Raw genomic sequence first — 42,866 nt, 5'->3', positions numbered from 1 at the left:
ATATGACAACAGATATCATTACGACCCTTGATTATCACTCCATTGACCATAACCTTTTGAAGCTGGACATTCTCGGCCATGATGATCCGACCATGATCCGTACACTAGAGGAATATATCACATCGGATGCCATGGACAATGAGTACAATGAGGAGAATCCGTTTATCGCCACCAATATACCGCTGGACGATAAGAAGGTGCTCTCCCTGTTCCACGATACAAGTGCTTTGGGGATCAAACCGGAGGATATAGACGGGTGCAACCTGGGATGCCTTGGGATTCCTGAGTTCGGGACAGACTTCGTTATTCAGATGGTACAGGATGCGAAGCCGCAGTCACTTTCAGACCTGATCCGTATATCGGGTCTGTCCCACGGGACAAATGTGTGGCTGGGAAATGCACAGGAACTGGTAAAATCAGGAAAGGCCACGATTTCTACCTGTATCTGTACACGTGATGATATCATGATCTACCTGATCAACCAGGGTGTGGACAGCGCGCTGTCCTTTACAATCATGGAGAGTGTGCGTAAGGGAAAAGGGCTGAAACCAGAATGGGAAGAAGCCATGAAGGAGAAGAACGTGCCGGACTGGTACATCTGGTCCTGTAAACAGATCAGCTACATGTTCCCGAAGGCCCATGCGGCGGCGTACGTTATGATGGCTTACCGCATCGCGTACTGCAAGATTAATTATCCGCTGGCGTATTATGGCGCTTATTTTGGTATCCGCGCCAATGCATTTTCTTATGAAATCATGTGCCAGGGGAAAGACAAGCTGAATTATTATATAAAAGACTACAAACGCAGGGCGGATTCGCTGAGCAATAAAGAGCAGGATGTAGTAAAAGACATGAAGATCGTGCAGGAAATGTATGCCAGAGGCTATGAGTTCCTGCCTCTGGATATCTATAGGGCAAAGGCAACCAAATTCCAGATTATAGACGGGAAACTGATGCCGCCGCTCTCCAGTATTGAAGGTATGGGTGAGAAAGCCGCGGAGGCTGTGGAGGAAGCAGCTAAAGACGGGCCGTACCTGTCTCTGGATGATTTCAGACAGCGGACAAAGGTCAGCAAAACAGTCATTGATTTTATGGCGGAACTGGGGCTGTTTGGAGACCTGCCGCAGAGTAATCAGTTGTCGCTATTTGATTTTGGGTAGGGAGCGCGGGGAATAATGTATGGACTTTCCATTCTTATTTATGCTATAATGTCCCCAATGGACTTTTATCGGGGAATTTTTATGTCCCGGGAATGCTTAATGATTTATGGAGGAGAAGAATTATGTACGGTTTCGAGGAAATCAAGAATGAAGATGTAGAGATTGCGGAAGCGATTCAGGCGGAGATGGACAGGCAGAATTCTCATATTGAGCTGATTGCTTCTGAAAACTGGGTTAGTAAGGCTGTTATGGCAGCTATGGGCAGCCCGCTGACGAATAAATATGCAGAAGGATATCCGGGAAAGAGATATTACGGCGGATGCCAGTGTGTGGATGTTGTTGAGAATCTTGCCAGAGAGCGGGCAAAAGAGCTGTTCCAGTGCGAATATGCCAACGTGCAGCCTCATTCCGGAGCACAGGCTAATATGGCTGCAATGTTTGCTATGGTGGAGCCAGGTGATAAAGTGATGGGAATGAACCTGGATCACGGCGGACATCTGACTCATGGTTCATCGGTTAATCTGTCAGGCAAGTATTTTGATTTCTCAGCGTATGGCGTGAATGACAACGGTGTCATTGATTATGATAAGGTACTTGAAATCGCAAAAGAACATAAACCAAAGCTGATTATTGCTGGTGCAAGCGCTTATGCCAGGACCATCGACTTCAAGAGATTCCGTGAGATTGCGGATGAGGTAGGTGCATACCTGATGGTGGATATGGCGCATATAGCCGGTTTAGTGGCAGCAGGCATTCATCCAAGCCCGATCCCCTATGCACACGTGACGACCACCACAACGCATAAGACCCTGCGCGGACCAAGGGGCGGTATGATCCTGTGCAGTGAAGAGATGAATAAAAGGTTCAACTTCAATAAGGCAGTCTTCCCGGGAATCCAGGGCGGCCCGCTGATGCACGTCATCGCAGCCAAGGCAGTCTGCTTCAAAGAAGCCCTGCAGCCTGAGTTCAAGACATACCAGGAACAGGTAGTGAAAAACGCCAAAGCATTGTGCAAAGGCCTCCAGGAAAGAGGTGGCAAGATCGTCTCCGGAGCAACCGACAACCACCTCATGCTCGTAGACCTGACAGAGAACGACTTAAGCGGCAAAGAACTTGAAAAACGTCTAGACGAAGCCCACGTAACCTGCAACAAAAACACCATCCCGAACGATCCCCGTTCTCCGTTCGTAACAAGCGGAGTAAGGCTCGGAACCCCAGCAGTCACCACCCGGGGAATGGTAGAAGAAGACATGGCAAAAATAGCAGAAATCATAGCCATGGTTATAGATGATGAAGCAAATGTAGAAAAAGCACAGGGAATGGTAGCAGAACTTACGAAAAAGTACCCGCTTATCTAATCCCCCAAAAAGAAAGGATTGTCGGGCCCTGCAATCCTTTCTTTTTCCTCTTACTGCCGCTAAGTCTGCGGCCCGCCCTACAAAACAGCACAGGTCTTTCCGGCCCCTCCCGTTGCTCATTCTGAAAAGCACTCTTTCCCCATAATTTTTTAAAATTTAATGCTTTAATTCGTCAAAGCAGTGTGTTATACTATTGGATAACGAATGTGATGTTGAAGGAGGTTTTTACGATGATTTGGGCAAAGGAAGAGACTCTGCCAAGGGCCGAGATTGAGAAAATCCAATTGGAACGGTTACAGAAAACGGCAGCATATATTTATGAAAGGGTAGAGCCTTACCGTAAGAAGATGGATGAGGCCGGTGTGAAGCCAGAAGATATTCAGAGCCTGGAAGACTTAAAGAAGATGCCGTTTACATATAAAGCAGACTTCAGGGATCATTATCCCGACGGCCTTTTTGCGGTAGATAAGAAGGAGATTGTCAGGTACCATGCAAGCTCTGGGACCACGGGGAAACCAACCGTTGTGGCATATACGAAGAACGATCTGGATGTCTGGCTGAACAATGTGGCAAGAATCGCATGTATGGGCGGCGCAACATCAGAAGATGTAGCGCAGATTGCATTCGGATACGGTACGTTTACCGGAGCACTTGGGTTGCATGGAGGTCTGGAGAAGTTGGGAGCGTCCGTTATTCCAATGTCTTCAGGCAATACGAATAAGCAGATTATGTTTATGCAGGATATGGGTGTGACACTGCTGGTAGCGACGCCTTCTTATGCTCTTCATCTTGGAGAGATCTTAAGGGAGCGGGGAATTGACCCTTCAAAAGATCTGAACATACATATTGGCCTGTTTGGCGGCGAAGGGATGACAGAACCCATGCGCGATGAGATGCATAAAGTCTGGGGCAACCAGTTTGTCTGTACACAGAACTACGGGATGAGCGAGCTGTGCGGACCCGGCGTATCAGGGGAATGTACGGAATTATGCGGTATGCATATCAATGAAGACTGGTTTATACCGGAGATTATTAATCCTGAGACAGAGGAAGTGCTGGCTCCCGGTGAGACTGGAGAGCTTGTAATAACCTGCCTGTGCAAGGAAGCGCTTCCACTTGTCCGTTACCGTACAGGAGATCTTACCAAACTGATGTATGAGCCGTGCAAATGCGGCAGAACAACGGTACGTATGGAGAATCTTTCAGGACGTGCGGATGATATGCTTGTAATCCGCGGTGTCAATGTATTCCCAAGCCAGATAGAAGAAGTCCTTCTGAGAATTGAAGAGATCGGGCCGCATTACGAGATTCTGGTCGAGAGAAAGAACCGTTTGGACGTTATGACAATCTCTGTTGAGCTGATCGACGACAGACTGCTGGACAGCTACGCAAAGTTAAGTGAATTGGAACAGAGTATCAAAGCGTCTCTGAAGTCACAGCTTGGACTCGCAACACAGATCAGGCTGGTTGCCCCGAACTCGCTTCAGAGATTTGAGGGCAAGGCAAAGAGAGTGAAAGATTTACGAAAGGATGGACTATAAACTATGTCAGAGAAAGTGATAATGCTGGGAAATGAGGCGATTGCCAGAGGCGCATATGAGGCCGGTATCAAAGTCTCCTCAGCCTATCCGGGAACCCCAAGTACAGAGATCAGTGAGTACATGGTTCAGTATAAAGATACTTTTTATGAAGAATGGGCGCCGAACGAAAAAGTAGCTGCTGAGGTGGCTGTAGGAGCCAGCATCGCAGGTGTGCGTGCGATGGCCTGCATGAAACACGTCGGCCTGAATGTGGCATCGGATCCGCTGTATTCCGTATCCTATATGGGCGTTAACGGCGGTCTTGTGCTTACAGTTGCCGATGATCCAGGTTTATACAGCTCCCAGAACGAGCAGGACACCAGGATGGTGGCAAGAGCAGCCCAGATCCCGGTGATCGAACCTTCTGACAGTGCGGAAGCAAAAGAATATATCAAGGCAGCTTTTGAACTAAGTGAGAAGTTTGACAGACCGTTTATTTACAGAATAACAACCAGGCTGGCACATTCCCAGGGCCTGGTAGAGCTGTGTGACAGGGAAGAGATCGAAGATAAGCCTTACGTGAAAAACATCCGGAAAAATGTGATGATGCCGGGCAACGCAAAGCTGCGCCATGTGGAGATAGAAAGGCTCAACAAAGAGCTGGCCGAGGCCGCAAATACACTGCCGATCAACCGTGTGGAGATGAACGACACGAAAATAGGAGTCATTACAAGCGGTATCCCTTATCAGTATGTAAAAGAGGCACTTCCGCAGGCGTCCGTATTAAAACTGGGAATGGTCAATCCACTTCCAAGGAAGATGATTGAGGAATTTGCAGCAAAAGTAGATACGCTTTATATTGTAGAAGAACTGGATCCGGTCATTGAAGAGCAGGTGAAGTCCTGGGGGATCAAGGCAGTCGGTAAGGAGATCTTTACCGTGCAGGGAGAGTACAGCGCGAATATGCTGCGCAAAGCAATATTAAATGAGGAGCTGGATATCCAGCCAACGGCAGATGCTCCGCAGCGCCCGCCGATTTTATGTCCCGGATGTCCGCACCGCAGCGTATACCATGTGCTGAATAAGCTGAAAATGCATGCGGCCGGGGATATCGGATGTTATACGCTGGGAGCGGTTGCGCCCTTAAGCGTAGTTGATACAACGATGTGCATGGGTTCCAGCATTTCCACCCTGCATGGCATGGAAAAGGCAAAGGGAAAGGAATACATCAAAGACTGGGTAGCCGTGATCGGCGATTCCACATTTTTACATACAGGAGTGAACTCCCTGATGAATATGGTTTATAATAAAGCGACAGGAACCGTGATGATTCTGGATAACTCCACTACCGGAATGACCGGGCATCAGGATCATGCTGCGACAGGAAAAACACTCCAGGGAGATCCGACTTATGCCATTGATATTGTGAAGCTGTGCAGCGCTATGGGTGTGAATCACGTGATTGAGGTAAATGCATTTGACCTGGACACACTGGAGAGGACAATTAAGGAAGAAGTTGCCAGAGATGAAGTGTCGGTCATTATCACAAAATCGCCGTGCGTACTTCTGGACAAATCCAAAAAGCCTCTCTATACCGTGCATGAGGACAAATGCAAAAAATGCGGTATGTGCATGAAGCCGGGATGCCCCGCAATGACGAAAAATGAAGACGGCACCATCCATATTGACGATACTATGTGTACGGGATGCGGCTTGTGCGAATCTCTATGTAAATTTGGTGCAATAGAACTGGTAAAGGCGGGTGAATAATCATGGCGACAAAGAATATTATGATTGTAGGTGTAGGCGGTCAGGGGACCCTGCTTACCAGCAGAATATTGGGAGGACTTACCATTGCAGGCGGCTATGATGTCAAACTTTCCGAGGTACACGGCATGGCACAGAGAGGCGGCAGTGTTGTTACATTTGTGCGCTATGGCGAGCAGGTGGCGGAGCCGATCGTGGAAGAGGGGCAGGCAGATGTAATCATTGCATTTGAACGCCTGGAAGCCCTGCGGTATGCACATTTTCTGAAAAAGGACGGAGTTTTGATTGTCAATGACTGGCGCATCGATCCGATGCCGGTTGTAATCGGCGCAGCAGAATACCCGGAAAATATCCTGGAGACCCTGGAAAAAGAGTATAAGATCTATAAGGTAAATGCGACGGAAGAGTCCAAGAAGCTTGGCAATCCTAAAGTATTCAATCTGATTGTACTGGGTGTTGCAGCACAGCATATGGACTTTACAAAAGAGCAGTGGTATGAGGTGATCGAAAAGACGGTTCCTCCAAAAACAATTGAAATCAATAAAAAAGCATTTGATGTAGGATACACATTATAAGGGATAGGCGGTGAGAGGATGATTAAGCAGTTATCAGTATTTGTGGAAAACAGGCCGGGCAGCCTGATGCAGGTGACATCGGCGCTGACGGAGGCACATATCAATATCAGGGCGATCGCTTCATTTGATACGCCTGAATTTGGAATTCTCAGGCTGGTAGTTGATAAACCGGCAGAAGCAAAGACCTATCTGACAAGCAAGGGATTTGTTGTCAGGATACACGACGTAATTGGTGTAGAACTCAAAGATGAGAAAGGAAACCTGAACCGGATGCTTTCCATACTTGCAGAAGGCAGGATCAATATCAATTATATTTATTCTTTTGTAATCCGCGAGGGAAGGGCGCCGGTTATGGTGTTCAACACAGATGATTTTGAAAAAGCTGCGCGTGTTCTGGAAGCAGCAGAGGTAAAAGTCGTAAAAGAAGCGGATCTATAAAATTACGGAAATATGGGAAAACAGATAAGGAGTTAAACTAAAATGGCGGCAGTGACATTAGAAAACTGGAATGAGCGGATCTTTGACCCGGATATAGAATGCATGAGCAGTGACGAGATGGCTGCTCTGCAGAGCAGACGTCTGGCTGATGTAGTAGAAAGAGTTTACAACAATGTAGATTTCTACCGTAGGAAGATGAAAGAACTTGGAGTAGAGCCAGGTGATATCAAAGGAATTGAGGATATTAATAAACTTCCATTTACGACAAAGGAAGACCTGAGGGATAACTATCCGTTCGGGCTTCTGGCAATCCCCAAAAAAGATGTTGTCCGGGTACAGGGCACATCAGGAACGACAGGGAAACTGACTTTGGCGTCCTATTCGCAGAAGGATGTGGATGTGTGGGGCGAATGTGTAGCCAGATGCCTGACAATGGCTGGACTGACAGAGGAAGATGTTATCCATGTATGCTATGGATACGGATTATTTACAGGCGGAATGGGTCTGGACTTTGGAGCTAAGGCGCTTGGAGCCACAGCGATCCCTATGTCGGCGGGAAATACCAAACGCCAGATGATGTGTATGGAAGATTTTGGGTCAACAGCGTTCGCATGTACGCCTTCCTATGCACTGCATCTTGCGGAATCCCTGCAGGAGGCCGGTGTTGTGGATCGTCTAAAACTGAAGGCCGGGATTCACGGCGCAGAGCCATGGACCGAGGAGATGCGTAAGAAAATTGAAAGTATTCTGCATATTAACTGCTTTGATATTTACGGATTATGTGAGATTACGGGTCCTGGAGTTGCACAGGACTGCATTCATCATAGAGGTCTGCATATCAATGTTGATTACTTCTATCCGGAGGTACTCAATCCGATAACTCACGAGGCTTGTGCAGACGGTGAGACAGGAGAACTCGTATTTACAACACTGGCAAAAGAGGCGATGCCGCTTTTAAGATACCGCACGAAGGATCTTACAAGCATTGACCACAGCACCTGCGACTGCGGCAGAACGACACCGAGGATATCCAAGTTTACAGGACGTACAGATGATATGAAAGTCATCCGCGGTGTCAACGTATTCCCGACGCAGGTTGAGACAGCACTTCTCAGCATGGGCGGTGCAGTTGCACCGCATTACCTCATGATTGTGGACAGAGAGGATAATCTGGATGTCCTGACGGTTATGGTGGAGGTCGATGAGAGCATGTTCTCAGACGAGATCAGAAAACTGGATGCGCTGAAAGCAAAGATCGGCGCAGTTCTGAAACAGGCGCTTGGAGTTTCCGTCCGCGTGAAGCTGGTTGAGCCTAAGACAATACAGAGAAGCGAAGGAAAAGCAGTACGTGTAATAGATAAGCGTAACCTGCAGTAGAGGAGGTAAGCACGATGGGAATCACAATACAACAATTATCAGTATTCTTGGAAAACCGGGAGGGACGTCTGGACGAAGTGCTTGCAGTGCTGGCCAGCAACGATGTGAATATCGTTGCACTGAGCCTGGCAGATACATCAGATTACGGAATGCTCCGCATGATTGTATCCGACCCGAACAAGGGAAGAGCGGTGCTTAAAGACAATGGAATCACAGCTATGCTGACAGACGTTGTGGCGCTTCGGGTGCCTCACGCGACGGGATCCTTAAGCAAGGCAATGCATCAAATCGTAGAAGGCGAAGTCAATATTGAATACATGTATGCATTCGCAAATGGGACAGACGCATCGGCGGTATTAAAAACTGACGACCCGGCAAGGGTGGTTGATATATTAAGAGGAAGTGGATTCGACGTCTGGGAGGCAGCGGAAGCTTACGTTTCCAATGTAAGCTTGTAGACAGGGCGGTATTTGGCTGGTATGGGGACGCCCCGGGAACCGGACACAGGGGTGTCTGGAAACGGGGGAGAAGCTGCAAGCTGGAGTAACGGAAAAAGAAGGAAAACCGGGGCAGACCTGGCCACATCACCCAAAGTCTTGATGACTTTGAGTGCTGGGGCCAGGGAGATCTGTGATTTGCGATCACAGATCTCACCCCGGTTTTCCTTCTTTTTTCCGTAACTCCGGCTAACAGCATCTCCTATGCTTCCAGACACCCCTGTGTCCGGTTCCCGGGGCTGGGCGCATTAAGGCGGTTAAATAGCGCCTTACCCGGTGGGGGAGCAGACGGGGGAGGCGGATTGAGTTGGTGGTTTGGGCGGATCTGTGGCAAGCTGCAGAAAAACTACTAAATACGATGTGTTCTGGGTATCCAGTTCAATCCAATCCGCTTTATTCAAGTCCGCCTCCTGTTCGCTGGCGTCCCCTTCCAATACACAAAAAAAGCACCCGGAATATCCGGGCACTCTTTTTTTAATCTCATTTCTCTGTATTTCTTTTAAATATTAAATCTAATTTATATATTAAAAGGTACATTTAAAATTCTGATTAAAGTTTTACTACGTTGACTGCCTGTGGTCCTTTTGCGCCGTCTGTTACATCGAATTCAACTGCCTGGCCTTCTTCTAAGGATTTGAATCCATCCATCATTAATCCTGAGTAGTGTACGAATACGTCATTTCCCTCTGAGTCAGAGATGAATCCATAGCCTTTTTGGTTGTTAAACCATTTTACTGTACCTGTCATTGTGTTGCCCTCCATAAATAAAAAAATAAATAATAAAGTGTTCGCAATGCTCATTTCTATTCTGAACAACGCTGTATTAGCGTAGCATATTTAACAATGAAAGTCAATGTGTTTGTGAAAAAATCCATAAAAATATACAAAAAGTGTCGAAAGATTACGGATTATCTGTGAACTGCGTGATTGTTTGAAAAGTAAGATTGTTTTTTATGCGAGTTTTGTTTAAAATACATATTGTAAGTAAAACAAAGGAGTGTAGCTTAAAATGAAAATGTCGACGAAGGGACAGTATGCGCTGGAGATTGTGGCAGATCTTGCGCTGCATTCCAGCAGGGATCATCTTGAGAGTCTGAAGAATATAGCAGAAAGACGGAAGTTGTCTGAGAAATATCTGGAGCGGATAGTAAAGCCCATGAAAGAAAAGGGAATCGTAAAGAGTGTTCGTGGCGCTTACGGAGGATACTGCCTGGAAAGAGATGCCGAAGAACTGACCGTGCTGGAGGTACTGACGGCAGTAGAGGGGGAACTGGCTCCGGTGCACTGCCTTACCAGAGAGAGCAATTGCGGCATAGCCTGCGGATTGTGCCCAACCAGAAATACTTGGGAAGAAATGTGGAAGACGATGAATGATGCGGTAGGCAGGGTTACAATAGCGGATATCATCCGGGCAGCGGAAATGAAGGGGACGTCAAGCAAACTATAAACGGCAGGCTGTCCTGCCTGTAAGGTTGGTTTAAAACCCTGACCACGTACAGCGCAGCCAGAAGCATACCGCTGTTTGGAATACATCTACTGCTGCTTAGCGCAGCGCTCAGTATCCAAACAGCGGTATGCTTCTGTCTGTTCCCGCCCCGTTCCACGCAAGGCGTCCCCCAAGCGTATAAAATCCAGTTTTAAAATTTGTATTGACATGGTAGGAATATGGGTGTATAACATTAAATATACAATACATATCAAAATAGTAGGATATAGAAAGAAGGTGTTATATGAAGGTATCTACAAAAGGAAGATACGGACTCCGTGCACTTGTGGATATGGCAGCGAATTCACAGGAGGGTCCGATTTCCCTGATCCAGACGGCAAAGCGGCAGAATATTTCTTTAAATTATCTGGAGCAGGTCTTTGGAGTTTTGAGAAAAGCAGGCATTGTTGTCAGTGTGAAAGGGGCCGGCGGAGGATATAAGCTGGCCAAGAGCGCCGAGTGCATTACAGTGAAGGAGATACTGGAGGCTTTGGAAGGGGAATTTTCCATTATCGACAGGAATGGGGAGGAGGCCGCGGATCCTGTACAGAAAGCCATACAGGAACTTGTGTGGGATGAGATTGACAGTAAGGTGAACGAATTCCTCAGTAAACGGACGCTGGCCCAGCTGGTGCGGGAGTACAGAGAGAATCTGGATTGCAGTACGAATATGTACTATATTTAATTCAGACAGTTTTAAAGGAAGCATGTAAAGGTGAATTGACAGGAAAGTGAGGACAACGCAAATGAGCAGAGACAGAAAATTAAGATTTGAGACATTACAGTTACACGTAGGACAGGAACAGCCGGATCCGGCAACAGACGCCAGGGCGGTTCCCATTTACCAGACCACGTCCTATGTATTCAGGGACTGTGAGCATGCGGCTCAGCGTTTTGGACTCGCTGATGCAGGAAATATATACGGAAGGCTGACGAACAGCACCCAGGATGTCTTTGAGAAACGGATCGCGGCGCTGGAGGGCGGATCGGCGGCACTCGGTGTTGCATCCGGTGCGGCGGCAATTACTTACACATTTCAGAATCTTGCTAAACAGGGAGACCATATTGTAGCCTCAAAATATATTTATGGGGGAAGCTATAACCTGTTGGAACATACGCTTCCGGATCAGGGCATTACCACAACTTTTGTGGATCCGGAAGTAGAAGGCGCAGTGGAAGCAGCGATTCAGGAGAATACAAAAGCAATATTTATAGAATCCATTGGGAACCCGAATGCAAATCTGGTCGATATACAGGAGATCGCCGATATTGCCCACAGATATCATATCGTCCTGGTAGTGGACAGTACATTTGCCACGCCATACCTGCTGAGGCCCTTTGAATACGGTGCAGATATTGTTGTTCACTCTGCAACTAAGTTTATCGGAGGACATGGGACCGCTTTGGGCGGAGTCATTATAGAAAGCGGGAACTTTGACTGGAACGCATCCGGTAAATATCCGCAGCTGACAGAACCGGATCCAAGTTATCATGGTGTACGCTTTTATGAGGCGGCAGGGGCTGCAGCATTTGTAACGAGAATACGGGCGGTGATTCTGCGGGACACCGGGGCAACGATGGCGCCGCTCCATGCATTTTTATTTTTGCAGGGGCTGGAGACATTGTCTCTCCGGGTGGAGCGCCATGTGGAGAATACGGTGAAGGTCGTAGAATTTCTGCAGGCACACCCAAAAGTATTGAAAGTGAATCATCCGTCCGTGCAGAACAGTCCATATCATGAACTGTATCAGAAATATTTCCCCAATGGAGGTGCTTCAATCTTTACATTTGAAATAAACGGCACTGGGGAAGATACGAAGAAATTCATTGATAACCTGGAGATATTCTCTCTGCTCGCCAATGTTGCAGATGTGAAATCACTGGTTATCCATCCGGCCAGTACCACGCACTCCCAGATGACGCCCGAAGAGCTGGAGGCTTCCGGCATCAGGCCGAACACGGTCAGGCTGTCCGTGGGAACCGAGCACATAGATGATATCCTGTATGACCTGGAACAGGCTTTAGAACGAATATAATAAGATTTGTAAGGCTCGTGAAGATCTGGACGGTTACTTATTTTGCATTGCACATAAGAGACCAAAATCCGGTTACTTATGTGCTTTCAGCTATAAAAATATAGATAGAGAATTGGAGGAAGCAAAATGGCAAATATATATAAAAGCATTACAGAATTGGTAGGAAGGACACCGATACTGGAGGTGTCGAATATTGAAAAGGAATTGAACCTGGTGGCGCGCGTTCTGGTAAAGCTGGAGTACTTCAATCCGGCCGGAAGCGTGAAGGACCGCGTGGCCCTGAATATGATAGAGGACGCGGAGGCGAAAGGCCTAATCAGACCGGGAGCAACAATTATTGAGCCCACCAGCGGAAATACCGGGATCGGGCTTGCATCGGCGGCGGCAGCCAAGGGATACAAGGCAGTTTTTGTCATGCCCGAGACGATGAGCATCGAGAGAAGAAAGCTTCTGCTGGGTTATGGCGCAGAGATTGTCCTGACCGAAGGGGCGAAGGGAATGAACGGCGCGATCGCGAAGGCGGCGCAGCTTGTAAAAGAACGGGAAAATGCAATCGTACTTGGCCAGTTTGTGAACAGTGCGAACCCGGAAATTCATACGAAAACAACAGGTCCCGAGATCTGGGAGGACACCGATGGCCAGGTGGATATCATTATTGCGGGCGTAGGCACAGGCGGAACTATCACGGGAACGGGAACCTATCTGAAGTCCAGAAAGCCGGATGTGGAGGTGATTGCAGTGGAGCCGGCCGGCTCCCCGGTACTGTCGGGCGGAAAACCGGGACCACATGGGCTGCAGGGCATCGGTGCGGGGTTCATACCGGAAGTACTGGATACAGATATCTATGAATCCATAGTGCAGGTAAAGGATGAGGAAGCCTATGCGGCTGCAAAACTTCTGGCAAGGAGAGAGGGTGTACTGGTTGGAATTTCCTCCGGCGCGGCGCTCCATGCGGCGGTTGAAGCTGCAAAAAAACCGGAAAATAAAGGCAGAACAATCGTGGCGATCCTGCCTGACACAGGAGAAAGATATCTTTCTACACCGTTGTTTGAGTCATAAAAAAGGGCATTTTGCGGCATTTGCCCTGTGGAGAATCCGCAGGGAGCGTGCTGCAAAATGCCTTTGAAATGTCGTTTTTTTAGTTCTTAAATGGAAATGTAGTGTGAAATAATTTATAAGCAATTGAAAAAAACGGAGATATGTTATATACTAATTGAAGTTAAAAATAAAAAACAGGAGGAAAATAGTATCATGAAAGAATTTAAATATGTTATTACAGACCCGGAGGGAATTCATGCAAGACCGGCAGGGCTGTTAGTAAAGCAGGCTGCAGGCTATAAATCTGCCGTTAAAATCGTTAAAGGCGAGAAGAGTGCCGATGCAAAGAGAATCTTTGGAGTCATGGGACTCGGAGTAAAAACAGGGGAAGAGATTACTATGACAGCCGAGGGCGAAGACGAAGATCAGGCAATCGCAGAATTAGAGGCATTTTTTAAAGAAAATTTATAAATAAAAGAGCACTTATCATTTGTATATAAGGGAAGGTACTATGATTACAATAACAGGTAAAAGCGTATTTGGCGGTGTATCCATCGGAAAGCTCTCATTTTATAAGAGGAACCAAAAAGTGATCAAGCGGTCACACGTTGATGATGTGGAGGCGGAATGCACCCGTTTTCAGGAGGCAAAGGCCGAGGCAGTTGAACAGCTCAAAGGGCTGTATGACAAAGCGCTTGAGGATGTGGGCGAAGCGAATGCCATGATTTTTGAGATACACCAGATGATGCTGGAAGATTTGGATTATATTGAATCAATCGAAAATATTATACGTACCCAGGAAGTAAATGCAGAATTTGCCGTAGCAACAACGGCGGACAACTTTGCGCAGATGTTTGCTTCTATGGATGATGCATATATGCAGGGGCGTGCGGCGGACGTAAAGGATGTATCCGAGCGTGTACTGGACATCCTCTGCGGTGTGGGAGAAAGTATGGCTCAGACGGATGAGCCGTGTATTATTGCGGCGGATGATCTGGCCCCCAGCGAGACTGTACAGTTGGACAAGAGCAAGGTTCTTGGATTTGCAACCATGTATGGTTCTTCCAATTCCCATACGGCAATTCTGGCAAGAACGATGAACATTCCTGCAGTCATTGGCCTGGGCGAGGAACTAGCGTCCCAGTATGACGGCAGAATGGCAATAATTGACGGTTTTACCGGAATGCTGTATATTGACCCGGACGAGACGACGCTGGCAAAGATGCAGGAAAAGCGGGCAAAGGATCTGGAACAGAAGGCCCTCCTGGAACAGCTGAAAGGCAAAGAGAATGTAACAAAGAGCGGCCAGAAGATGAATGTATATGCTAATATTGGCAATGTATCCGATGTTGGCGCTGTCCTGAAGAATGATGCAGGCGGAATCGGCCTGTTCCGGAGTGAATTCTTATACCTGGAGAACGACACGTTTCCATCCGAGGAGCAGCAGTTTACAGTGTATAAACAGGTTGCGGAAAATATGGCTGGCAAAAAGGTTATTATCCGTACGCTGGACATAGGAGCAGATAAACAGGTTGAGTACTTCGGGCTGGACAAGGAAGAGAATCCGGCGCTGGGATATCGTGCAATCCGTATCTGTCTGACAAGAACAGAGATCTTTGAGACACAGCTGCGTGCGCTTTACCGTGCAGCTATGTTCGGTAATATCTCCATTATGTTTCCGATGATCATTTCAGTTGATGAAATATACAAGATCAAAGAGATTATTGCAGAAGTGCAGAGTGAACTGAAGGCGGAGGGAATTCCGTTTAAAGAGAATGTAGAGACCGGTGTGATGATTGAGACACCTGCATCTGTCATGATCAGCAGGGAACTGGCCAAAGAAGTAGACTTTTTCAGCGTGGGTACAAATGATCTGACCCAGTATACGCTGGCGATTGACAGGCAGAATTCCAAACTGGATGCATTCTATGATCCACATCATCCGGCAGTGCTTGCAATGATCAGGATGGCAGCTGAGAATGCTCATGCAGAGGGCAAGTGGATCGGTATCTGTGGTGAACTGGGAGCCGATCTGGAACTGACGGAAGAATTCCTGAAGATGGGGCTTGACGAGCTTTCCGTATCTCCCTCTATGATACTTCCGCTGAGAAAGCGAATCAGAGAATGCGAATAGAAAAAGACAATGCATATTTTATATCAGCGTTTGATCACCACAATTAATGAGGAGATTGTCGGTACCACGGAATACCACATCGCCAGTCTGATGTTGGAGAATATCAACCAGCTGTATCAGATACCGATCGGGGAGATGGCTGCCCTGTGCAGTGTATCAAAGTCTACGGTATCCAAGTTTGTGAGAAGGATTGGTTTTGACGACTATACGGATTTCAAGCTGGAGGCCATGCGCCAGCGTGAAAAGGATGTTTATATCCGGGGCGGAGATTCGGTGAATATCACGGACTATATTCTGGAGTACGGGATGGACCGTTATGTTCAGGTGCTGACGAATGATATCAGGAATCAGGCGGCCTCCATCGATACGGAAAGGATAGAACGCCTCGTGGAGGATATCCACGGTTATAAGAAAATTGCCGCTTTTGGGGAGATTTATTCCGAGACGGCAGCGTTGAATTTTCAATACAAAATGTCCTACTACAGAAAATATGTCTATACAACGATTAATGACAGGAAGCAGGAGCATTATATTGCAGAGGCTGGTGCAGATACACTGCTTTTAATTTTCTCGAATTCAGGGCGCTATATCAGCACGTTTTCTAAACTGGACGGAGAACCTGAAAAAGAATGTTTTAATAAAACAAAAGCAAGGGTAGTTCTGATTACATCTAACACAAAGATGGAAAAGGATCCGAGAGTGGATATGTGCATTTTTCTAAAATACGGGGAGCGGGTTCAGAATCATCCGATTCTTTATCAGTTCCTAATCGAACAGATTACGGCAAGGTATCAGAATAAGTACGGCTTTCCTGAGGATGTAATCATTGATTAATCTTATGTATTGCTGTAAAGATTTGGATAAAATAACAGAAGTTTTGAGAGAGTTTCCATTTTGCGAACTTTTTCGGAACTTCTGTTTTTTTTGCTATAATGGCCTCAGAAATTTGAAGGAAGGAGAATTGCGATGAATGAGATCTGGTTTCGGAACGAAGCAGAGGAGTGGACAGAGGCACTTCCCATCGGAAACGGTTTTATGGGCGCTATGGTCTTTGGCAGGACATCTGTTGAACGGATACAGGTGAATGAGGATTCTGTCTGGTCAGGCGGATACATGGAACGGGTCAATCCGGATGCAAAAGAGCATCTGCATGAAGTGAGGCAGCTGCTAAAGGAGGGCAGAGTGCAGGCGGCGGAACTTCTGGCTTCCCGCAGTATGTATGCATCCTATCCCCATATGAGGCACTATCAGACATTGGGAGATGTATGGATTGATTTTTTTCATACACGCGGCAGGCAGATCGTGAAGAAGAAAGAGAACGGAACTTCGTTTGTGGAGTATGAACCGCCGGTATTCGAAGGATATCGAAGAAGACTGAATCTGGAGGATGCAATGGGCAGCATTGCATATAAGACGGAGAAGGGATCTGTAAAAAGAGAATTTTTTGCCTCTGCCCCGGCACAGGTTCTGGTTTATAAAATGTACGCAGATGCAGATGAGGTGTTGGATTTTGAGGTTTCACTTACCCGAAAAGACAACCGATCGGGAAGGGGGTCGTCTTTTTGCGACGGTACAGAAGCACTGGGAGACGATGCGATCCGCCTGTACGGTAAAAACGGTGCGGATAACGGGATCGCCTTTGAGATGGCGGTGCGGATTGCCTCAAAAGGAGGGCGCAGGTACCGCATGGGCAGTCATATCATCGTAGAGGGCGCGAAGGAGGCGGTGCTTTTTATAACCGGCAGGACCACTTACCGGAGCGAAGATCCAGCCGCGTGGTGTATGGAAACCTTGAAGGCAGCCGGTACCCAGCCTTATGAAAAGTTAAAAAAACAGCATCTCGATGATTATCATGCACTTTATAACAGCAGTGTACTGGAGCTCGGGAAGGAGGAGGAATTTGAGAGGCTTTCCACCCCGGAACGTCTTGCCCGGATGAGGAACGGGGAGGAGGATGTTGGTCTGGTAAATCTACATTATAATTTTGCAAGGTACCTGTTGATCAGTTCCAGCCGTGAAAACAGCTTGCCTGCCAATCTGCAGGGAATCTGGAACGAAGACTTTGAGCCGGCCTGGGGCTCCAAATATACGATCAATATTAATATACAGATGAATTACTGGATGGCGGAAAAGACGGGGCTTTCCCGGCTGCACATGCCGCTATTGGAGCACCTGAAAACGATGCGGCCGCATGGGCAGGAGACCGCGGAGAAAATGTATGGAGCGCGCGGATTCTGCTGCCACCACAATACAGACATCTGGGGGGACTGCGCACCGCAGGACAGCCATGTGTCGGCAACTATATGGCCAATGGGCGGGGCCTGGCTCTGTCTTCATATTATTGAACATTATCTGTATACAAAAGACCGTGAATTTATGGAAGAATTTTATGGAATACTGAGGGACAGCGTACAATTTTTCGCAGATTATATGGTGCAGGACGAGCAGGGATACTGGATGACAGGGCCGAGCAGTTCCCCGGAAAATATCTATATGAATGAGCAGGGAGAATGCGGGTGTCTCTGTATGGGGCCTGCCATGGATTCGGAAATCCTCAGGGAACTGTTTGGCGGATATATCAGGATCACAGAAGAACTTGGCCTGGAAGACGAACTGGAAAAAGATGTGAAAATACGCCTGGAAGGGCTGCCCCCCATCGAAGTCGGAAAATACGGACAGATTCAGGAATGGCGGAAGGACTATGAAGAAATGGAGATCGGACACCGCCACATCTCCCAGCTGTTTGCCCTCTACCCTGCAGCGCAGATACGCCCGGACACAACGCCCGGGCTGGCGCAGGCAGCGCTTCATACTCTGGAGAGACGCCTGAGTCATGGAGGCGGACATACGGGATGGAGCAAGGCCTGGATTATTCTGTTTTACGCACGGCTCCGGGACGGAGAAAAAGCGTGGAAGAATCAGCGTGAGCTGCTGACTGGCGCCACGTTGGATAACCTGTTCAACACGCATCCGCCATTCCAGATAGACGGAAACTTTGGGGGCGCCTGCGGTCTGCTGGAAATGCTGGTGCAGGATTTTGAAGATATCGTCTTTCTGCTCCCGGCCCTCCCCCAGGCATTAAAAAATGGAAAGGTGCAGGGAATCCGCTTGAAGTGCGGATGTATTCTGGATCTGGAGTGGAAAGACTCACAGATTACAGAGATCAGGCTGCTGGGACTCCGAGATTCTGCAGTTATATTTGCAGACAGAACAGGACAGCGGCAGAAGATTAAGTTTCAAAAGGAACAGAGTATGACTTTTGATTTTACGGAATTGAGCGAAGGAGGATTTAACGAATGAAGTACGAAAAAATGATCGAAGAGATTGTAGAAAAAATCGGCGGAAGAGACAATATAACCAGCGTCTACCACTGTGCGACACGGCTGCGCCTTCAACTGAAGAACGAAGCGGCAGCGGATGACGAAGCGGTGAAAGCAATTGAAGGTGTTCTATCCATCGTGAAAAGCGGCGGCCAGTATCAGATCGTGATCGGACAGCACGTAGGGGATGTCTACAAAGAAATGCTGGCCATGCTGGGGGCGGACGGCGAAAAGACGGAAGTAAGAGATGCCAAAGAATTCAAAGAAGAAATGAAGAAGAAAAAGGTAACAAACCAGTTTATCGATCTGATATCAGGCGTATTCACGCCAATTCTGGGAATGCTTACCGCAACCGGTGTAATCAAAGGTCTTCTGGCACTGCTTACCGCGACCGGCCTGCTTTCAACCGCATCGGGTACTTATCAGATCCTGAACATTGTGGGCGACTGCTTTTTCAACTTTCTGCCGGTATTCCTTGGATACACCGCGATGAAGAAATTCGGGGGCACGCCGTTTATCGGAATGGCCATTGGAGCAGCGCTGGTTTACCCATCCCTCACAACGATTATGGCAGGAGAACCGCTTTACACACTGTTTACAGGAACCATTTTTGAATCTCCGGTCTACGTAACATTCCTGGGAATTCCGGTCATTCTGATGAACTATGCAAGCTCTGTGATACCGGCGATTGTGACATGTTACTTTGCTGCAAAAGTGGAAAAATTCTTTGCAAAGAGGATGAGCGACTTGTTCAAGACTTTTGCTGTACCGGCGCTTACCCTCATCATCAGCATTGTCCTGGCGTTTTTGATTATCGGGCCGGTTGCAAGTTTTGCGAGCAGCCTGCTTGGAGCCGCATTTACGGCATTATTTGATCTCAACGCGACTATCAGCGGTTTCTTATATGGTGCGTTAATTCAGGTATGTGTTATGTTCGGCGTACACTGGGGATTCGTTGCAATTTCTGTAAATAATCTGGCGACCATGGGATTCGACCCGATCACAATCGCAGGTCTCTCTTCCGCATTTGCACAGGCAGGAGTGGTACTGATGATTATGCTCAAAACAAGAAATAAAAAGCTCAAAAGCGTATGCGGCCCTGCAATCCTTTCAGCCATGGTAGGTATTACAGAACCAGCAATCTATGGTGTCACACTGCAGTTCAAAAAGCCGTTTATCCTGGCGTGCCTGGCTTCTGGTATTGGTGGGGCAATCATAGGATTCGGCGGAGTAAAACAATATTTCTATGGAACAAACGGGATCTTCGGATGGCTGCAGGTTATCAATCCGGAGACGGGATTTGACTCATCGGTTGTGGCGGCTATTATCGCATGTATCGTAAGTTTTGCTGCGGCAATTATCCTAATGGCAGTATTTGGGAAAAACTCGGTGCCGCAGGATCAAAAATAAATCGGGATTTAGTCGGCAAGCTTTAGCCTTGTCGACGGATGCGGACGCTTCATGACAGGGAGGCCGGGAAGGCCGCTGGGGCTGTATATGCCGTTGCGATATGCACCCATGCTGCTAAGTGATTCTAGAACAGCCGATGCCGGATAGGCGGGTACGCTGAACACATTACGGGAAATCTGATGATTTCCCGCGCTGGGTTCAGCAAAAACTTGATTTGGAGATCAAGTTTTTCCCCGCCTATCCGACATCGGCTGTTCAAGAATTACTAAGCGCATTCCAGCATATCGCAACGGCATATACAGCCCCAGCGCCTTCCCGGCCTCCCTGTCATGAAGCTGGCTCATCCAATCGGCAGGAAAGCTCGCCAACCGGGTGGGATCCCGAACCAGGGCAGCGGATGTGGATTGGCTATGCGTATCTTTTCATCTTCAAGGTGTATATTAACTGTAAGCCGTATCATCTTGCTTATGTACACCTACTGGGGACATATAAGTACCACTAATTCTATCTCCATACGCCCCGGGACTAAAGCCCGTTGCTAAATCCCTATTGAAAATGCGTGGAAGATATGGTATGATTTGTTATAGTAAGAACATATGTTCGAAATAGCTATAGGATTTATTTGAAGAAAGTATACCCAAAGGGCATCCCGTAATTCATGCCCTGCGGGCGGATCCGCAGAAAACTGCGGAATAAGGTATAGGAAAAGGGGTGCACGGAGATGGCGGAGATTATACAGGAACAGATGTCGATGTATGACAAACTGCAGATTTTAAGCGATGCCGCCAAATACGATGTGGCCTGCACGTCCAGCGGTGTGGACAGGCAGGGTGACGGGACAGGGATGGGCAACTGCAAGAAATCGGGTATATGCCACAGCTTTTCAGCTGACGGAAGATGCATTTCGTTATTGAAGATTTTATTTACGAATGAATGTATTTATGACTGTAAATACTGTATCAACAGAGCGTCTAACGACGTAGTCAGGACTTCGTTCACGCCGGACGAAATATGCACTCTGACTATGGAGTTTTACCGACGGAATTATATTGAAGGCCTTTTTCTGAGTTCTGGGATATTGAAGACGCCGAATTATACCATGGAGCTGATCTATGCTGCTCTGTACAAGCTGCGCAGGGAGTGTAATTTTCAGGGATATATTCATGTGAAGGCGATTCCGGGAGCGGATCAGGAGCTGATTCAGCGGGTGGGGTTTTTAGCGGACAGGATGAGTGTGAATCTGGAGCTTGCCACCGCCGAGAGTCTGCGGCTCCTTGCACCTCACAAGAGCAGGAAGAATATTCTGGCGCCGATGCGTCTGGTACAGCAGAAGCACAATGACAATAAGCTGGAGATTGTTCAATATAAGAATGCTCCCCGGTTTGTCCCTGCCGGGCAGAGCACACAGATGATTATCGGCGCTGCTCCTGAGACCGATTACCAGATCCTCAATGTGGCAGAATCTCTCTATAAGAAATTCGAACTGAAGAGGGTGTTCTACTCCGCATTTGTTTCTGTGAATGAGGACTCGGCTCTGCCAGCCAGAACAGGGGAAGGGCCGCCTCTTCTGAGAGAGCACAGACTGTATCAGGCGGACTGGCTGCTGAGATATTACCAATTTAAGGCAAGGGAGCTGCTGGATGAAAAGAACCCGAATTTTAATGTTTTTCTGGATCCAAAGTGCGACTGGGCGATAAAGCATCTGGAATATTTTCCGGTGGAGGTGAACCGGGCCGACTATAATACACTTTTGAGGGTGCCCGGAATCGGAGTAAAGTCGGCTGCCAGGATTGTGAAGGCGAGAAGGATGGGAAATCTGCAGTTTGAAGATTTAAAAAAGATGGGAGTCGTTCTAAAGCGTGCACTTTATTTTCTGACATGTAATGGCAGAATGATGTACAAAACCAGGATAGAAGAGGATTATATTATGAGAAACCTGCTGAATACAAAGGAGAAGCTGCCGGATTCTGTGACCGGTATGACCTACCGGCAGCTTTCTTTATTTGATGATGTGACCTTCAGGGAAGCACAGGTTTTCAGCATATTGGAGTAAAAGAGGGACAGAGATGAAACAGGTCTATATTTGTTATGACACAATAACAGGCATATTTTCCGCTATCCACGATGCGTGGAAAGAAAATAGAAACGGTGAAGCTGGTATTGCACTGCGCGGCCAGATGACCCCGCAGCTGTTCTGTGAGTACAGGGAGACCGCAGAGTCGGAAAAAAAATCAATTGCGGTTGAGCGGCTGATAAAACAGAATCTTGGGTATAATACTTACTGGGATATTTATCATGCCCTCCTGGCAGACGATTCCGAGAAGGCGGATGCCGTATATAACACCATGCTGGCAGCCAGAACCATACCAGACAGCAGGAAGATCATGGAACACCTAAGTAATCCATATGTTGCCAAGGTGTTTGAACTGAGCAGGAGCGTGGCCAATGAAGCGCATCTGTTTACGGAGTTCATCCGCTTTCGGGAACTGGAGAACGGAGTCCTGCTCTCGGAGATTACCCCTAAGGGGCAGGTGCTGACCTGCATTGCAGATCATTTTACAAATCGTTTTCCGCTGGAAAACTGGATGGTTTATGATAAAACGCATAAGGTATTTCTGGTTCATCAGGCAGGTAAGAACTGGGTTCTCGTCCAGGGAGAGGAACTGAATCCGGAGACAGCAGGCAGAGTATCGGAGGCTGAAGGGGAATTTGAGCGTTTATGGAAAGGGTTCTGCAGCTCGATCTCGATCAAAGAGCGTGAGAATCTGGCCCTGCAGAGGTCGCACCTGCCGATGCATTTCCGACAGGATATGACAGAATTTAGTGACAGCGCAGTCAGGTCTGCGCATTTACAGCGCAGACCGTAGGAAAATGAGGTGGCCACAGGCATCCATCCCATCGCAAAGCGATTTTAATGGCTGGATGCGTAACAGTTCAGATTTACCTGAACTGTTACAGAATTTCATTAAAACAGGATTTCACTGCATTCACGCAAAAAGTATTGTATAATAGAATAAGCTGGATTAACATATAACTATCATCAGGAAAGGTTATTAACCGGATGAAATAAAATCTGAGAGAAGGGAGAAATATGGAGAGAGAAGCTTTTGTATGGCTTGGACTGCTGATAGTTTTTCTGGTAATCGAGATTATAACGGTCGGGCTTACATCGGTCTGGCTGGCCGGGGGCGCTCTGGCAGCGCTGCTTTTAAACATTGCCGGTATGAACCTGATCTGGCAGGTTGGCGCATTTTTCGTTGTCTCATTTTTACTTTTGTTTTTTACCCGTCCCTTTGCGGTAAAATACATAAATGCCCATCATGAGAAGACAAATTATGAGGGCGTTATAGGTAAAATAGTCAGGGTGACGGAGACTGTAGATAATCTGGCACAGACGGGAACCGCTGTCGTCAATGGGCTGGAGTGGACCGCAAGGGCAGAAAAGGATGAGGATATCCTGGAGCCCGGGACACTGGCCAAGGTGGTAAGCATTTCCGGCGTGAAACTGATTGTAAAGAAATATGAGGAGGAATAGAATATGGGACTTTGGATTGGAATTGTAATACTAATTATCGTACTGTTAATCCTGGTGACAAATATCAGGATTGTACCCCAGGCACATGCGTATATACTGGAGCGTCTTGGCGGATACAAAGAGACATGGGGAGTAGGCCTGCATTTTAAAATTCCGATTCTGGACAGAGTTGCAAAGAAAGTGTCTTTAAAAGAGCAGGTGGTAGATTTTGAACCACAGGCGGTTATAACAAAGGATAATGTTACGATGCAGATTGATACGGTCGTATTCTTCCAGATTACGGATCCGAAACAGTATGCATACGGCGTAGAAAGTCCGATTGCAGCGATAGAGAATCTAACGGCAACTACACTGCGTAATATTATCGGCGATCTGGAGCTGGATGAGACACTGACATCCAGAGAGACGATCAACTCCCAGATGAGAACATCTCTCGACATCGCAACTGACCCATGGGGAATCAAAGTGAACCGTGTCGAGCTAAAGAACATTATGCCGCCAAAGGCTATCCAGGATGCGATGGAGAAGCAGATGAAGGCTGAGCGTGAGCGAAGAGAATCCATCCTCAGGGCAGAAGGCGAGAAGAAGTCTACGATCCTTGTGGCAGAAGGTGAGAAAGAGTCCGTGATCCTTGAGGCGGAAGCGGCGAAGCAGGCAGCGATTCTAAAGGCAGAGGCCGAGAAGCAGAAGAGGATTAAGGAAGCCGAAGGACAGGCGGAAGCGATCAGATCCGTACAGCTGGCTACGGCTGATGGTATTAAGTTTATCAGGGAAGCCGGCGCTGATGAAGCAGTGCTGACGATCAAGAGCCTGGAAGCATTTGCAAAGGCGGCTGACGGTAAGGCTACCAAGATTATCATCCCATCCGAACTGCAGGGAATTGCCGGTCTGACTAAGACAATTTCAGAAATCGCGCATTACGAGAAGGCTGAGTAGTCCGGTTTGGGCCTGGACGGAATCAGGCAATCGGAGATCGCGTGCCGCACAATAGAAGGCAGTAGAAGCAGGAGCAGGATATGGCAAGGATTTTGGTATTGGAAGACGAGGGGCGGAGCAGGGAAGCACTGCGGAACATGCTCTGCCGCATATCGGCTGACATAACGGTGAATACGGCGGCAGACCTGGCGCAAGCCAGGCTGCTGCTGCATGGCACCGTTTCTTTTGATTTATTTTTACTGGATGTAAATCTTGTAAAAGAGGACAAGGAAGACTCCTCCGGCCTGATCTTTGCAGAGGAGATACGCAATATCATCAAGTATGAGTTCACACCTGTTGTTATGATCACATCGGTTGCGTCCCTGGAGATAGAGGCTTACCGCAGGATACACTGTTATCAGTATCTCTTAAAGCCTTACAGCGAAGCAGATGTACAGGCCGTGGTGAAAAAGGTGCTGTCCCACGTGCGAGCAGAAGAAAAACCGTACATTATAGTTAAGAAAAACGGGATTAATTATAAGATATTGTGTGAAGAGATTGTTTTCTGTAAGGCAATTCCCAGGGGGGTCTGCCTTTATCTGAAAGAGGAGAAGATGGAAATTCCATATCTCTCTATACGGCAGCTTATGGAGAAAATGCCAAAGCAGGAGTTTTTCCAGTGCCACAGGATGTTTGCGGTGAATAAGACATACGTGAAGTATTATGATATGGTAAATCAGATGATACAGGTAGAGGGATATGGGGAGAAAATTGATATCGGTGTTACCTACAAGACTGAGGTCAGGAGGCTGCTAAATGAATAAAACAGTAAGAAAATTCCTTTACCGGGTCTTTTGTTTCATTTCCCTTGCGATTGCAGTTTACCTGGTGATTGACCTGAAGATAAGCAGGACGCTGGATTTTAAGATGATCATTGTATTCATTTTATTACTTGTTGTGATTATATGGGGGACGATTGACTGGAAGCTGAGCAATGACATCATAAGGGAGCAGGAAAAGGAACTGAAGATGTATCAGCACTATATTCAACCGCTGGAGGAACTGGTAAAGGAGATCAGGGCAAGGCAGCATGAATTTGACAATCATCTGAATGCTGTTTTGAACATGCACCTTACTGTGGATTCTTATGAAGAACTTGTGCGCAGACAGTCGGAGTATGTGAAGGAGATCAGCAGAGAGGGCGTCAGCCAGTATCTGCCGCTTTTGAAAATCAGTGATAAGGTGCTCGCAGGATTTCTTTACAGTAAAATTGTCAGTTCCAGGGAAGGCATTGAGACAGAGATAGAGGTGCGCAGCAGGGAGATTATTTCCCGGGTATCAGAACACAGCCTGATTGAGATTGTTGGGGTTCTGGTAGACAATGCGTATGAGGCGTGCCCCGAGGAGGGGGGACGAGTGCGCATGATTCTGGATTCCCGGCAGGATCATCTGATTTTCCAGATATTCAACCAGCACGAGAAGATCTCACTGGAAGAGATCGGACATTTTTTTGAGAATGGATTTACTACGAAGAGCAAAAAGAGAGGGGACAGGGGGCTTGGCCTCTACCGCGCCAAAATGATTGCAGAGAAAGCGGGGGGTGAGATTACCGTGGGGCAGGAAGAGATCGGCGGAGAGAATTATATTCAGTTTGCCGTAGTAATTTAGAGGTAACAAGAGTGGCTTTTCCTGCTTGAACGAGGTATAATAACATACATGGAAGAAAAAGAACTGATCAAAATATCTGTCCGCAATCTGGTGGAATTTATTCTGCGCGAGGGGGACATCGACAACAGAACAGGGAGCAGCGCGGACAAAGAGGCCATGCTGCAGGGAAGCAGAATCCATCGCAGGATACAGCGGCGTATGGGTTCTGATTATCGTGCAGAGGTTTCTCTCAAAACGCAGATTCCCTGCGAAGGATTTACCCTGCAGGTAGAAGGGAGGGCCGACGGAGTCATCGAGGATGGGCAGGGCGTCATGATAGATGAAATCAAGGGCGTCCTCAGGGAACTCCTGCATATCGAGGCACCCTCCAATGTACACCTGGCACAGGCTAAGTGCTACGCATATATGTATGCCAGGCAGGAGAATCTGCAGAACATCCGTGTGCAGATGACCTACTGTAATCTGGAGACGGAAGAACTGAAGAGATTTATCCGGGAGTTTACCAGGGATGAACTGGAAAAATGGTTTCTGGAGCTGGTTGTTAAGTATGAAAAATGGGCGAAGTTTCAAATCGAATGGAAGTCGGGGCGGAATGCATCGATTAAGAAGATAGAGTTTCCTTTTGAGTACAGGGATGGGCAGAGAGAGATTGTGACTTCAGTCTATAAAACGATACTCAGAAAGAAAAAGTTGTTTATACAAGCCCCGACGGGCGTGGGGAAAACCATGGCGGCCGTCTTTCCGGCGGTGCGGGCCATGGGGGAAGGACTGGGGGAACGCATTTTTTATCTGACTGCTAAAACAATTACAAGAACCGTGGCAGAACAGGCCTTTCAGACCCTGAAGGGTCAAGGGCTCCTCATGAAGGTGATTACCCTGACCGCAAAAGAAAAGATATGCTTTTGCGAAGAGACAGTCTGCAATCCGGACAGCTGCCCATACGCAAAAGGGCATTATGACAGAGTGAATGATGCCGTGTTTGACTTGATTATGAACTCGGATGATTTGAGCAGAGAGGCAATAGAGAAACAGGCGCAGAAGTACAATGTGTGTCCGTTTGAGATGGCGCTCGATGTTTCAGTATGGTCGGATGCCATTATCTGTGATTACAACTACGTTTTTGATCCAAACGCTCACTTAAAGCGTTTTTTTTCCGAGGGAAATAAAGGCGGCTATCTGTATCTCATTGATGAGGCACACAATCTGGTTGAACGGGGGCGCGAGATGTACAGCGCTGTCTTATATAAAGAGGATGTGCTTGAGATAAAGCGCCTGGTAAAAAACGAAGATCCTAAGCTGGCGAAAAAACTGGAGGAGTGCAACAAGCAGCTGCTTATGCTGAAAAGAGAGTGTGAGAACTATCAGATTCTGGAAAGTGTTTCCCACATCGCGGTTAAGCTGATGAATGTAATGTCCGGTCTGGAGGAGTATCTGGAGGAAGAACACAGCGAGGAAAAAAGAGAGCAGGTTCTGGATTTTTATTTTGAGGTCAGAGACTTTTTGAATATTCATGATATTTTAGATGAAAACTATGTCATCTATTCGGAGCTTGAACGTGGCGGCCGTTTCCGCGTAAAGCTGCTCTGTGTCAATCCTTCTGTAAATCTGCAGACTTACTTGGAGCAGGGAAACAGTACCATATTTTTTTCCGCAACATTGCTGCCCATCCATTATTATAAAAAGCTGCTCAGCGTGGAGAGTGATGATTATGCAATCTATGCGGAATCCGCTTTCCCAAGGGAGAACCGTCTTCTTCTTCTTGGCAACGATGTGAGCACAAAGTATACCATGCGGGGAGCAGACATGTACGAGAAGTTTGCCAGGTATATTCTTAATATAGTGGAGGGTAGAAAGGGCAATTATATGGTTTTCTTTCCGTCCTACCGGTTTATGGAAGATGTACAGGAATGTTTTCAGAATATGCTGCAGGGGCGCCACGACATAGAATGTATTGTGCAGTCGCAGTTTATGGGAGAAGAAGCCAGAGAAATCTTTCTGGAGACATTCGAGGAGGCACGGGAGTGCAGCCTTGTGGGATTCTGCGTGATGGGCGGTATCTTTTCGGAAGGCATTGACCTCACCCAGGACAGGCTGATTGGGGCAGTGATTATCGGAACAGGACTCCCGCAGGTATGCAATGACAGAGAGATACTGAAACAGTATTTTGACAGCAGAAACATGAAGGGGTTTGATTATGCCTATCTTTACCCGGGGATGAACAAAGTACTGCAGTCTGCCGGCAGAGTCATCAGAACGGAGGAGGACCGTGGCGTTATTATACTGCTGGATGAGCGGTTTGTGCAGAGACAGTACCGGGAGATATTTCCGCGTGAGTGGGAGGGGTACCAGATCTGCAGGATAGATAACCTTGGCCTAAAGATAAAGGAATTCTGGGGCGGAGAACCTTCGGACAGCCTGGTATAATAGTGACCGGAGGAACTGTTATGGACGCAGGCCGGCTCGGTGGCTATATATCATAAAAAAGCAGGAAACACTGGGTTTCCTGCTTTTTTACGTATATACATTTTCAAAAGGTCAGACGATTTACATCTACACATAGAGGTTTTACTTAAAGTCAATCGATAGTAATGTATTTAGGTTTTTCTTCGATTGCCTTTGGAGCCTCTTTGGGGACGCACAGGCATAAGACGCCGTCTTTAAATGATGCTTTAATGTCGTCCTGTTTTAATTGGTCACCAACATAGAATCTGCGGTTACATGAACCGGTATAGCGTTCTTTGCGGATGCAGTTGCCTTTTTCGTCTTTTTCTTCCTGGCTTTCTTCGTGAGTGGCGGTTATTGTGAGATATCCGTCTTTCAAGTCAGCTTTGATGTCCTCTTTATTGTAGCCCGGAAGCTCCATTTCTACGAGGTAGTTATTGTCTTTCTCGTGAATGTCTGTCTTCATGATCTGGGATGAAGCGTTGTCAAAAGGTCTTTCAAAAAATGGGTCTTTAAAGAAATCATTAAAAAAACTTCTGTTTGATAATAACATAGTTCATACCTCCTAAAAATCAATTTGTTATCTTTGTTCTACATGTAATATAGCATATGATTATTAGCACTGTCAATAGGTGAGTGCTAATTTTATAATTTCTTAATAATTTCCATCCCCACCTACTACAAAAAACAGATATAAGTCCGCAAGCTCTAGCCTTGCGGACGGATAGCGGCCGCGTATGAATCCGTTTAAGGATACAATATGCTTAGGATAAAGTAATGAAAAATATATGATCCCCCAAACGAATCAATACGCTGCCCCCGCTACGGAGCCTCCACCTTTGCCAAGCCACTCTTCCGATTGGATGCATCCAGCGAAATGAAGGAAGTCTGACGGAGATCCCTTCATTAAGCGCCCCTCCCAAAATTAATCAACGCACCTCACTCCGTCCCTTATTGTAATGATGCGGCCACTGCGTTCAGCCGCTTCCGCGGAATGCGTGACCATGATTATAGTCTGACCGGTATGTTTATTAATGGAATGTAGTAATTCCATGATTTCAGCACCTGTTTTGCTGTCTAAATTCCCGGTAGGCTCGTCTGCAAACAGTATCTCGGGATTTCCAATAAGAGCCCGCGCGATTGCGACACGCTGCTGCTGCCCCCCGGATAACTCTCTGGGTGTGTGCTTTTTCCTTTCTGCCAGCCCGACAGTTTCAAGGATGTCATCCAGCCTGCTTCTGTAATCCTTTAGCTTTTTCCCGTCTAACAGCAGAGGAAGCATGACGTTTTCCTCTACATTTAAGTTGGGGATGAGATTATAAAACTGGAATACAAATCCAATTTTACGGCGTCGTATGATACTCATTTTATGGTCGTCAAATTTTGAGATGTCTGTCCCGTTCATATATACGGACCCGCTGCTGGGAACATCCAAACCGCCCAGAATGTAGAGTAATGTGCTTTTTCCGGATCCGGAAGGACCCATAATAGAGACGAAATCCCCTTTCCTGACTTTTAGCGATATATTTTTTAGAATCCGTGTCGGTGTGCCGCCTATGTTATTAAAGTCTTTGATAATATTTCTGCCTTCAATGGCTGTATCGTTGATCATTGCTTTCATCTGTCAGACCTCCAGTTATTCAAATTTGATTTCTTCTACTAATTTCATATTCCGGGTTTTTATAATCGGAACGACGGAACTGACCAAAGTTACGGCTATTCCCATTGCCCCGGCTGATAGAAAGGTTACAATGTCCAGTTCCGGCTGCATGGAAATCCTGGGGCCTGCTACTAGAAATATTGTTTTTATTTCCAGATAGGAGACCAGCACGGCGACAAAGGCCCCAATCATTCCGGCGGTGCAGCTCTCAATTACCATTATTTTTGTGTTTTGTTTATTGCTTAATCCGACAGATTTATACATGGCAATGGTCCGGCGCCTTTGCATATAGTTGATCAGCAGATTATTAATAGTACCTGCTGCTGCCAGCAGCAATATGAAGTAAGTCATACTCTGCATGGGCCTCAGAAACGCGCCGACGGTAGTATGAGCGTCAATATTGAATTCCTCGACGGTTCTGCTCCAGTTCTGTGTTTTGCCGAACAGACTGCGGATCTGAATCATGACCGCTTCCGGATCCGCTGCGGTATAAGCCAGAAAATGGAAGGTGGATGCGTGAAAATCGGAAATGGCAAAGCGGGAAGGGATAATGGCCTCCACATCGGTTGCCCTTGATTTAAAACTCCCGGCGACGATATAGGAATAGTCCCCGTCGCTGTCTGATAAGGTCAGATGATCTCCAACGGCGTAACCAGTACGGGTTATGCAGTCCTCACTTAATAAGATGGAGCGCTGCGTCTTAAAATCTTCCGTGGCCTGGTCTTCCATTTTGTGCTTGGTGTAGTTCAGATTGAACATGGAATTATACCAGTCTAAATGGTCGGTGGCCTCCAAACGTGTAAATGTGATGTCCCCGCTGCTTATTTGATTATTGAAAACATAAAGAGGCAGCACCTTATCGATTCCGTCCATTTCTTGCACTGTTTCTACAAAAACTTCATCCATTTCCCCGTCGGCAAATCCCTCCAGTTCGGCGCCATTAAAGACATCGGTGATGTAAGTATTTACAAACCCTCCCACTACCGTAATGGCAATCAAGGCTGATATGCTGATAAACAGCAGGGTGATGTTCTGCGTAAAATTCTTATTATTCTTCATATTTCTTGCGGCAAGCATACCCTCGTTTTTGAAGAGGACCGCGTATATTCTTTCCAGGATTCCTGAAAGCAGGTTCGTGACAAGCGGTATGACCAGAATTGCCGCTGCGATCAGCCCAAGCAGTGATAAACCTCCGGCTATATACAGCAATGTTCCGGAAAACAGATAGGGGAGTACGGCTGAAATGACAAACAGAACGGCACCGGTCCCCATAATAAAACGGCTGGAGGCTTTTTGTTCCTCCACAACCCCTAAGACGACTGCTTTTACAGGAAGCCGCCCGGCCCTTCGGACAGGAAACCATGCGCTGAGCAGCGTGACAATCACTGCTGCCGCAAAGGAAAGTAAGACTCCAGCCCAGGAAATCACGGGGGAGATTTCTATGCCCTGTGATAATGTGCCGCTCATTCCCCGCAGGATCATTCTTAAAACCAGGATTCCGAGTGGTACGCCTGCAAGGCCTCCCACACAGCCATAGAAAAGACTTTCTAGGAGTAAAATTCCGGTGACCATCTTTTGCGTTGCCCCAATACTGCGAAAGGTGCCGATGACGGGCAGGCGATCCAGAGTGATGACCTTATAACTGCTGTAAATAATGAAGACACTCATGGTCAGGGAGAAAAAGCTGATCAGGAAAAAGGGCATTGTCTTTTGTCGGGCACCGTCCGCTATAGCTGCCTCGTCAACGATCTGTGTAACGATAAATATACTGTCTGATAATTCGCCCAAGAGCGAAGCCGCCAGTGATTCTGCCGAAATACCGTCTGCAGGCTCGATCAGGATTTCGCTGTAACCCGGGCTGCCAGTGATTTCCGCCAAGGTATCCAAGGGAAGAAGGGCGGTTGCACCTCTGGTCTGACGCAGAAAAACGGTATCATACTTTGCAATTGCCGCAACCTCAAATCCGACAGAAGCGCCGTTTATCTGCAGCATTATCCGATCCCCCTTTTTGATGCCATACTTTTGCGTAAACCGATCCGGTAAGATCACCTGATAGCCGGAGAAATTTTCGATTTCACCGCCGCCGCTCAGCTGGGGTTTATTTATCTGATTCAATAAAGAAAGGTCGGACGCGATCAGGTCAATGGATTCATAATAGCCGTTTTCATGATATAAAGCGTCTTCCTTCAGGAGTCCGGCTTTCGCCTTGATACCCGGCAGATCCGGTATGTCCTCTAACTGCAGGCCAGTTGTTTCAGACCTGGAAGTAACGGAGACGGACGCCGTACCTGACATACCGCGAGCCATTTTTCTCTGTGCGTTTTCGTAGGATTCCCCGATCGAAAAGGAAACGAATAAGAGGACTGTCGAGAGAATAATTGACAAGAGCATGACAGCCGTTCTTACCTTTCTTTCCTTCACATTCGTTAGAATGTATTTAAAAATAATTTTCACATTTACACCTGCTTTCTTTAGACTACTGTTTTACCAATAACAAAGTGGTCATCCCACCTCAGCTCCCCACCCTCTCGCTCATGAGGGGGGATGATATAGGAAATTCCAGAGTAATTTCCTATATTAGAAAAAGGCTGACAGCTATTATAAATCTATAATAGACTATCAACCTTAATCTGATTTTCACACAACCTTAAATAACCTTAATTTATTTCACACCATTGTGGGAAATTCTATTTTAAAAGATGTTCCGGCATGGATTTCACTGTCTGCACAGATCCTGCCGCCCTGGGTCTCTACTATACTTTTGGCGATGGCAAGCCCCAGCCCCGTCCCCTCCGTTTTCTGTCCGGAGCTGGCGCCTCTGTAGTAGCGCTGAAACAGCATGGACAGTTCGGAAGGATTCATGCCAGGCCCATTGTCGCTTACAACGATTGTGAGTATCCTGTCCGGTGTCGTGATCTCCAAATCAACTTCAGTATCCCTGTTTCCGTGGGTAAAGGAATTTAGGATGAGGTTCTGGAAAGCCCTTGCCATCAGCTTCTCATCAAACAAAAAATAGATAGGTTCTTGATCTGATTCAAAATGTATAACACGGTTTTCGTATGCGGGATTATTCAATATATCAATGACCAGCTCTTTCATAAAACGCACGAAATCCTGTCTTCTGCTCTGAACCGGCAGCATTCCGCTTTCTAATTGATAAGTCAGCTTCAGATCCTCGATGAGCCGTTCGATGGAAGAGACATTTTTTAAAATGACTCCAGAGTACTTATGAAGCTGCGGGCCTGTAACAGAGCCGTTTTCAAATAGAATCTCCGCATAACCTTTAATCGGGGAGAGCGGTGTTTTTAAATCGTGTGTGATATTGGTAATCCATTCTTCACGCATCGATTCCGTCTGTTCTTTTAAGCTGTCGGTGTCCCGGATATCCTGGTCAAGCTGATTCAGGCTTTCATATACGTCTCCAAACGAGCCTTTGACTATGAGAGGGGTATAATCACGTTTTGCTATAGAACGAACGCATTCAGAAATGTGGTTCATTTTATTTGTGATCTAGAATCCATATATAAGGCCTCCGGCAAGGAGGATCATGATAAGCACTCCTGTGCCCAATGCAAAGATTGTTTTACCGGTAGTGAACCTGTCGCCGTTCAGAAACATGGTGACTTTTGTTACATTTACAGGAAAATACACGATGTAAGAAAACTCTTTGTCCTTATCATTCAGATTTCCGATAAACGCAGTGGTACCGAAAAACTCCCCTGTCCGGTAAAGCTGCAGCAGCTGCGCATCAGAATAGGAAGTCTTTGCATCCGCAGGTCTATGATAACTGGCGATTTCCCCGCCCCTGCCGTCTAAAAGCTGGATACCCGCCTGATTTGCACGGAGCAGTTCGATTCCGATCTGTTTTATCTGCGGTTTGCCATCTATAAAAGTAATCTGTCTGCCAAAATCCTCTGTGAATACCTTGGGATAATCGCTTCGTTGTACAGAACCATCGGGAAACTTTACGGTGATAACCGAGAAAAAAAACAGGGCAGAGAAAATAAGGGCGCCGAGAAGCGCCAGAAAAAAGATAAGGTATATATGAAAAGCAGTGCGGTAACCAGATTTTCTCATTTAATCCACCCTTTTCTTCAGCTTATAACCCAGCCCTTTTATTGTTACAAGCTGCCTGGGGCTGGATGGAATATCCTCTATTTTCTCTCTGATATGGCGGATATGCACCATGATTGTATTATCACAGATACTGCTGTATTCCCCCCACACATGCTCGTAGAGGCGTTCTTTGCTTAAGATTTTATCTGCATTTTCTATCAGATAGGCAAGGAGCAGAAATTCACGGCCCGTAAGGCTTAACTCTTTTCCGGATTTTAGAATGCGGCCGCTTTCCTTGTCCAGGAGAAGGCGGCCCGCAGCAACTGTTTCCGTCTCAGGGGTATGGATGGAGGACTGATATTGCTGGCGGCGGAGCTGTGCCTTGATCCGGAATACGACTTCCCTGGGGCTGAATGGCTTGGTGATATAGTCATCTCCGCCGCTGGACAGTCCCAGGATCTTGTCGACATCATCGTTTTTGGAAGACAGAAATAGAATTGAACAAAAAGAGAAACCGCGTATTTTCTTACATACCTCGATTCCATCCAGGTCCGGAAGCATAATATCCAGAACGATTACATCCGGTTCGAAGGATTTGCAGAACTCCACGGCGTCTTCCCCGGTATATGCCTTTTCAATATTTTGAAAGCCATCCTGACGCAGCACTTCCTCGATCAGGTCGACAATATCCTTTTCATCATCTACTAATAATATTTTATGATTCATCGGCTTTTCCTTCTTAAAAATAATTTAAAAATTCTTCCGCGGCCCTGGTGAGCGGCATCTGTTCGTTATAAGCGATGACTAATTCTCTTTCGGGCAGTTCCTCTTTGGTCTCCACAACAAATATGTCTTTCTGCCCGCCCGTCATGCAGTAGTCGGGGATAAAGGCAATGCCCAGTCCGATGCGGGCGAGGTCGATGAGCAGGTCGTTGCTTGTCAGCTCGATCTCCGGAACCAGATCCAGCTGGTGCTGTTGGAATAACCGATGGAGAAATTCACTCGTTGTGCTGTGCCTGTCCAGCATAAGGATCGGATACTGGGAAAGCTGTTTATAGGTTAGCTTCTTCCCTTTCAGTTCATGAAATGACTCGTTCGCGATAAATACATCCCGGAATGTTTTGATTTTCTTAATCGAGGAGACGTTGCTCAGATAATTGTTGGGGTAGTTGACAACAATTAGGTCAACCTGGCCGGATTCCAGCATTTCCACACATTTGATGGAGGTCTGGTTGTTTACTTTGATGTGTGCGCTGGGGAATGCTTTGTGAAATTTTTCAAGATATGGAACCAGGAAATAGCGGCAGATCGTGTCGCTGGCCCCTATGCGGATTTGCCCTCCCGTGGAAGCGGCATCCAGCAGCTGTGCTTCTCCCCGCTGAATCAGATGCATGGCCGGTTCGATATGACGAAGCAGAATCTCTCCTTCCGGGGTTAAAAGAACCCGTTTAGTACTGCGGATAAACAGAGTCTGGTCCAGCTTGCGTTCCAGGGTTTTGATGGACTGGCTGACCGCTGACTGTGAGATAAAAAGCTGTTTTGACGCCTCCGAAAAACTGAGGGTGGATGCAACATGAAAAAATACTTTGTACAGTTCATAATTGATATCCATTATTAGACCTCCTAATAAGTATTGCTTGTATTATAAGCCAAATTGAGATGAATTACAATCGGTATTATGATAAAATAAATACGTTGGATAGTATAAAATCTGTACTTATTGAATGATAGGAGATGGCAGGATGAAAAAAGTACATTGGGTATTGGGCGTTATACTGTCGCTGGCTGTGATTTTGATCCTTCTGATCACGAGCTTTCAAGCGGCGATGTATGCGGATTTTGGTTTTTATGAAAAAGAGTATGAGAAATACGACGTGCTCCCTGATCTGGACATGAAGATGGAGGATGTGATGTATGTGACCCATGAGATGATGGATTATCTGAAGGGGGATCGGGAGAATCTGGAGGTGATCACTACAGTGGATGGGAAGGAACAGGATTTCTTTAATGAACAGGACAAGCTGCATATGGCGGATGTGCAGGGACTTTTCATTGGAGGACTGCGCCTCAGGACTTGGGCTGCTGCAGTATTGCTGATCTGCCTCGTAGTTTTGATTGCGGCAAAGGCAAGCTGGAAATATCTGATTCCCAGAGCTTTTCAGATCGCATTGGGGCTAACGGCGGCGGGAACGGCTCTTTTGGCGTATTTGTTTTCGAGGGATTTTTCAGCTGCCTTCACAAAATTTCATGAGATTTTCTTTACAAATGACCTGTGGCTGTTTGATCCGGCGGAGGATTATATGATCAGAATGCTCCCGGAAGGACTGTTTTCTGATATGGTTATTAGAATTGGTGTTCTCTTTATAGCGGGGCTTGCAGTACTGCTGATCATCAGCATAATATGGAGAAAAAAGTCAAAGATTAACTGTACTAATTAATAAGTTTAATTATATTAATTGTACTAATGAGAAAAAATGTGATAGGATAGAAAAGAGCGCAGTGAACTGCGGCAGAATAAAATGCAAAGGAGATCGTTTATGAGTAATGTAAGACGTGTTTATGTGGAGAAAAAACCGGAATTTGCTGTTTCAGCTAAGGAACTGCGGCATGAGATTAAACACTATCTGGGAATTCAGACGGTGACAGATGTACGCGTCCTGATCCGCTATGATGTGGAGAATCTTTCCGATACCACTTTTGAAAAAGCATGCAGTGGGATATTTGCAGAGCCTCCTGTTGATACACTTTATAAGGAAAGTTTTCCGCTGAAAGAGGAGAGCCATGTGTTTTCAGTAGAATATCTCCCGGGACAGTTTGACCAGAGGGCAGATTCAGCAGAACAGTGCGTGCAGTTTATTAAGGAAGATGAAAAGCCGATCATCCGCACTGCGACTACTTATGTAATAGAAGGAACAGTAACAGAAGAAGAGTTTGGTGCGATTAAGAACCACTGCATCAACCCAGTGGATTCCAGGGAAACCGGAATGGAAAAACCGGAGACTCTGGTCACGGTATTTGAGGAACCGGAGGATGTAAAAGTATTTGACGGCTTCCAGAATATGCCCCAGGAGGAGTTGAAGAAGCTTTATGATTCTCTGGGATTGGCAATGACGTTTAAAGATTTCCTGCATATCCAGAAGTACTACAGCAGGGAAGAGCACAGAGACCCGACGATGACGGAGATCCGCGTGCTTGACACCTACTGGTCAGATCACTGCCGCCATACCACATTCTCCACGGAATTAAAGGAGATTATATTTGGCGAGGGGGATTATAAAGAACCCATCGTAAATACTTACAAACAATATCTGAAAGACCACAGCGAGATCTTTGCCGGCAGAGAGGACAAGTTTGTCTGCCTGATGGATCTGGCACTTATGGCGATGAGAAAGCTGAAAAAAGAAGGGAAACTTCAGGATCAGGAGGAGTCTGAGGAGATCAATGCCTGCAGTATTGTAGTGCCGATCAAGGTAGACGGCGTGGAAGAGGAGTGGCTGATTAATTTTAAAAATGAGACACACAACCATCCAACTGAGATTGAGCCTTTTGGTGGGGCTGCAACCTGTCTGGGCGGCGCGATCCGCGATCCTCTGTCAGGCAGGACCTATGTATACCAGGCCATGCGTGTGACCGGAGCCGCGGATCCTACCGTGTCTGTAAAGGATACCTTAAAAGGAAAGCTTCCGCAGAAGAAATTGGTACGGGGAGCCGCTGCGGGCTACAGTTCCTACGGAAACCAGATCGGACTTGCAACCGGAGCGGTCAAGGAGATCTATCACCCGGACTATGTGGCAAAACGTATGGAGATCGGCGCAGTACTCGGCGCTGCTCCCAGACGTGCAGTCATCAGAGAGACTTCCGATCCGGGAGATATCATCATTCTCCTTGGCGGACGAACAGGGCGTGACGGATGCGGCGGAGCGACCGGTTCTTCCAAGGTCCACACGGAAGAGTCTATCGAGACCTGCGGCGCAGAGGTGCAGAAGGGAAATCCGCCGACAGAGCGTAAGATCCAGCGTTTATTCAGAAGAGAAGAAGTCAGCGCCCTGATTAAAAAATGCAATGATTTTGGTGCAGGAGGTGTCTCAGTTGCCATCGGAGAGCTTGCGGACGGGCTCCGTGTAGATCTGGACAAGGTACCGAAGAAATATGCCGGTCTTGACGGGACAGAGATCGCGATCTCAGAGTCTCAGGAGAGAATGGCTGTTGTTGTCGATCCGAAAGATGTAAAACAGTTTCTGGATTATGCAAAGGAAGAGAATCTGGAGGCTGTTGAAGTGGCAGTAGTTACGGAGTCCCCGAGACTGGTGCTTTCATGGCGCGGAAAGGAGATCGTTAATATTTCCCGTGCATTTCTGGATACGAACGGCGCCCATCAGGAGACTTCCGTCGAGGTGGAGATTCCAAATAAAAAAGATACAATTTTTGTAAAGGAAGCCGTGCAGGATGTAAAAGGAAAATGGCTGGCCATGCTGAGCGATCTGAATGTATGCTCCCAGAAGGGGCTTGTGGAGATGTTCGACGGATCAATCGGCGCCGGGTCCGTATTCATGCCGCATGGCGGAAAATACCAGATGACAGAGACGCAGGCTATGGTTGCTAAGGTGCCGGTGCAAAATGGCAGCACAGACAGCGTTTCTATGATGAGCTATGGCTTTGACCCGTATCTTTCCAGCTGGAGTCCGTATCACGGTGCAGTATATGCCGTCGTAGAATCTGTGGCTAAGATCGTGGCGTCCGGCGGTGATTACAGGAAGATCCGCTTTACGTTCCAGGAATATTTCCGCAGAATGACAGAAGATCCGAAGAGATGGAGCCAGCCTTTTGCGGCTCTGCTTGGGGCTTATGACGCACAGCTGGGATTCGGCCTGCCCTCAATTGGCGGTAAGGACAGTATGTCGGGAACATTCCAGGATATTGATGTGCCCCCGACTCTGGTTTCTTTTGCTGTCGATATGGCAACGGAGAAGGATATCATTACCCCGGAACTGAAAAAGGCGGGAAATAAGCTGGTATGGATGAGAATCGAGAAGGATGGATATGATCTCCCTGTTTACGGCCAGCTGATGGATCAGTACGGAAAGTTTGAAAGCGATATACACAATGGCAGAATTGTATCCGCGTATGCTCTGGACCGGCACGGTGTGATGGCTGCAGTCAGCAAAATGGCGTTCGGAAACGGGCTTGGGTTGAAGATAGAACACAGCATGGATGCCGGAGAACTGTTTGCGCCGGCATTTGGAGATCTGGTTGCGGAAGTGCCTGCTGATCAGGTGGGAGAACTGGCAATCAGCTATACTGTCATCGGTGAAGTGACAGACGACGGCATATTCAGCTATGGAAACACGGAGATCACTCTGTGCGAGGCGAAGACAGCCTGGACAGAGACTCTGGAGAAAGTATTTGCCACAAGATCTTCTGCAGACAGCAAAGAAGTATTGGAAGACAATTTATATGATACAAAGGATATCCATATCTGCAGCCATAAGATCGGGCAGCCGACCGTATTCATCCCGGTATTCCCGGGAACGAACTGTGAATACGACAGCAAGAGAGCCTTTGAGCGCGCAGGGGCAAAGGTGATAACGAAGGTATTTAAGAATCTGGATGCGGAAGATATCCGTCATTCAGTTGCAGAGTTCGAAAACGCCATTTCACAGGCGCAGATGATCATGTTCCCGGGCGGTTTCAGCGCGGGTGACGAACCGGACGGTTCTGCCAAATTCTTCGCTACAGCCTTCCAGAATGCAAAGATCAAAGAGGCGGTAGAAAAACTGCTCAATGAGAGAGACGGACTTGCCCTTGGTGTGTGCAACGGCTTTCAGGCCCTGATCAAACTGGGGCTTGTGCCTTACGGAACCATTACAGGCCAGAAGGAGGATTCTCCGACACTGACCTATAACACCATCGGACGCCATATCTCAAAGATGGTATACACAAAAGTGGTGACAAATAAATCTCCATGGCTTCAGGAGGCGTCTCTTGGCGGCGTGTATACGAATCCGGCATCCCACGGGGAAGGGCGTTTTGTTGCCAGTGAAGAATGGCTGGATAAACTGTTTGCCAACGGTCAGGTTGCGACACAGTATTGTGACATTGACGGCGTGATCAGCATGGATGAAGAGTGGAATGTCAACGGCTCTTACCGCGCAATCGAAGGAATCACAAGCCCGGACGGCCGTGTCCTTGGCAAGATGGCGCATTCAGAGAGAAGAGACAACTCGGTTGCCATAAATATTTACGGAGAACAGGACATGAAAATCTTTGAATCCGGTGTGAAATATTTCAAATAGATCTAAATTATTCTAAATAAAAGGGGCCGTATCCGCGATATGAAATATTAAAAAATGGGATACGGCCCGTGTTTATAAGGGGTACCATGTGCAGCGCCGGACGAAGTTTCTGATTTGTTAAAAAAATTTGAAAAAATAGGAAAAAAGGTGTTGACATTTGATGAAAAATAATAGTATAATAGCAAAGCGGGTTGCGGGTGAGACAAACACTTAAACGCAGACCGGGAGAATATGGGATCTTAGCTCAGCTGGGAGAGCATCTGCCTTACAAGCAGAGGGTCATAGGTTCGAGCCCTATAGGTCCCATAACTTTCAAATATTTCATATGGCGGAATAGCTCAGTTGGCTAGAGCACACGGTTCATACCCGTGGTGTCGCTGGTTCAAATCCAGTTTCCGCTACTGAGAAGCTTCGGAAATTTCCGGAGCTTTTTTGTGTCTGATTATGGCAATACTTATCTAAGTATGTTAGAATCAGAGAATGAAAAATGAAACGGAGGACAAACAAATGAATGAAAAATCCTGGCTCGTGTTGAGAATTGTAGCCGGCCTGTATGTGATCTATCTGGGGTACCAGATCGTAAGCGGGATGCTGACTGAAAGACCCGAAAACATGGTGTTTATGATGACCGCAGGTATCTTGTTTATTGTGATAGGGGCGGTGATCGTGATTATATCCGCAAAAAGCGTAATCGCAATGAGAAACAAATTGCAGAATGAGGAAGAGACATCTTCAGAGGAAGACAATTCTGCAGATACAATAGAAGCAGATCCTGAGAAGGAGACTTCTTCAGAAGAGGAAGATACCGAGGAGGAGTCTGAAGAGGAAATGCCTTACGAGGAGAAAGATGCAGATTCCAGGGAGACGGATTTTTCAGATGACAGAAAAGCGAATCCAAATGATGACAGTGAGAAGAATAACAGAACGAAAACTGCAGAAGCTATGAAGGACGATGCAGCCCAGGACACAGTTACACCTGCAGATACACTGATAGATCTAAACGGGGATACCACGGAAGAATCAATGGAAGAGACTGACGACGAAGAAAAATAGAATATGAATAAGGAGAGACAGAACATGCGTGTAGGTATGGGATATGATGTACACAGGCTGGTCGAAGACAGAAAGCTGATTCTCGGAGGAGTAGAGATACCATATGAGAAGGGACTTCAGGGGCATTCGGACGCAGATGTGGTTGTACATGCCATTATGGATGCGCTTCTCGGAGCTGCGGCACTGGGGGATATCGGAAAGCATTTTCCGGATACAGATCCGCAGTACAAAGGCATTTCCAGCATCAGGCTGCTGGAGCATGTAGCAGCACTTCTGGATGAAAAGCAGTTTATGATTGAGAACATTGATGCAACCATTGTTGCGCAGCAGCCCAAGATGCGCCCATATATAGATGAGATGATAAAGAATGTAGCGGATGCACTGAATCTTATGCCTGACCAGGTCAATATCAAGGCAACAACGGAAGAGGGGCTTGGATTTACAGGGCGCGGAGAGGGGATTTCCTCTCAGGCGGTGTGTGCTCTGGAAAAGATTATGAACTACAGCAGCTACGATGTGACCCCCAATCCAAATGGATGCGAGGGCTGCAAGGGCTGTCCCAGGAAGTAAGAAAAGAGGGAATATAAAATGCAGCTTCGAAAGCTTGACAGCAGTGAACACAGCAGGACAAGAGCGCTGTGGGAGAAGGTATTTCCGGAAGACAGCAAAGCATTTCTGGACTACTATTACTTTATTAAGACCAGGGACAATCAGATCTATGTAATAGAGGAGGATGGGGCCGTCCGTTCCATGCTCCAGCTCAATCCCTACATGATGAGGATCGGCGGTACACAGCAGTTATGCAATTATATCATTGCCGTGGCAACGGAGGAGGCGTACAGAAAGAGGGGCTATATGGGCCGTCTGCTCAAAGCCTCTATGATGGACATGTATGAACAGAAGCAGCCATTTACGTTCCTCATGCCCGCAGCGGAGGCCATATACAGGCCTTATGATTTCCGGTTTGTCTACGCGCAGATCCAGGAGGAATCCTGCGGAGAGCCAGGTTCCATGAAGGTCACCATGTCGGACGCCGTTTTATCAGACGCCGGCGCGATGGCCGTATTTTTTAACACCCATTTTGCTGCAGAATATCAGGTCTGCGCCGTGCGGGACGACCAGTATTAC

The 42,866-nt window shown here is 47.1% G+C and carries 36 protein-coding genes, 2 tRNA genes and 1 pseudogene (1 of these 39 only partly in view); 31 read left to right on the top strand and 8 right to left on the bottom strand.

The features are described 5' to 3' along the window. The 8 genes and pseudogenes from GKG43_RS05555 to GKG43_RS05520 all read left to right on the top strand — a co-directional run. Positions 1 to 1,160, top strand: a pseudogene (locus tag GKG43_RS05555) (PolC-type DNA polymerase III); the annotation flags it as partial. A 122-nt stretch (positions 1,161 to 1,282) separates the two neighbouring features. Further along, a complete protein-coding gene (gene glyA, locus GKG43_RS05550) occupies positions 1,283 to 2,518 on the top strand; it encodes a serine hydroxymethyltransferase (RefSeq protein ID WP_129878857.1) in 1,236 nt (411 codons plus the stop codon). Positions 2,519 to 2,748: 230 nt separating this feature from the next. After that, positions 2,749 to 4,059 (top strand): phenylacetate--CoA ligase, encoded by a 1,311-nt coding sequence (locus tag GKG43_RS05545; protein ID WP_129878856.1) that lies wholly within the window; start codon positions 2,749 to 2,751, stop codon positions 4,057 to 4,059. Between the two features lie 3 nt (positions 4,060 to 4,062). Next, on the top strand, positions 4,063 to 5,808 hold the full coding sequence (gene iorA / locus GKG43_RS05540; RefSeq protein ID WP_129878855.1) for an indolepyruvate ferredoxin oxidoreductase subunit alpha: 1,746 nt from the start codon (positions 4,063 to 4,065) through the stop codon (positions 5,806 to 5,808). A 2-nt stretch (positions 5,809 to 5,810) separates the two neighbouring features. Further along, positions 5,811 to 6,380 (top strand): indolepyruvate oxidoreductase subunit beta, encoded by a 570-nt coding sequence (locus GKG43_RS05535; RefSeq protein ID WP_025657275.1) that lies wholly within the window; start codon positions 5,811 to 5,813, stop codon positions 6,378 to 6,380. An 18-nt stretch (positions 6,381 to 6,398) separates the two neighbouring features. Next, positions 6,399 to 6,818 (top strand): ACT domain-containing protein, encoded by a 420-nt coding sequence (locus GKG43_RS05530; RefSeq protein WP_025657276.1) that lies wholly within the window; start codon positions 6,399 to 6,401, stop codon positions 6,816 to 6,818. 42 nt (positions 6,819 to 6,860) lie between these two features. Continuing rightward, on the top strand, positions 6,861 to 8,195 hold the full coding sequence (locus tag GKG43_RS05525) for a phenylacetate--CoA ligase (RefSeq protein WP_129878854.1): 1,335 nt from the start codon (positions 6,861 to 6,863) through the stop codon (positions 8,193 to 8,195). A gap of 14 nt (positions 8,196 to 8,209) precedes the next feature. Beyond that, positions 8,210 to 8,653 carry an amino acid-binding protein gene (locus GKG43_RS05520; protein WP_025657278.1) on the top strand — a complete coding sequence of 148 codons (444 nt, stop codon included), beginning with the start codon at positions 8,210 to 8,212 and terminating at the stop codon, positions 8,651 to 8,653. A 588-nt stretch (positions 8,654 to 9,241) separates the two neighbouring features. On the opposite strand, the gene GKG43_RS05515 is transcribed toward GKG43_RS05520, so the two are convergent. Continuing rightward, entirely contained in the window at positions 9,242 to 9,439 is a 198-nt protein-coding gene (locus GKG43_RS05515; protein ID WP_025657280.1) for a cold shock domain-containing protein, read from the bottom strand. 262 nt (positions 9,440 to 9,701) lie between these two features. On the opposite strand from GKG43_RS05515, the gene GKG43_RS05510 reads away from it, so the two are divergent. From GKG43_RS05510 to GKG43_RS05435, 16 genes are all read left to right on the top strand, one after another. Then, positions 9,702 to 10,139 carry an Rrf2 family transcriptional regulator gene (locus GKG43_RS05510; protein WP_025657281.1) on the top strand — a complete coding sequence of 146 codons (438 nt, stop codon included), beginning with the start codon at positions 9,702 to 9,704 and terminating at the stop codon, positions 10,137 to 10,139. Between the two features lie 283 nt (positions 10,140 to 10,422). After that, positions 10,423 to 10,863, top strand: coding sequence for an Rrf2 family transcriptional regulator (locus GKG43_RS05505; protein ID WP_025657282.1), 441 nt, complete (start codon positions 10,423 to 10,425; stop codon positions 10,861 to 10,863). A gap of 61 nt (positions 10,864 to 10,924) precedes the next feature. Then, a complete protein-coding gene (locus GKG43_RS05500) occupies positions 10,925 to 12,214 on the top strand; it encodes an O-acetylhomoserine aminocarboxypropyltransferase/cysteine synthase family protein (RefSeq protein WP_025657283.1) in 1,290 nt (429 codons plus the stop codon). A gap of 126 nt (positions 12,215 to 12,340) precedes the next feature. Beyond that, the gene (cysK, locus tag GKG43_RS05495) at positions 12,341 to 13,273 is read left to right on the top strand and encodes a cysteine synthase A (RefSeq protein WP_129878853.1); all 933 of its coding nucleotides are present in this window, start codon (positions 12,341 to 12,343) and stop codon (positions 13,271 to 13,273) included. A gap of 192 nt (positions 13,274 to 13,465) precedes the next feature. Next, the gene (locus GKG43_RS05490) at positions 13,466 to 13,723 is read left to right on the top strand and encodes an HPr family phosphocarrier protein (protein ID WP_025657285.1); all 258 of its coding nucleotides are present in this window, start codon (positions 13,466 to 13,468) and stop codon (positions 13,721 to 13,723) included. 40 nt (positions 13,724 to 13,763) lie between these two features. Further along, positions 13,764 to 15,386: a phosphoenolpyruvate--protein phosphotransferase gene (gene ptsP / locus GKG43_RS05485; RefSeq protein WP_129878852.1), complete on the top strand. Its 1,623-nt coding sequence runs from the start codon at positions 13,764 to 13,766 to the stop codon at positions 15,384 to 15,386. A gap of 9 nt (positions 15,387 to 15,395) precedes the next feature. Further along, positions 15,396 to 16,220 (top strand): MurR/RpiR family transcriptional regulator, encoded by an 825-nt coding sequence (locus tag GKG43_RS05480; protein WP_025657287.1) that lies wholly within the window; start codon positions 15,396 to 15,398, stop codon positions 16,218 to 16,220. A gap of 132 nt (positions 16,221 to 16,352) precedes the next feature. Further along, entirely contained in the window at positions 16,353 to 18,686 is a 2,334-nt protein-coding gene (locus GKG43_RS05475; protein WP_129878851.1) for a glycoside hydrolase family 95 protein, read from the top strand. Next, positions 18,683 to 20,116, top strand: coding sequence for a PTS transporter subunit EIIC (locus GKG43_RS05470; protein ID WP_129878850.1), 1,434 nt, complete (start codon positions 18,683 to 18,685; stop codon positions 20,114 to 20,116). Before GKG43_RS05475 ends, GKG43_RS05470 begins: the two co-directional genes overlap by 4 nt. A gap of 721 nt (positions 20,117 to 20,837) precedes the next feature. After that, a complete protein-coding gene (locus GKG43_RS05465; RefSeq protein ID WP_129878849.1) occupies positions 20,838 to 22,169 on the top strand; it encodes a putative DNA modification/repair radical SAM protein in 1,332 nt (443 codons plus the stop codon). Between the two features lie 13 nt (positions 22,170 to 22,182). Then, positions 22,183 to 22,983 carry a TIGR03915 family putative DNA repair protein gene (locus GKG43_RS05460; protein ID WP_129878848.1) on the top strand — a complete coding sequence of 267 codons (801 nt, stop codon included), beginning with the start codon at positions 22,183 to 22,185 and terminating at the stop codon, positions 22,981 to 22,983. A gap of 224 nt (positions 22,984 to 23,207) precedes the next feature. After that, a complete protein-coding gene (locus GKG43_RS05455; RefSeq protein WP_025657291.1) occupies positions 23,208 to 23,651 on the top strand; it encodes an NfeD family protein in 444 nt (147 codons plus the stop codon). A gap of 3 nt (positions 23,652 to 23,654) precedes the next feature. Further along, positions 23,655 to 24,587, top strand: a complete 933-nt coding sequence (locus GKG43_RS05450; RefSeq protein ID WP_025657292.1) for an SPFH domain-containing protein — start codon at positions 23,655 to 23,657, stop codon at positions 24,585 to 24,587. An 80-nt stretch (positions 24,588 to 24,667) separates the two neighbouring features. Then, a complete protein-coding gene (locus tag GKG43_RS05445; protein WP_129878847.1) occupies positions 24,668 to 25,390 on the top strand; it encodes a LytTR family DNA-binding domain-containing protein in 723 nt (240 codons plus the stop codon). Continuing rightward, positions 25,383 to 26,234: an ATP-binding protein gene (locus tag GKG43_RS05440; RefSeq protein WP_129878846.1), complete on the top strand. Its 852-nt coding sequence runs from the start codon at positions 25,383 to 25,385 to the stop codon at positions 26,232 to 26,234. The genes GKG43_RS05445 and GKG43_RS05440 overlap by 8 nt, the downstream gene beginning before the upstream one ends. 48 nt (positions 26,235 to 26,282) lie before the next feature. Next, positions 26,283 to 28,658: an ATP-dependent DNA helicase gene (locus tag GKG43_RS05435; protein ID WP_129878845.1), complete on the top strand. Its 2,376-nt coding sequence runs from the start codon at positions 26,283 to 26,285 to the stop codon at positions 28,656 to 28,658. A 151-nt stretch (positions 28,659 to 28,809) separates the two neighbouring features. On the opposite strand, the gene GKG43_RS05430 is transcribed toward GKG43_RS05435, so the two are convergent. The 7 genes from GKG43_RS05430 to GKG43_RS05405 all read right to left on the bottom strand — a co-directional run bounded on the left by GKG43_RS05430 (position 28,810) and on the right by GKG43_RS05405 (position 36,004). Beyond that, entirely contained in the window at positions 28,810 to 29,229 is a 420-nt protein-coding gene (locus GKG43_RS05430) for an Hsp20/alpha crystallin family protein (RefSeq protein WP_025657296.1), read from the bottom strand. 372 nt (positions 29,230 to 29,601) lie between these two features. After that, the gene (locus GKG43_RS05425; protein WP_129878844.1) at positions 29,602 to 30,297 is read right to left on the bottom strand and encodes an ABC transporter ATP-binding protein; all 696 of its coding nucleotides are present in this window, start codon (positions 30,295 to 30,297) and stop codon (positions 29,602 to 29,604) included. 15 nt (positions 30,298 to 30,312) lie between these two features. Further along, a complete protein-coding gene (locus GKG43_RS05420) occupies positions 30,313 to 32,790 on the bottom strand; it encodes an ABC transporter permease (protein WP_193763654.1) in 2,478 nt (825 codons plus the stop codon). A gap of 213 nt (positions 32,791 to 33,003) precedes the next feature. Continuing rightward, positions 33,004 to 33,834 (bottom strand): HAMP domain-containing sensor histidine kinase, encoded by an 831-nt coding sequence (locus tag GKG43_RS23270; protein ID WP_243125824.1) that lies wholly within the window; start codon positions 33,832 to 33,834, stop codon positions 33,004 to 33,006. 12 nt (positions 33,835 to 33,846) lie between these two features. Beyond that, a complete protein-coding gene (locus GKG43_RS23265; protein WP_243125823.1) occupies positions 33,847 to 34,413 on the bottom strand; it encodes a hypothetical protein in 567 nt (188 codons plus the stop codon). Continuing rightward, positions 34,414 to 35,118: a response regulator transcription factor gene (locus GKG43_RS05410; protein ID WP_129878843.1), complete on the bottom strand. Its 705-nt coding sequence runs from the start codon at positions 35,116 to 35,118 to the stop codon at positions 34,414 to 34,416. Positions 35,119 to 35,131: 13 nt separating this feature from the next. Further along, positions 35,132 to 36,004 (bottom strand): LysR family transcriptional regulator, encoded by an 873-nt coding sequence (locus GKG43_RS05405; protein ID WP_044927320.1) that lies wholly within the window; start codon positions 36,002 to 36,004, stop codon positions 35,132 to 35,134. Positions 36,005 to 36,134: 130 nt separating this feature from the next. Here GKG43_RS05405 and GKG43_RS05400 point away from each other — a divergent pair, with 130 nt between their 5' ends. The 7 genes from GKG43_RS05400 to GKG43_RS05370 all read left to right on the top strand — a co-directional run. Then, positions 36,135 to 36,830, top strand: coding sequence for a TIGR01906 family membrane protein (locus GKG43_RS05400; RefSeq protein ID WP_025657302.1), 696 nt, complete (start codon positions 36,135 to 36,137; stop codon positions 36,828 to 36,830). 99 nt (positions 36,831 to 36,929) lie between these two features. Further along, positions 36,930 to 40,685, top strand: a complete 3,756-nt coding sequence (locus GKG43_RS05395) for a phosphoribosylformylglycinamidine synthase (RefSeq protein WP_129878842.1) — start codon at positions 36,930 to 36,932, stop codon at positions 40,683 to 40,685. Positions 40,686 to 40,918: 233 nt separating this feature from the next. Then, positions 40,919 to 40,991: transfer RNA gene (locus GKG43_RS05390), tRNA-Val, on the top strand. 21 nt (positions 40,992 to 41,012) lie between these two features. After that, positions 41,013 to 41,086: transfer RNA gene (locus GKG43_RS05385), tRNA-Met, on the top strand. Positions 41,087 to 41,192: 106 nt separating this feature from the next. Next, the gene (locus GKG43_RS05380) at positions 41,193 to 41,738 is read left to right on the top strand and encodes a hypothetical protein (protein ID WP_050642099.1); all 546 of its coding nucleotides are present in this window, start codon (positions 41,193 to 41,195) and stop codon (positions 41,736 to 41,738) included. 24 nt (positions 41,739 to 41,762) lie between these two features. After that, positions 41,763 to 42,308 carry a 2-C-methyl-D-erythritol 2,4-cyclodiphosphate synthase gene (gene ispF / locus GKG43_RS05375; RefSeq protein WP_055154825.1) on the top strand — a complete coding sequence of 182 codons (546 nt, stop codon included), beginning with the start codon at positions 41,763 to 41,765 and terminating at the stop codon, positions 42,306 to 42,308. A gap of 18 nt (positions 42,309 to 42,326) precedes the next feature. After that, a protein-coding gene (locus tag GKG43_RS05370; protein WP_055154824.1) for a GNAT family N-acetyltransferase crosses the window boundary here: on the top strand, positions 42,327 to 42,866 show its start. Its footprint extends 588 nt past the window's final position; the window shows 540 of its 1,128 coding nt (coding positions 1-540); its start codon is at positions 42,327 to 42,329; the stop codon falls past the right edge of the window.

Origin of the sequence: Eubacterium sp. BIOML-A2, assembly GCF_009680135.1 — a bacterium.
Lineage (GTDB): Bacteria > Bacillota > Clostridia > Lachnospirales > Lachnospiraceae > Faecalicatena > Faecalicatena contortus_B.
Note: the sequence above shows the minus strand (reverse complement) of the source record. Positions and strands in the feature narration are given on the sequence as shown.

Excerpts from the sequence above, each read along its gene's own strand:
- glyA (WP_129878857.1), top strand. The coding sequence starts at position 1,283 with ATGTACGGTTTCGAGGAAATCAAGAATGAAGATGTAGAGATTGCGGAA.
- GKG43_RS05545 (WP_129878856.1), top strand. The coding sequence starts at position 2,749 with ATGATTTGGGCAAAGGAAGAGACTCTGCCAAGGGCCGAGATTGAGAAA.
- iorA (WP_129878855.1), top strand. The coding sequence starts at position 4,063 with ATGTCAGAGAAAGTGATAATGCTGGGAAATGAGGCGATTGCCAGAGGC.
- GKG43_RS05535 (WP_025657275.1), top strand. The coding sequence starts at position 5,811 with ATGGCGACAAAGAATATTATGATTGTAGGTGTAGGCGGTCAGGGGACC.
- GKG43_RS05530 (WP_025657276.1), top strand. The coding sequence starts at position 6,399 with ATGATTAAGCAGTTATCAGTATTTGTGGAAAACAGGCCGGGCAGCCTG.
- GKG43_RS05525 (WP_129878854.1), top strand. The coding sequence starts at position 6,861 with ATGGCGGCAGTGACATTAGAAAACTGGAATGAGCGGATCTTTGACCCG.
- GKG43_RS05520 (WP_025657278.1), top strand. The coding sequence starts at position 8,210 with ATGGGAATCACAATACAACAATTATCAGTATTCTTGGAAAACCGGGAG.
- GKG43_RS05515 (WP_025657280.1), bottom strand. The coding sequence starts at position 9,439 with ATGACAGGTACAGTAAAATGGTTTAACAACCAAAAAGGCTATGGATTC.
- GKG43_RS05510 (WP_025657281.1), top strand. The coding sequence starts at position 9,702 with ATGAAAATGTCGACGAAGGGACAGTATGCGCTGGAGATTGTGGCAGAT.
- GKG43_RS05505 (WP_025657282.1), top strand. The coding sequence starts at position 10,423 with ATGAAGGTATCTACAAAAGGAAGATACGGACTCCGTGCACTTGTGGAT.
- GKG43_RS05500 (WP_025657283.1), top strand. The coding sequence starts at position 10,925 with ATGAGCAGAGACAGAAAATTAAGATTTGAGACATTACAGTTACACGTA.
- cysK (WP_129878853.1), top strand. The coding sequence starts at position 12,341 with ATGGCAAATATATATAAAAGCATTACAGAATTGGTAGGAAGGACACCG.
- GKG43_RS05490 (WP_025657285.1), top strand. The coding sequence starts at position 13,466 with ATGAAAGAATTTAAATATGTTATTACAGACCCGGAGGGAATTCATGCA.
- ptsP (WP_129878852.1), top strand. The coding sequence starts at position 13,764 with ATGATTACAATAACAGGTAAAAGCGTATTTGGCGGTGTATCCATCGGA.
- GKG43_RS05480 (WP_025657287.1), top strand. The coding sequence starts at position 15,396 with ATGCATATTTTATATCAGCGTTTGATCACCACAATTAATGAGGAGATT.
- GKG43_RS05475 (WP_129878851.1), top strand. The coding sequence starts at position 16,353 with ATGAATGAGATCTGGTTTCGGAACGAAGCAGAGGAGTGGACAGAGGCA.
- GKG43_RS05470 (WP_129878850.1), top strand. The coding sequence starts at position 18,683 with ATGAAGTACGAAAAAATGATCGAAGAGATTGTAGAAAAAATCGGCGGA.
- GKG43_RS05465 (WP_129878849.1), top strand. The coding sequence starts at position 20,838 with ATGGCGGAGATTATACAGGAACAGATGTCGATGTATGACAAACTGCAG.
- GKG43_RS05460 (WP_129878848.1), top strand. The coding sequence starts at position 22,183 with ATGAAACAGGTCTATATTTGTTATGACACAATAACAGGCATATTTTCC.
- GKG43_RS05455 (WP_025657291.1), top strand. The coding sequence starts at position 23,208 with ATGGAGAGAGAAGCTTTTGTATGGCTTGGACTGCTGATAGTTTTTCTG.
- GKG43_RS05450 (WP_025657292.1), top strand. The coding sequence starts at position 23,655 with ATGGGACTTTGGATTGGAATTGTAATACTAATTATCGTACTGTTAATC.
- GKG43_RS05445 (WP_129878847.1), top strand. The coding sequence starts at position 24,668 with ATGGCAAGGATTTTGGTATTGGAAGACGAGGGGCGGAGCAGGGAAGCA.
- GKG43_RS05440 (WP_129878846.1), top strand. The coding sequence starts at position 25,383 with ATGAATAAAACAGTAAGAAAATTCCTTTACCGGGTCTTTTGTTTCATT.
- GKG43_RS05435 (WP_129878845.1), top strand. The coding sequence starts at position 26,283 with ATGGAAGAAAAAGAACTGATCAAAATATCTGTCCGCAATCTGGTGGAA.
- GKG43_RS05430 (WP_025657296.1), bottom strand. The coding sequence starts at position 29,229 with ATGTTATTATCAAACAGAAGTTTTTTTAATGATTTCTTTAAAGACCCA.
- GKG43_RS05425 (WP_129878844.1), bottom strand. The coding sequence starts at position 30,297 with ATGAAAGCAATGATCAACGATACAGCCATTGAAGGCAGAAATATTATC.
- GKG43_RS23270 (WP_243125824.1), bottom strand. The coding sequence starts at position 33,834 with ATGAACCACATTTCTGAATGCGTTCGTTCTATAGCAAAACGTGATTAT.
- GKG43_RS23265 (WP_243125823.1), bottom strand. The coding sequence starts at position 34,413 with ATGAGAAAATCTGGTTACCGCACTGCTTTTCATATATACCTTATCTTT.
- GKG43_RS05410 (WP_129878843.1), bottom strand. The coding sequence starts at position 35,118 with ATGAATCATAAAATATTATTAGTAGATGATGAAAAGGATATTGTCGAC.
- GKG43_RS05405 (WP_044927320.1), bottom strand. The coding sequence starts at position 36,004 with ATGGATATCAATTATGAACTGTACAAAGTATTTTTTCATGTTGCATCC.
- GKG43_RS05400 (WP_025657302.1), top strand. The coding sequence starts at position 36,135 with ATGAAAAAAGTACATTGGGTATTGGGCGTTATACTGTCGCTGGCTGTG.
- GKG43_RS05395 (WP_129878842.1), top strand. The coding sequence starts at position 36,930 with ATGAGTAATGTAAGACGTGTTTATGTGGAGAAAAAACCGGAATTTGCT.
- GKG43_RS05380 (WP_050642099.1), top strand. The coding sequence starts at position 41,193 with ATGAATGAAAAATCCTGGCTCGTGTTGAGAATTGTAGCCGGCCTGTAT.
- ispF (WP_055154825.1), top strand. The coding sequence starts at position 41,763 with ATGCGTGTAGGTATGGGATATGATGTACACAGGCTGGTCGAAGACAGA.